This window comes from Amycolatopsis speibonae (assembly GCF_042647925.1).
Classification (GTDB): Bacteria; Actinomycetota; Actinomycetes; order Mycobacteriales; family Pseudonocardiaceae; genus Amycolatopsis; species Amycolatopsis speibonae.
In genome coordinates this window covers 1-57301 of the sequence record NZ_JBHRWK010000015.1, presented here as the reverse complement: position 1 = coordinate 57301, position 57301 = coordinate 1, and the positions used below count along the sequence as shown (strand labels likewise).

At 69.2% G+C, this 57301-nt stretch carries 47 protein-coding genes, 2 pseudogenes and 1 riboswitch (1 of these 50 cut by a window edge); of the genes and pseudogenes, 25 read left to right on the top strand and 24 right to left on the bottom strand.

What is annotated here, in order from left to right; all coding sequences use genetic code 11:
• Nucleotides 1-383 carry the final stretch of a helix-turn-helix transcriptional regulator gene (locus ACFOSH_RS12140; protein WP_378238890.1) on the top strand. The gene continues 565 nt to the left of window position 1, outside the view, so only the last 383 of its 948 coding nucleotides appear in the window; its start codon lies beyond the left edge, outside the window; its stop codon occupies nt 381-383.
• A gap of 140 nt (nt 384-523) precedes the next feature.
• On the opposite strand, the gene ACFOSH_RS12135 is transcribed toward ACFOSH_RS12140, so the two are convergent.
• Entirely contained in the window at nt 524-1156 is a 633-nt protein-coding gene (locus tag ACFOSH_RS12135; RefSeq protein WP_378238889.1) for a TetR/AcrR family transcriptional regulator, read from the bottom strand.
• Between the two features lie 48 nt (nt 1157-1204).
• Here ACFOSH_RS12135 and ACFOSH_RS12130 point away from each other — a divergent pair, with 48 nt between their 5' ends.
• From ACFOSH_RS12130 to ACFOSH_RS12120, 3 genes are read left to right on the top strand one after another with little or no spacing between them, the layout of a single operon-like run.
• Nucleotides 1205-2152: a patatin-like phospholipase family protein gene (locus ACFOSH_RS12130; protein ID WP_378238888.1), complete on the top strand. Its 948-nt coding sequence runs from the start codon at nt 1205-1207 to the stop codon at nt 2150-2152.
• Nucleotides 2149-2997: an SDR family oxidoreductase gene (locus tag ACFOSH_RS12125; RefSeq protein ID WP_378238887.1), complete on the top strand. Its 849-nt coding sequence runs from the start codon at nt 2149-2151 to the stop codon at nt 2995-2997. The genes ACFOSH_RS12130 and ACFOSH_RS12125 overlap by 4 nt, the downstream gene beginning before the upstream one ends.
• On the top strand, nt 2994-4475 hold the full coding sequence (locus ACFOSH_RS12120) for a flavin-containing monooxygenase (protein WP_378238885.1): 1482 nt from the start codon (nt 2994-2996) through the stop codon (nt 4473-4475). Before ACFOSH_RS12125 ends, ACFOSH_RS12120 begins: the two co-directional genes overlap by 4 nt.
• Before the next feature lie 45 nt (nt 4476-4520).
• On the opposite strand, the gene ACFOSH_RS12115 is transcribed toward ACFOSH_RS12120, so the two are convergent.
• Nucleotides 4521-5273: a hypothetical protein gene (locus ACFOSH_RS12115; protein ID WP_378238884.1), complete on the bottom strand. Its 753-nt coding sequence runs from the start codon at nt 5271-5273 to the stop codon at nt 4521-4523.
• A 4-nt stretch (nt 5274-5277) separates the two neighbouring features.
• Nucleotides 5278-5868, bottom strand: coding sequence for a papain-like cysteine protease family protein (locus ACFOSH_RS12110; RefSeq protein ID WP_378238882.1), 591 nt, complete (start codon nt 5866-5868; stop codon nt 5278-5280).
• Between the two features lie 373 nt (nt 5869-6241).
• On the opposite strand from ACFOSH_RS12110, the gene ACFOSH_RS12105 reads away from it, so the two are divergent.
• From ACFOSH_RS12105 to ACFOSH_RS12095, 3 genes are all read left to right on the top strand, one after another.
• Entirely contained in the window at nt 6242-9082 is a 2841-nt protein-coding gene (locus ACFOSH_RS12105; protein WP_378238881.1) for a helix-turn-helix transcriptional regulator, read from the top strand.
• Nucleotides 9083-9254: 172 nt separating this feature from the next.
• Entirely contained in the window at nt 9255-10712 is a 1458-nt protein-coding gene (locus tag ACFOSH_RS12100) for a trypsin-like serine protease (protein WP_378238880.1), read from the top strand.
• A gap of 27 nt (nt 10713-10739) precedes the next feature.
• Entirely contained in the window at nt 10740-12272 is a 1533-nt protein-coding gene (locus tag ACFOSH_RS12095) for a S8 family serine peptidase (protein WP_378238879.1), read from the top strand.
• A gap of 278 nt (nt 12273-12550) precedes the next feature.
• Here ACFOSH_RS12095 and ACFOSH_RS12090 read toward each other — a convergent pair whose 3' ends face one another.
• Nucleotides 12551-13501, bottom strand: a complete 951-nt coding sequence (locus ACFOSH_RS12090) for a hypothetical protein (protein WP_378238878.1) — start codon at nt 13499-13501, stop codon at nt 12551-12553.
• 215 nt (nt 13502-13716) lie between these two features.
• Between ACFOSH_RS12090 and ACFOSH_RS12085 the strand changes: the two genes are divergently transcribed.
• Nucleotides 13717-20085: a DUF7927 domain-containing protein gene (locus ACFOSH_RS12085; RefSeq protein ID WP_378238877.1), complete on the top strand. Its 6369-nt coding sequence runs from the start codon at nt 13717-13719 to the stop codon at nt 20083-20085.
• 6 nt (nt 20086-20091) lie between these two features.
• On the opposite strand, the gene ACFOSH_RS12080 is transcribed toward ACFOSH_RS12085, so the two are convergent.
• Nucleotides 20092-20271, bottom strand: coding sequence for a hypothetical protein (locus ACFOSH_RS12080; RefSeq protein WP_378238876.1), 180 nt, complete (start codon nt 20269-20271; stop codon nt 20092-20094).
• A complete protein-coding gene (locus tag ACFOSH_RS12075) occupies nt 20268-20684 on the bottom strand; it encodes a RidA family protein (protein WP_378238875.1) in 417 nt (138 codons plus the stop codon). The genes ACFOSH_RS12080 and ACFOSH_RS12075 overlap by 4 nt, the downstream gene beginning before the upstream one ends.
• Nucleotides 20685-20797: 113 nt before the next feature.
• Here ACFOSH_RS12075 and ACFOSH_RS12070 point away from each other — a divergent pair, with 113 nt between their 5' ends.
• Entirely contained in the window at nt 20798-21466 is a 669-nt protein-coding gene (locus tag ACFOSH_RS12070) for a maleylpyruvate isomerase family mycothiol-dependent enzyme (RefSeq protein ID WP_378238874.1), read from the top strand.
• Nucleotides 21467-21469: 3 nt separating this feature from the next.
• Here the strand turns inward: ACFOSH_RS12070 and ACFOSH_RS12065 are convergent, their stop codons facing one another.
• On the bottom strand, nt 21470-21796 hold the full coding sequence (locus ACFOSH_RS12065) for a rhodanese-like domain-containing protein (protein ID WP_378238873.1): 327 nt from the start codon (nt 21794-21796) through the stop codon (nt 21470-21472).
• An 81-nt stretch (nt 21797-21877) separates the two neighbouring features.
• Here ACFOSH_RS12065 and ACFOSH_RS12060 point away from each other — a divergent pair, with 81 nt between their 5' ends.
• Nucleotides 21878-22453 (top strand): TetR/AcrR family transcriptional regulator, encoded by a 576-nt coding sequence (locus ACFOSH_RS12060; RefSeq protein WP_378238897.1) that lies wholly within the window; start codon nt 21878-21880, stop codon nt 22451-22453.
• Here the strand turns inward: ACFOSH_RS12060 and ACFOSH_RS12055 are convergent, their stop codons facing one another.
• Together ACFOSH_RS12055 and ACFOSH_RS12050 are read right to left on the bottom strand one after the other, a co-directional pair.
• Complete coding sequence (locus ACFOSH_RS12055) at nt 22454-22822, bottom strand: nuclear transport factor 2 family protein (RefSeq protein WP_378238872.1); 369 nt, start codon at nt 22820-22822, stop codon at nt 22454-22456. It abuts the gene before it with no gap.
• A complete protein-coding gene (locus ACFOSH_RS12050; protein WP_378238871.1) occupies nt 22819-23364 on the bottom strand; it encodes a MarR family winged helix-turn-helix transcriptional regulator in 546 nt (181 codons plus the stop codon). The genes ACFOSH_RS12055 and ACFOSH_RS12050 overlap by 4 nt, the downstream gene beginning before the upstream one ends.
• A gap of 95 nt (nt 23365-23459) precedes the next feature.
• Between ACFOSH_RS12050 and ACFOSH_RS12045 the strand changes: the two genes are divergently transcribed.
• From ACFOSH_RS12045 to ACFOSH_RS12035, 3 genes are all read left to right on the top strand, one after another.
• Nucleotides 23460-23852, top strand: a complete 393-nt coding sequence (locus ACFOSH_RS12045) for a hypothetical protein (RefSeq protein ID WP_378238869.1) — start codon at nt 23460-23462, stop codon at nt 23850-23852.
• A 95-nt stretch (nt 23853-23947) separates the two neighbouring features.
• The gene (gene secD, locus ACFOSH_RS12040; RefSeq protein ID WP_378238868.1) at nt 23948-26236 is read left to right on the top strand and encodes a protein translocase subunit SecD; all 2289 of its coding nucleotides are present in this window, start codon (nt 23948-23950) and stop codon (nt 26234-26236) included.
• Nucleotides 26237-26328: 92 nt separating this feature from the next.
• Nucleotides 26329-27516 carry a cation:proton antiporter gene (locus tag ACFOSH_RS12035; protein WP_378238866.1) on the top strand — a complete coding sequence of 396 codons (1188 nt, stop codon included), beginning with the start codon at nt 26329-26331 and terminating at the stop codon, nt 27514-27516.
• A gap of 236 nt (nt 27517-27752) precedes the next feature.
• Here ACFOSH_RS12035 and ACFOSH_RS12030 read toward each other — a convergent pair whose 3' ends face one another.
• Nucleotides 27753-28067, bottom strand: a complete 315-nt coding sequence (locus ACFOSH_RS12030) for a hypothetical protein (RefSeq protein WP_378238865.1) — start codon at nt 28065-28067, stop codon at nt 27753-27755.
• A 57-nt stretch (nt 28068-28124) separates the two neighbouring features.
• Here ACFOSH_RS12030 and ACFOSH_RS12025 point away from each other — a divergent pair, with 57 nt between their 5' ends.
• The 3 genes from ACFOSH_RS12025 to ACFOSH_RS12015 all read left to right on the top strand — a co-directional run bounded on the left by ACFOSH_RS12025 (nt 28125) and on the right by ACFOSH_RS12015 (nt 32204).
• On the top strand, nt 28125-29291 hold the full coding sequence (locus tag ACFOSH_RS12025) for a tetratricopeptide repeat protein (RefSeq protein ID WP_378238864.1): 1167 nt from the start codon (nt 28125-28127) through the stop codon (nt 29289-29291).
• A gap of 467 nt (nt 29292-29758) precedes the next feature.
• Nucleotides 29759-30742, top strand: coding sequence for a LysR family transcriptional regulator (locus tag ACFOSH_RS12020; protein WP_378238863.1), 984 nt, complete (start codon nt 29759-29761; stop codon nt 30740-30742).
• A 133-nt stretch (nt 30743-30875) separates the two neighbouring features.
• Nucleotides 30876-32204 (top strand): carbohydrate-binding protein, encoded by a 1329-nt coding sequence (locus ACFOSH_RS12015; protein WP_378238862.1) that lies wholly within the window; start codon nt 30876-30878, stop codon nt 32202-32204.
• A 92-nt stretch (nt 32205-32296) separates the two neighbouring features.
• On the opposite strand, the gene ACFOSH_RS12010 is transcribed toward ACFOSH_RS12015, so the two are convergent.
• Both ACFOSH_RS12010 and ACFOSH_RS12005 read right to left on the bottom strand, forming a co-directional pair.
• On the bottom strand, nt 32297-32611 hold the full coding sequence (locus ACFOSH_RS12010; protein WP_378238861.1) for a DMT family transporter: 315 nt from the start codon (nt 32609-32611) through the stop codon (nt 32297-32299).
• 11 nt (nt 32612-32622) lie between these two features.
• Nucleotides 32623-32691, bottom strand: a riboswitch (guanidine-III (ykkC-III) riboswitch).
• Between the two features lie 79 nt (nt 32692-32770).
• Entirely contained in the window at nt 32771-33985 is a 1215-nt protein-coding gene (locus ACFOSH_RS12005) for an MFS transporter (RefSeq protein ID WP_378238860.1), read from the bottom strand.
• A gap of 83 nt (nt 33986-34068) precedes the next feature.
• On the opposite strand from ACFOSH_RS12005, the gene ACFOSH_RS12000 reads away from it, so the two are divergent.
• Entirely contained in the window at nt 34069-34971 is a 903-nt protein-coding gene (locus ACFOSH_RS12000; RefSeq protein WP_378238859.1) for a LysR family transcriptional regulator, read from the top strand.
• 2 nt (nt 34972-34973) lie between these two features.
• On the opposite strand, the gene ACFOSH_RS11995 is transcribed toward ACFOSH_RS12000, so the two are convergent.
• Nucleotides 34974-35555 carry a TetR/AcrR family transcriptional regulator gene (locus tag ACFOSH_RS11995; protein WP_378238858.1) on the bottom strand — a complete coding sequence of 194 codons (582 nt, stop codon included), beginning with the start codon at nt 35553-35555 and terminating at the stop codon, nt 34974-34976.
• A gap of 73 nt (nt 35556-35628) precedes the next feature.
• On the opposite strand from ACFOSH_RS11995, the gene ACFOSH_RS11990 reads away from it, so the two are divergent.
• Nucleotides 35629-36174: an SRPBCC family protein gene (locus ACFOSH_RS11990; protein WP_378238857.1), complete on the top strand. Its 546-nt coding sequence runs from the start codon at nt 35629-35631 to the stop codon at nt 36172-36174.
• Here the strand turns inward: ACFOSH_RS11990 and mptB are convergent.
• Nucleotides 36078-37517 carry a polyprenol phosphomannose-dependent alpha 1,6 mannosyltransferase MptB gene (mptB, locus tag ACFOSH_RS11985; RefSeq protein WP_378238856.1) on the bottom strand — a complete coding sequence of 480 codons (1440 nt, stop codon included), beginning with the start codon at nt 37515-37517 and terminating at the stop codon, nt 36078-36080. The two genes, ACFOSH_RS11990 and mptB, sit on opposite strands and share 97 nt — an antisense overlap.
• A 111-nt stretch (nt 37518-37628) precedes the next feature.
• Between mptB and ACFOSH_RS11980 the strand changes: the two genes are divergently transcribed.
• Both ACFOSH_RS11980 and ACFOSH_RS11975 read left to right on the top strand, forming a co-directional pair.
• The gene (locus tag ACFOSH_RS11980) at nt 37629-38264 is read left to right on the top strand and encodes a DUF4230 domain-containing protein (protein ID WP_378238896.1); all 636 of its coding nucleotides are present in this window, start codon (nt 37629-37631) and stop codon (nt 38262-38264) included.
• A gap of 95 nt (nt 38265-38359) precedes the next feature.
• Complete coding sequence (locus ACFOSH_RS11975) at nt 38360-38881, top strand: SRPBCC family protein (RefSeq protein WP_378238855.1); 522 nt, start codon at nt 38360-38362, stop codon at nt 38879-38881.
• Between the two features lie 21 nt (nt 38882-38902).
• Here ACFOSH_RS11975 and ACFOSH_RS11970 read toward each other — a convergent pair whose 3' ends face one another.
• Both ACFOSH_RS11970 and ACFOSH_RS11965 read right to left on the bottom strand, forming a co-directional pair.
• Entirely contained in the window at nt 38903-40156 is a 1254-nt protein-coding gene (locus ACFOSH_RS11970) for a cation:proton antiporter (protein WP_378238854.1), read from the bottom strand.
• 44 nt (nt 40157-40200) lie between these two features.
• Complete coding sequence (locus tag ACFOSH_RS11965; protein ID WP_378238853.1) at nt 40201-41403, bottom strand: transcriptional regulator; 1203 nt, start codon at nt 41401-41403, stop codon at nt 40201-40203.
• 158 nt (nt 41404-41561) lie between these two features.
• Between ACFOSH_RS11965 and ACFOSH_RS11960 the strand changes: the two genes are divergently transcribed.
• The gene (locus ACFOSH_RS11960; RefSeq protein WP_378238852.1) at nt 41562-43379 is read left to right on the top strand and encodes a flavin-containing monooxygenase; all 1818 of its coding nucleotides are present in this window, start codon (nt 41562-41564) and stop codon (nt 43377-43379) included.
• Between the two features lie 4 nt (nt 43380-43383).
• Here the strand turns inward: ACFOSH_RS11960 and ACFOSH_RS11955 are convergent, their stop codons facing one another.
• Both ACFOSH_RS11955 and ACFOSH_RS11950 read right to left on the bottom strand, forming a co-directional pair.
• Nucleotides 43384-44178 carry an SDR family NAD(P)-dependent oxidoreductase gene (locus ACFOSH_RS11955; RefSeq protein WP_378238851.1) on the bottom strand — a complete coding sequence of 265 codons (795 nt, stop codon included), beginning with the start codon at nt 44176-44178 and terminating at the stop codon, nt 43384-43386.
• 33 nt (nt 44179-44211) lie between these two features.
• A pseudogene (locus tag ACFOSH_RS11950) lies at nt 44212-44781 on the bottom strand (helix-turn-helix transcriptional regulator); the annotation flags it as partial.
• A gap of 207 nt (nt 44782-44988) precedes the next feature.
• Between ACFOSH_RS11950 and ACFOSH_RS11945 the strand changes: the two are divergent.
• The 3 genes from ACFOSH_RS11945 to ACFOSH_RS11935 all read left to right on the top strand — a co-directional run bounded on the left by ACFOSH_RS11945 (nt 44989) and on the right by ACFOSH_RS11935 (nt 49586).
• Nucleotides 44989-47025: an acyltransferase family protein gene (locus tag ACFOSH_RS11945; RefSeq protein WP_378238850.1), complete on the top strand. Its 2037-nt coding sequence runs from the start codon at nt 44989-44991 to the stop codon at nt 47023-47025.
• Nucleotides 47026-47142: 117 nt separating this feature from the next.
• Entirely contained in the window at nt 47143-47898 is a 756-nt protein-coding gene (locus tag ACFOSH_RS11940; RefSeq protein ID WP_378238849.1) for a carbon-nitrogen hydrolase family protein, read from the top strand.
• Nucleotides 47895-49586 carry a flavin monoamine oxidase family protein gene (locus ACFOSH_RS11935; RefSeq protein WP_378238848.1) on the top strand — a complete coding sequence of 564 codons (1692 nt, stop codon included), beginning with the start codon at nt 47895-47897 and terminating at the stop codon, nt 49584-49586. The genes ACFOSH_RS11940 and ACFOSH_RS11935 overlap by 4 nt, the downstream gene beginning before the upstream one ends.
• Here the strand turns inward: ACFOSH_RS11935 and ACFOSH_RS11930 are convergent.
• The 4 genes and pseudogenes from ACFOSH_RS11930 to ACFOSH_RS11915 form a co-directional block, all read right to left on the bottom strand.
• Nucleotides 49550-50062, bottom strand: a complete 513-nt coding sequence (locus ACFOSH_RS11930) for a VanZ family protein (RefSeq protein ID WP_378238847.1) — start codon at nt 50060-50062, stop codon at nt 49550-49552. The two genes, ACFOSH_RS11935 and ACFOSH_RS11930, sit on opposite strands and share 37 nt — an antisense overlap.
• Before the next feature lie 49 nt (nt 50063-50111).
• Entirely contained in the window at nt 50112-51101 is a 990-nt protein-coding gene (locus ACFOSH_RS11925) for a TolB family protein (protein WP_378238845.1), read from the bottom strand.
• Nucleotides 51098-52232: pseudogene (locus tag ACFOSH_RS11920) on the bottom strand (MFS transporter). The gene ACFOSH_RS11925 and the pseudogene ACFOSH_RS11920 overlap by 4 nt, the downstream one beginning before the upstream one ends.
• Nucleotides 52233-52298: 66 nt before the next feature.
• Entirely contained in the window at nt 52299-53162 is an 864-nt protein-coding gene (locus ACFOSH_RS11915; protein ID WP_378238844.1) for an alkaline phosphatase family protein, read from the bottom strand.
• A gap of 346 nt (nt 53163-53508) precedes the next feature.
• Here ACFOSH_RS11915 and ACFOSH_RS11910 point away from each other — a divergent pair, with 346 nt between their 5' ends.
• Nucleotides 53509-54144 carry a MerR family transcriptional regulator gene (locus tag ACFOSH_RS11910; protein ID WP_378238843.1) on the top strand — a complete coding sequence of 212 codons (636 nt, stop codon included), beginning with the start codon at nt 53509-53511 and terminating at the stop codon, nt 54142-54144.
• On the opposite strand, the gene ACFOSH_RS11905 is transcribed toward ACFOSH_RS11910, so the two are convergent.
• Together ACFOSH_RS11905 and ACFOSH_RS11900 are read right to left on the bottom strand one after the other, a co-directional pair.
• Nucleotides 54101-54907: a serine hydrolase gene (locus ACFOSH_RS11905; RefSeq protein WP_378238842.1), complete on the bottom strand. Its 807-nt coding sequence runs from the start codon at nt 54905-54907 to the stop codon at nt 54101-54103. The genes ACFOSH_RS11910 and ACFOSH_RS11905 overlap by 44 nt on opposite strands.
• 219 nt (nt 54908-55126) lie before the next feature.
• Nucleotides 55127-56734 (bottom strand): purple acid phosphatase family protein, encoded by a 1608-nt coding sequence (locus ACFOSH_RS11900; RefSeq protein WP_378238840.1) that lies wholly within the window; start codon nt 56732-56734, stop codon nt 55127-55129.
• Between the last annotated feature and the right edge of the window lie 567 nt (nt 56735-57301).

Genomic DNA, 57301 nt, shown 5'->3' with positions numbered 1-57301 from the left:
CACTGGACACCTTCACCACGGGCAAGGGCGAGGACCGTCCGTGTGATCGCCGGGACGCCGTCCCGGAAACCGTGCGCCGCGGGATCGCCTTCCTGGAGGCGAATCCCGATCTCGACCTCGGCGTCGCCGACATCGCCCGCGCCTGCCGGGTGTCGGTGCGCGCCCTGCAGCTGGCGTTCCGGCGGCATTTGGACACCACCCCGATGGCCTACCTGCGCCAGGTCCGGATGGACCGGGCCCGGGCGGAACTCAGCGATGCCGCCGAAGGTACGACGGTCACCCGTGTCGCGGCGAAATGGGGCTTTCTGGACGGTAGCCGGTTCAGCGCGCAGTACCGCGCGGCCTTCGGCGAGTCGCCCAGTCACACCCTGCGCAGATCCTGAAGTTTCGTTTTCGTCGATGCCGGTCTGCGCTTTCACTGCTAGACCCGCGCCCTGGAAACCGGTTCGATGGAGCTTGTCCGCCAGTATCGCCCAGACCCCGCCTGCTGGCGCGTCGCAACCCGGACCGGCCGGCCGGTTCTTCAGCGGGGTGCCGCGATTCCGTCGTACATGACACGGCGGACCGCCCGGCTCATCGCCGCTTGCTTTTCCGGTGACGGGTCGCGCAGCTCGGAGAGCACCGACGCGAGGATCATCCCGTTGATCGCGCGGGCGGTGGAGTCCACGTCCAGGTCCTCGTGCAGATACCCGAGGCGGACACCGTGGTGCAGGTAGCCCGCGGTCAGTTCGGCGGCGGTCTCGTAGAAGTCCATCACCCGTTCCCGCATCTCGGCGTCGATGCCCGCCGCTTCGAGCAGGAGGAACCGGGCCATCCGGGGGTCGCTGCCGAAGATCCGGGCGAGCGCGTCGCCGATCCGGGCGCTCTGCCTGCGGTATTCGGCCAGGCTGTGGACCGCGTCCGGCGCGTTGTCCGCGGCCAGCGCGGCGACCACCTTCTCGACCAGATCCGTGATCACGTGGTCGACGATGTCCCGCTTGTTCTGGAAGTACCGGTAGAAGGTGCCGTGCCCGATGCCCAGCCGCGCGGCGATGTCGGCGATGCCGGTCGTGTGGTAGCCGCGTTCGGCGAAGCAGTCGAACGCGGTCTCCACGATCTCGCGCCGTAGTTCCTGCTTCTTCCGTGCGGCCCTGCTGACCGGGGTCTCCGTCGTCATTCCGCCAGCTTATTGCCTCGGGCGTTCAAATGACATACCGTTCCGGAAATGACACGTCATTCCGCAAGGGCGCTGGTGCTCGGCTGCGGCGGGACCCTGGGCTTCGCCTGGACCGCCGCGGTCCTCGACGCGCTGCACAACCGGGCAGGCTGGGACCCGCGCGAGGCGGACGTCCTGGTCGGGACCTCGGCGGGGGCCGAGGCGGTGGCCATGCTCGGGGCGGGAATCCCGGCGAAGGCGATCCTCGACGCGGTCGCCGGCTCGCCCGGCGGCGATGCCGTCGTCGCCGCGCACGTCCGCCGGGCGCCGCACCGGCTCCCTCCGGTGCCGTCCCCGCGGTGGCCCGCGGCCGGGCTGGTCCGGGCCGCGCTGAGCCGGGACGTCGACACGCTCGCCGGTCTCGCGGGGCTCCTGCCCCAGGGCAGGGGAGACGCGGGCTGGCTCCGCGAACTCGGGGACGCGCTGGCACCCGGCGGCTGGGTCCCGCATCCCGCGACCTGGCTGATGGCCGCGGACCTGACGGGGAAGCGGATCGCGCTCGGCTCCCCGGACGCGCCACCCGCCCGCCTCGGCGAGGCCATCGCCGCGTCGTGGGCGATCCCCGGCTGGTTCCCTCCGTCCGTTGTGGACGGACGACCGCTGCTCGACGGCGGGACGATCTCCCCGACCTCGGCCGATCTCCTGCTCACCCGCGACATCGGCGAGGTCGTGCTGATCGCGCCGATGAGCAGTGAAGGCGGGGCTCCGGCGCGCGGTCCGGCCCGGCTGGAACGCCTGCTGCGGACGGCGATGACCAGGCGTGTCGACGACGAGGCGCGGCGGCTGCGCGCTGCCGGTGTCCGGGTGGTCCGGCTCGAACCGGGACCGGCCGATCTCGCCGCCATGGGCGCCAACTTCATGGACGGACGACGGCGGGAGCACGTGCTCGCCACGGCATTGCGGACGGCGCCCGGCCTGGTCGCCGCCGCCTTCGAACGAGAGGGAGTGCGCGCATGAGCAAGTACCCGGACCTTGACCTCGATGGGGCGCACGTGGCGATCACCGGAGCCGGACAAGGCATCGGCCGAGCGACCGCGGAACGCTTCGCCACGCTCGGCGCGCGCGTGTCGATCGGCGATCTCGACCTCGAAGCCGCGAAACGCACCGCCGCCGACATCGGCGGGACGGCGCATCACCTCGACGTCGCCGACGCGGCCTCCTTCGCCGCCTTCCTCGGCGACGCCGAGCAGGCGAACGGACCGCTCGCGGTGCTCGTCAACAACGCCGGGATCATGCCCAACGGCGGGTTCCTCGACCTCCCCGACGCGCTGAACCGGGCGACCATGGAGGTCAACGTCTTCGGCGTCGTCCACGGGATGCGGCTGGCCCTGCCCGGCATGCTGGAACGCGGCCGCGGGCACATCGTCAACGTCGCTTCGCTGGCCGGGAAGTTCCCCGTCAAGGGGCTGGCGATCTACAACGCCAGCAAGTTCGCCGTCGTCGGGCTGACCGCGGCGACCCGGCTGGAGTACGCGCCGCACGGCATCAGTATCTCCGCCGTGCTGCCGTCGGCGGTCGACACCGCGCTCGCTTCCGGGCTCGACATGCGGCCGATCCCGAAGGTCAAACCGGGCCGGATCGCCGACGCCGTCGTGGATTCCGTCCGCAGCCGGGCCGCCGAGATCGCCGTGCCCGGCTACGTCGGCGCACTCGCCACCCTCGCGGCCGTGACACCCGAACCGGCGCTCAACGCCTTCCGGCGGTTGATGCGGGACGACCGGGCCCTGCGCCCCGATTCACCGGAGCGGGACGGCTACCGCGCCCGCCTCCACCAGGACACCCAGCGGGAGGAAAACGCATGACCACGCAGTACGACGCCGTCGTCGTCGGGGCCGGTTTCGGCGGGATGGGCGCGGCGATCCAGCTCAACCGGCTCGGCTACGACAACCTGCTCATCCTGGAACGCGAGTCCGATCTCGGCGGCACCTGGCACGTGAACCGCTATCCCGGGCTGGCCGTCGACATCCCGTCGGCCACCTACTCGTACTCGTTCGAACCGAACCCGCACTGGTCGCGCCTCTTCGCGCCGGGCGCGGAACTCAAGCGGTACGCCGAGCACGTCGCGGACAAGTACCGGCTGCGGCGCTACATGCGCTTCGGCTCGGTGGTGACCGGCGCGGTCTGGGACGAGGCGAACGCGCACTGGACGGTCTCCTTGGCCGACGGCGGGCCGGTCACCGCGAAGTACCTCCTCACCGCGACAGGTTTCCTTTCCCAGCCCAAGAAACCCGACATCGCCGGGATCGACACCTTCGGCGGCAAGGTCATCCACACCACCGCCTGGGACGACGACTACGACCTCGCGGGCAAACGCGTCGCGGTGATCGGCACCGGCGCGACCGCGGTCCAGCTGATCCCCGAGATCACGAAGGTCGCGCGGGAACTCACCGTGTACCAGCGGACCCCGATCTGGGTGAGCCCCAAACTGGACTTCCCGGTGCCCAAGGCCGTCCGGCGCGCGTTCGCCGCCGTCCCGTTGACCCAGCGGGTCGCCCGGCTGACCGGGACCGCGCTGCTGGAGCTGATGATGGTCTCCGGGGTCCTGCACTACAAGCAGCTGCCGGCGGCGAACCGGCTCGGCAAGCTGTGGTGCCGGGCGCATCTCCGCCGTCAGGTGCGGGATCCGGGGCTGCGCGCGAAACTGACGCCGCGCTATTCGTTCGGCTGCAAGCGCCCGACGTTCTCCAACGAGTACTACCCGGCCTTCACCAAGGACCACGTGCACCTGGAGACCACGTCCATCGCGAAGATCGACGAGACCGGGATCGAGACCGCCGACGGGCGGCGCCGGGACATCGACGTCCTGGTGCTGGCGACGGGATTCGATCTGTGGGAGGCGAACTTCCCGGCGGTCGAGATCATCGGCCGCGGTGGCCGGGACCTCGGGAAGTGGTGGCGGGAAAACCGGTTCCAGGCCTACGAGGGTGTCGCGATCCCCAAGTTCCCCAACTTCGTTTCGCTCAACAGCCCGTATTCCTATTCGGGACTGTCCTATTTCACCACCATCGAGACGCAGATGCGGCATATGGACCGGCTCTTCGGCGCGATGCGGGGACGCGGTGCGACCGAGTTCGAGGTCACGCAAGAAGCCAACGACGCTTTCCTCGACCGGATGACCGAACGCCTCGGCGACTCCATCTTCACCCTCGGGAACTGCGCTCCGGCGAACAGCTACTACTTCAACCCGCACGGCGAGGCGACCCTGCTCCGCCCGTCGTCCACGCTGAACGCGATCAAGGAGGCGGGGAGTTTCCCGATCGAGGACTACACCTTCGCTTAGTCCGAAGGGGTGCCGGGATCAGCGTGATCCCGGCACCCCTTGGCTTTACTGCTTGCGGAGCCGCAGGGTGACGGCCGCGCCCGCCGCGGCGAGGAAGACCGCGCCGAGGGCGTACGGCCACCACGGCACCGAGGTGTCGCCCACCGGGGCGGCACCGTAACCACCGGCGGCACCGGTGCGGTCGTAGGTCGAGCCGGGCAGCTTGTCGCCGTAGCGGCTCTGCAGAGCCTCACGGTAGGCGGCGAGTGTCAGCTTCTCGCCGGTCTTCGCCACCGACGAGCCGTCAAGGACGGTCACGGTGTCCCCGTCGACCGCGTACCAGGCGCCCGCCTGAGGTTCGCTCAGGAGGTAGCCCTTGCCTGCCTGCGCCGCGAGGCGCTTTTCGACGTCACCCGAGGCGACGTTGTAGACCGACCAGCCCGAGCCCTCACGCTGCGACCACACCGTCGCCGCGTCGCCGTTGCCCAGGGTGGCGGGGGTGGCGACGTAGGCGAGTTCGGCGGGGACGGCCGAGGTTCCGGCGATGAAGGCCGCTGTCGGCTGGTAGACCGCCACCGGCGTCCGCGTATCGGCCTTGGCGGTTCTGGCGGCGAGGGCCGTGTCCGCCTTGGCCGCGCCGGGGAACACCGCCTTGGCGAGCCGCTGGGTGGTCGCGTCACTGGTGACCACTGTGGACACCGCGGCGAGGTCGGCGGCGGTGGGCGCGCCGCCGGGGGCGTCGGCGGCGGACGCCTGGCCACCCAGTGCCAATGACAGTCCGAGGGCGAGGATCGTGGCGCCGAGGAAGGTTCGCTTCATGGTTTCAGTCCTTGATCCCGTAGACGGTGTGGGTCCAGGTGAACGAGTTGTTGGACCGATAGGCGTTGTAGCTCATCTGGTTGTACCGGGGGCTCGAGCCCCACGGGTCGCCGTAGTAGACCGTCGTCGCGCCATTGGTGTTGTCGTAGCCGTAGAGCACGTGCATGTGCCCGCCGCCGTTGTTCCAGCCGATCCGGGTGCCGATCGGCTGTCGCGCGTCGACCTGGCTCTTGATGGAGGCGAAGCTCAGCGTCTGGCCGGAGGAGCTGTAGCTGCCGACGTTGCTGAACCCGAGCCAGCGGAACACACGCTGCTGATCGCTCAGGTAGCCCTGGTTGTTCGCACAGTCCGAACCGGACTCGTTGTGCGCGACCTGGCAGAACTTCGTCTGGGAGATCGAGTGCCCGAAGTAAGCGGCGATGGTGTTGCCACTGGCGTCCCAGCACCAGTTGCTCTTCTCCTGAGCCTGCATCTTGATCGGGATCGTGCTGGCCGCCGTGATCGCGGGAGCCGCGGAGGCGGGCGCCTGCAGGGCGACCAGCGCGGCGACACCGGCGCAGGCCGTGGCCAGCCCACGCCTGAATGAGGTCTTCACCGTCGGGACACTCCTAACTGGATGGTCGAACGTGAAGCACGCGCGGGCGGCTGCCCGGAAGAGACTGGTGGGGACTTCGGCTACCCGACTGGGTGACCGACCGGCGCGAGCAGGGACTTGCGCTGTGACGCGGTAACAGAGGGGTACTGCGAACAGACTGAGATTCACCCTCCGGGGGTACCCGTGGCAAGGTTCGCGGCAATACCTAAGGGTCCGTATTGCCGATGCGGGCGTTCGCGTAGCGCAGGTCGGCGTCGCCCGATCGAGTTAACGCCGTAACTCCGGTGGTGTGGACCAGCGGAAAGCGTGCGGCCCGTGGTCACTGTTCGTGTTCCCGCCTTTCGGCGGGTGTCCTATCGGTATGGTCCCGAGCATGCCGACGATCGGTGCGGCACCGGTGTTCGTGGCCCGCGACACCGAATTGGCCGAACTGGTGCGCGTCGCTTCGAGCCCGCCGTCGGTCGCCGTCGTCGAGGGCGAACCGGGTGTGGGCCGGAGCCGTCTGCTCGAAGAACTGGCCGCCCATCCCGGGATCGCGTCGCGCGTGGTCTGGTCCGCCCGCTGCGGTTCCTTCGCGCGGCCGTGCCGGCTCGCGCCGTTGGTCGACGCGCTGCTCGGGAAGAGCGACGTGGCCGCCGCCCACGCGGCGGGCTTCTCCCCGGTGACCGGCGTCCTGCGACGGCTGATCCCCGAATGGTCGCCGTGGCTGCCGCCGTTCCCGGAGAACGTGGACGCCGACACCGTCCGGCAGCAGGAGTTCCGTGCCGTGCGCGAAGTCCTGACCGGCTGCGGTCCGGCGGTGCTGGTGCTCGACGACGTCCACTCCGCCGACGACGACACGTGGGAGTTCCTGCGCGGGCTCGCGGCGTCCCCCGTGTCGCCGCTGAGTGTTGTCGTCAGTGCGGAGACGGGCGGCCCCCGGCGATTCCCGCCGCTGCGTGAAACCGCCGCGCGGCTCTCGCTCCCGGCGTTCACCGCGGCCCAGGTGCGGACGCTGCTGGACGCGTCCTTCGGCCGCTGCGCGCCGGATTTCGCCGAAGCGGCGCACCGGCGGACGTCCGGGATCGCCGTCGACCTGACGGCTTTGGTCCAGAGCGTCGGCGACACGGCGGAGGCGCTGTCGGCGGACAGGCTGGCGTCGGCGACCGTGCCGCCGATCGTGCGGAGCCGGGTCGCCGGACTGATGGCGGCGCTCGGCCCGGCCGCGCGTGACGTCGTCCGCGCGACCGCCGTGCTGGGGTCGCCCGCCGGGGAACCGGATCTGGGCGCGGTCGCGGCCCCGTCGTCCGGGGAGATCTCCGGCGCTGTCACCGAAGCCGTGGAAGCGGGACTGCTGCGGGACCTCGGCCGAGGCCGGTATGTCTCGGGGAGCCCGCTGATCGCCGAAGCGGTCTACGCGTTGCTGCCCGGGCCTCAGCGGTGCGCGATGCACGGACGCGCCTCCGCCCGGCTCGCCTCCGGCGCCGAACCCTTCGCGTCGCTCATCGCCCGTCACGCGCGGCTTGCGGGTGATCTCGCCGCGTGGACACAGTGGACCGGGGTCGCGGTCGACAACGCCATCGAAGACGGCCGGACCGAGGAGGCGAGCCGTCTGCTCGAAGCGGCCCTGCGGGACACGGACCTGCCGCGGACCGCGCGCGAATCGTTCGCCGTCCGGCTCGGCAGGGAACTGCCGCGCAGCATCGCCCACGCAGGCACGGTCCGGCTGCTGCGGGAGATCCTGCGCGAATGGCCGCTGAGCAAGGCCGCGCGGGGCGAGATCCGGGTCCACCTCGGTCAGGTGCTGATCAACCAGGTGGGCAAGGTCGAGGCGGGCAGGCTCGAGATCGAGCTGGGCGCGGCCGACCTCGGCAGGCGGCAGGCCTTGCTCGCCAGGGGACTGGTCACCCTGGCGCTGCCGCATATCGGGACGGTCCCGGTGGAGGAGAACCTCCGCTGGCTCGACGAGGCCGAACAGGTGAGCAAGGGGGAGCACGACGCCGGGCTGCTCGCCGCGATCGCCGCCAACCGGCTCTCGGCGCGGATGCAGATCGCCGATCCGGAGGCGTGGGACGACATCGCCGACCTGCCACGGGCGCCGGAGTCGGCCGAGGTCTGCCGACAGGTCGCCCGCACCTACATCAACCTGGCCGACGCGGTGGCGTGGAACGGGCACTACCCGGTCGCGCGGGCCTATCTCGCGACCGCGCGGCGGCTGATCCGCGACGACCACCAGCCCTATCTCGACGCGCTGGCCGACGGCACGGAACTGCGGCTGGACCTCGCGATGGGGGAATGGGCGAGTGTCGCCGAGAAGGCGCGGGCGATGCTGACGCGGGTCGACAAGGACAGTTCACTCGCCGCGGAGCCGCTGCTCGTGCTCGGCTGGTACGAGTACGGGCAGCACCGGCCGACGGCGGCACTGCGCAGTTTCGACGCGGCGTTCGCGCTTTCCGCGGGCAGTGTCCCGGTGCAGGCTTCGGCGTACGCGGGCCGTGTCGCCGTCCACCAGGCGGGCAAGGATCTGCAGGCCGCCCGGCGCCTGGCCGAGTACGGCCTGGAAACCGTGCGCCGCAAGAACAACTGGGTCTGGGCGGCCGAACTGATGCCGTTCGCCGTGCGCACCATGCTCGGGCTGGGGCAGCACGTCGAGGCGAGAGAGTTGCTCGCGGAGTACCGGCAGGGCATCGACGGCAAGGACACACCGGTCGCCAACGCGTCGGCGCTGCTGTGCCGGGGGATGCTCACCCAGGCGCGCGGCGAGACGCTCGCGGCCGGCGATCTGCTGCTCGGCGCCGCCCGGGCCTACCGCGCGCTGCCGTTCCCGTATTTCGCCGCCTACGCCGACGAACTCGCGGCCGGATGCTTCTCCGAAGCCGGGGAGCGGGAACGTGCCGTCGCCTCCTTCACCGCGGCGGAGACGACGTACGCGAGTCTCGGCGCCGCCGTCGACGCGCTCCGCTGCCGCCGGTCACTGCGGCGATGCGATCCGGAGATGCCCCGGCGTGGCCGCAAGGGCTACGGCGAAGCGTTGTCGCCGAGGGAACTCGAGGTCGCCCGGCTGGCCGCCCGGAACCTCACCAACCGGGAGATCGGCGAGCGGCTGTTCCTCTCGCCGCGGACGGTCGAGATCCACATCGGACGGGCACTGCGCAAACTGGGGCTGCCCTCGCGGACCGTCCTGACCGATGACCTGCTCCGTGACGCGACCGGTGAGGGTTCCAAAACCGCCTGACGCCATTCCCTAGGGGTCCGTATTCGGCGATTCGCTGGGTATGTCGCGAGAAACCGCAGGTGAGAGGCGGTTTTTTTAAATAGTGGAACGATCGCCGCGCTCCACTATTGTTCCGTTTCCGTCGCCGACCGACAGTTGTCCGGCATTCGCGATTTTCCCGAAAGGAATCACCGTGAGCAGAAAACGGATCTTCGGCGTGGTCGCCCTGACCATGGCCGCACTGGCACCGGCGGCGGGCATCGCCCTCGCGGCACCGGCCGTCCCTTCCCGCGCCATCGCCCCGACCGACGTCGCGCCCTTGCCGTCGGGCGGCGTCCACGGCCAGAGCATCGGCGGCTCACCGGCGTCGGTCAAGGACTACCCGTACGTCATCGCCGCCCTGCGTGAAGGCGGCTCGCGACCGAAGGGGCAGAGCTGCTCCGGTTCCGTCATCGCGCCACGGAAGGTGATGGTCGCGGCGCACTGCAAGGAACTCGCGGGCGAGAAGAGCGTCCTTTATGGACTGGACGACCTCAAGGGCGCGGGCGGCACCCAGCTGAAGGCCGTCGACTACCGGCTCCACCCCAGGTTCACCCAGCCCTGGAACGGTTACGACGTCGCGGTGATCACCGTCGACGGGGACATCCCGGTCCCGCCCGGTGGCTACGCGAAGGTCGCCACCTCAGCCGACACCGGCTTGGAAACGCCCGGAAAGGACGGGTTCAGCCTCGGCTACGGCAAGAAGGACATCAACGACTCCACCCAGGACGTCACGCTGCACAAGCTGACGCTGCCGATCGTCAACGCGAGCCAGTGCACCGGCGTGGAGAACGGCGTCGACCCGAAGACGATGATCTGCGCCGGATACTCCGACGGCCGCAAGACCGTCCTGCCCGGTGACAGCGGCGGCCCGTTCGTCGTCAACGGGAAGGTCGTCGGGATCACCTCGTGGAGCCGCAGCGACTTCCGCTGGTACAGCGTCTACAGCAGGCTCAACAACGAGATGGGGGACTGGGTCGCCGAGCAGATCGGCGGCGAGCAGCCGGGTGACGCCTTCACCCTCGCCGCGTCGCCCTCGTCGGTGAAGGTCCTGCCCGGGAAGTACGTGTCGGCGAGTGTGACGAGCAAACCGGGCAAGAACGGTGCCGAGAACATCACGCTCTCGGCGTCGGGGCTGCCCGAGGGTGCCAAGGCCACGTTCCAGCCCGCCACGATCAAGGCGGGCGAGGTGGCGAAACTGACCATCGAGACCGCCGCCGGGACCTCGGAAAAGGCTTACCAGGTCACGATTTCCGGGAAGGGCACGGCCGAGACGGCCACCGCCGGGCTCACCCTCACCGCCGGTGCGGGTGAACCTCCCACCGGCGACCTGAACGTGACCGTGAACCCGTCGGCCGGCTCCGGCCGCGCCGGTTCGCTGGTGAGCGCCACCGTCACCGCGACCGGCGGCAGCGGCTCGATCACGTTGTCCGCCAGTGGTTCCGGGCTGCCGCTCAACCCGATGTTCTCGCCGCAGAGCGTGGCCAGCGGCGGCACGTCGACCATGCAGGTCTTCGCGCCGTTCAAGGCGGGCACGTACCCGGTCACGGTGACCGCCAAGGACAGCGGCGGCAAGACCGCGACCACCACGTACACCCTCACCGTCCAGTGATCTTCGCCGAAACAGAGGTGACCATCCATGCGTGACAAGACGAAAACCCTGCTGGCACTCGGTTTGCTGAGCCCACTGCTCGCGCTCGGTGCCGGAACGGCCGTCGCCGCCGAAGGCTCGGTGATCCCTGCCAAGGAGCACTACGGCGACCAGTACATCGTCGTCCTCCACGACGTCGCCGCGGCCGGGCAGACGGCGTCGGCCGATCTGGCGAAGCGGTACGGCGGCGAGGTCCGCTCGGTCTGGACCGCGACCATCCGCGGCTTCTCGGCCAAGAGCATGACCCCGGCCGAGGCACGGAAGCTGGCCGCGGATCCTTCGGTCAAGGCGGTCTACGAAGACGGCACCGCACGCGGCACCGGCACCCAGCAGAACCCGACCTGGGGGCTGGACCGGGTCGACCAGAAGAATCTCCCGCTGGACAAGGCCTACGCCTATCCCAACGAGGGCAGCGGCGTCACCGCCTACGACATCGACAGCGGTATCAACCCGTCGAACCCCGAGTACGAAGGCCGCGCCAGCCTCGGCAAGGACTTCATGGGTGGCGACGGCAAGGACTGCAACGGCCACGGCAGCCATACCGCCGGCACCCTCGGCAGCAAGACCTACGGCGTCGCGAAGAAGGTCAAGATCGTCGGGTTGAAGGTCCTGGGCTGCGACAACACCGGGCCGGACTCGGGCATCATCGACGCCGTCGACTGGGTGACGGCCAACGCGCAGAAGCCCGCGGTGGCGAACATGAGCCTGACCATGGACGCCCCCGGTGTCGGTGACGACGCGCTCAAGCGGTCGATCGCCTCGGGTGTCGTCTACGGCGTGGCGGCGGGCAACGCCTCCACCGACGCCTGCAACACCAGCCCGGCCCGGGTGCCCGAAGCGATCACGGTCAACGCTTCGGACTCCAGTGACAACCGGTCTTCGTTCTCGAACTACGGCAGCTGCACCGACATCTTCGCGCCCGGCACGAACATCACGTCGCTGAGCCCGAGCAACGGCGGCTCCGCGGGCATGAGCGGGACCTCGATGGCGACGCCGCACGTCGTCGGCGCGGCCGCGCTCTACCTGTCGGCCAACCCGGGCGCCACCCCGCGACAGGTCCAGGACGCGCTGGTGAACGGCGCGACCGCGGGCGTCATCAAGAACGCGGGCAGCGGTTCGCCGGACAAACTGCTGAACGTCTCGTTCATCGGCAGCGGCGGCCCCGGCCCGAAATGCGGGGCCAAGTCGAACACCACACCGGTGTCCATCCCGGACGCCGGGGCGGCGGTGACCAGCTCGGTGACCCAGGAAGGCTGCGACGGCAAGGCTTCCGCGTCGCTGCCGGTCAAGGTGGACGTCTCGCACACCTACAGCGCGGACCTCGTCCTCGACCTGATCGGGCCGAGCGGCAAGGCTTACCGCCTCCAGGGTTCCGGCGGTGTCGGCTCGGCCGATGGCGTGCACCGGACCTTCACGGTCGACGCCTCCGGTGAGGCGGCCAACGGCACCTGGAAGCTGAGCGCGCAGGACGTCTATCGGTTCGACACCGGCAGCATCGACGGGTTCACCGTCACCTTCTGAAGCCCTTGAGACTCGCCGGTGTCTTCGCGTGCGCATTCAGAGGACTAAACGCGGACCAGTTCGTCGCGCTGGATGCCTGCGTGGGTGACGGTGGAGGATTCGGGACGTTGAACATCCCGAATCCTCCACCGTCGCCGTCCAATACGTGCCCCAAGTCCGTGAAGGACTCCGGCAGCGCGTGTCCGGGCCGGTCGTGCGCCTCGGGGACATCCCGGTCACCGTGGTGTCCGGCGGGCTCGGCGGGAGCGGGTTGTCCGAGGTGATCGTGCGCGAGATCGTCAGGATGACCTGAGGGCCCGCCGGAGTTCTGCATAGGTCGGGGCCAGTGTCCGGAGCGTCCTGGCGGCGCGCGCGTCGTCCTCGACGACGAGGTCGTACTGCAGTGAGCCGACCAGCCGTGCCTGCGTGGTGAGGACGGCGGCCGCTTCGCCGTGGCCGACCCGGCGCACGCACACAGCCGCGTCGGAGAGCCTTCGGGCGCCGACGCGGACCGCGAAGTGCATGAGCGACCCGCGCAGTTCCGGGTCGCATCCGGCCTCGATCCGCGCGGCCAGCGCGAGCGCCGCGTCGGCGTTGCCGAGGCTGCCCGGCGGGAGTCCGGCGCCGTGCTCGCCGCTCAGCCGCTTGATCGCCCGGGGGAGTGACGCGACGATCGCGGCCTCCTCGTCGACGACGGTGTGCCGGACGAAGTTGGTTCGCATCGTGTGGGGCTTGCCGTAGTCGACGGTGTCGGCACGCCAGGCGGCGGCGAAATCCGTCCTCGGGATCCGCGCGTACGGGTAGCCCTGCGGATCGTGGGCGGTGACGGACTCGCCGTCCGCGGCGAGCGCGACCAGGAAGTGGTCGGCACCGATCGGGCCGGTCATCCCCGGCTGGTGGCGCAGGTGCCCCATCTCGACCGGCCCGATCAGGACCGGACCGTCGGCCAGGCTTTCGGCGAGCCGGGCGAACGCGGTGCCCGGATCCGGTTCGCTCACGGTTTCCGCACGCCAGCCGAGGACGTCGAGCGCTTCGCCGATGCCGATGTCGGGATCCCAGCCGAACGCGTCGAAGAACGGCATCGAACCGCCGACCAGCTGCATGCCGAAAGGGCTGCCTGTCACGGTTTCGAGCACACCGATTCCCGGTGCTTCGGAGCCCATCATCATCGCGAGGGAATGGGCGTAACAATAGGGGCCGGAGCCGTCGTAAGGAAGATCGATCACGCGTTCGACGATGGCAGTTTTCACGCCGAAACGCCACCCTCCCCGTTTTCCGTCCGTTGTGGACGGTGTATCACCCGTCCGGGGGTTTCGGGGCCACTCAACGGGTTCTATCCAGGGGACACCGCCGGTACCGGTTGCCGTCGACGATCTTGCCGACACAGGATGACCGTCTATCGGACTCGCTGTCCCCGCCGTCCTGACCTGGGCCGACGGAAGCGAGGGGGTGAGGCGGAGGCGGCATGGCGGAACGGCGTGGGCGAAATCGGTGGCGCCGGGGCACAGCGCTGCTCACGGTGATCGTCGTGGCCCTCCTGATGGGTGCCCCGCTGCCCGCGAACGCCCAGACGCAGCCGCGCGGAGCGGGCACCGAACGGCCGATCGGGCCGGAACCGGTGTACTCCGGGCTGGCGCACGGCGGTATCACGATGGCCGCCAACTCGGTCGTGCAGTGTGGTGTCGGCGTGGTCTGCAACGAGTCCGCGAGCAACGCGAGCCCGGTGTCGTGGATCAAGACCGACCCGGCCGCGCCCGGCAACACCGCCTCCGCGGCGAACCTGTCCGTCCCGGCCGGGGCGAAGCTGCTCAACGCCCGGCTGTACTGGCAGTTCAACCCGGTCGCCTCCAGCGGGACCTCCGGTGACGGCTCCCTGGGCAACCAGGTCTCGCTGAAGACCCCGGGATCGAGCAGCTACCAGCGGATCACCGCCGACACCTACGACTGGTTCCCCGCGCTGGCGACGTCCGGCTTCCCGGTCCCGTACACCTACGGCGGCGCGGCCGACGTGACCGACGCGGTGACCAAGGCCGGAGTGGGCCAGTACACCGTCGCCGACATCCAGGCCTGTCAGGGCCAGTCGATCAGCGGGACCAACCTGGGCTGCTGGGGCGGCTGGTCGCTGGTGGTGGCCTACGAACTCCCCAGCGAACCGCTGCGCTACCTCCAGGTGTGGGACGGTCTGCAGCGGGTCGCGGGCGGTGGCGCGCCGACCTCGTCGACCATCGCGCTGAGCGGCATCAAGGCTCCGACGTCACGCCAGCCGAACGTCGAACTGGGGATCGTGGCCGGCGACGGCGACGCGCCCATCTCGGGTGACTACCTCCAGGTCGGTCCGAACGCGAGCAGCCTTCAGGACATTTCCCTGCCCGGACCCGCGGGCCCGGTGACGAACAACGCGTTCAGCAGCCGGATCGACAAAGTCGCGGCCAACGGCTCGGGCGCGAACGTCACCACACGCAATCCCAATCCGGTGAACAACGTCGGGTACGACGCCCGCAGTGTCGACATCACCGGGAAGGTCCCCGCGGGCACCAGCGCGCTCCAGATGAAGATCGGCACCACCGGTGACGCGCTGTACCCGCAGGTGGTCTGGCTCGTCACCGACGCGCTCGAACCGGACTTGCAGATCACCAAGGCCAACGACCCGGCCGGCACCACGAACGACGCTCCGCCCGGCTACGTCACCAAGGGCGGCGACGTCACCTACACCTTCGACGTCGCCAACCGGCACGCCGACGGCACCACCACCGACCTCGACACGGCGACGAACGTGGTGCTCACCGACACGCTGCCGGACGGCGTCACCTTCGTGGCCGGGTCCAATCCGGACTGTTCGGCCGCCGGGCAGGTGGTGACCTGCACCCTGCGGAACCTGAAGCCAGGGCAGTCGCAGAAGGTCGCCTTCAAGGTCAAGGTCGGCGCCTCGGTGCCGGACGGCACCAAACTCGACAACACCGGCAAGCTGACCTTCCGCGGTGAGGACACCGGCCGTCCGCAGGAGCGCACCTCGAACACGGTGCGGAACACGGTCGCCTCGCCCGGGTACCAGCTGACGAAGTCGGTCGACCTCGCCGAGGCGATCCCGGGGGACACCCTGACCTACCGGGTGACCCTGCGGAACACCGGCGTGATCCCCGTGCCCGCGCTCACGGTGCGCGACACCCTGCCGCCGGGCACGACTTACGTGTCGTCCGCTCCTTCGAAGGGCACGGCGTCCGGAACGGGGCCGATCGACTGGGCCGTGAACGGCCTCGCCATCGGGGAGACAGCCACGCTGACCGTGCGCGTGAAGGTCGACGAAGCCGCCATCGGCAAGGAACTGGTGAACCGCGCGACCGTGCCGATCGGACCGCCGCCGGTCGTCCCGCCCGACAACCGCTGCCCGGACGATCCGGCCGCGGCGTGCGCGAAGACCAAGGTGCCCCCGCCGTCGTACACGGTGACGAAGACCGCGGACAAGGAGTCCGCCAACCCCGGTGACACCGTGCGCTACACGGTCAAGGTCGCCAACACCGGAAAGGTGACCGCGGCGGATCTCAAGGTCGTCGACGATCTGACCGGCGTGCTGGACGACGCGGTCTACCAGAACGACGCCACCGCGTCGCCCGGTGCCGTGACGTATGCGGAGCCGAAGCTGACGTGGACCGGCACACTCGCGGCGGGGAAGAGCGCGGAGTTCACCTACACGGTCAAGGTGAAGAACCCCAACACCGGCGACAACCGGTTGAAGAACGTGGTGACGTCGGAGACTCCAGGCGGGAACTGCCCTCCGGGTTCGACGGATCCGAAGTGTGGCACCACGACGCCGGTCTCGGGTCTGTTGATCGAGAAGACGGTCGACAAAGCGTCCGCGAACCCGGGCGACACGGTGAAGTACACGGTGACCGTGCGGAACACCGGGCAGACGAAGTTGACCGGTGCGACGTTCACGGACGATCTGACGCAGGTCCTCGACGACGCGGACTACCGGAACGACGGTGCCGCGACCATAGGTGCGGTGTCCTTCGCTTCGCCGAAGCTGACGTGGACCGGCGATCTCGGCGTCGGCGAGACGTCCACGGTGACCTACACGGTCAAGGTCAAGAGCCCGAACACGGGCGACAACAAGCTCAAGAACACGGTGTCGTCGGAAACGCCGGGCGGAAACTGTCCGCCGGGTTCGACGGATCCGAAGTGTGGCACCACCACGCCGGTGTCGGGTTTCAAGATCGAGAAGGTGGTCGACAAGCAGTCGGCGAACCCTGGTGACGTCGTGAAGTACACGGTGACCGTCACGAACACCGGCCAGACCGAGATCTCCGGTGCGACGTTCACCGATGATCTGACGCAGGTCCTGGATGACGCGGATTACCAGAACGATGGTGTGGCGACTGTCGGTGCGGTGTCGTTCGCTTCGCCGAAGTTGACGTGGACCGGTGACCTTGAGATCGGTGCCACCTCGACGGTCACGTACACGGTGAAGGTGAAGAGCCCCAACACCGGTGACAACAAGTTGTCCAATGTGGTCACTTCGGACACGCCGGGTGGGAACTGCCCGCCGGGCTCGACGGACCCGAAGTGCGGTACCACCACACCGGTTTCGGGTCTGAAGATCGAAAAGGCTGTCGACAAGCAGGCCGCGAACCCGGGCGATGTCGTCAAATACACCGTCACGGTCACCAACACCGGCCAGACCAAGCTGGCGGGAGCGACGTTCACCGATGACCTGACGCAGGTTCTCGACGACGCCGACTACCAGAACGACGGCACGGCGACGATCGGCGCGGTGTCGTTTGCTTCGCCGAAGTTGACGTGGACCGGTGACCTCGAAATCGGTGCCACCTCCACGGTCACGTACACCGTCAAGGTCAAGAATCCGAACTCAGGCGACAACAAGCTCACCAACGTGGTGACGTCGGAGACCCCGGGTGGGAACTGCCCGCCGGGTTCAAGCGATCCGAAGTGTGGCACCACGACTCCGGTTTCGGGTCTGAAGATCGAGAAGTCGGTCGACAAGCAGTCGGCGAACCCCGGTGACGTCGTGAAGTACACGGTCACGGTGACCAACACGGGGCAGACCAAGATCTCCGGTGCGACTTTCACGGATGACCTGGCGCAGGTTCTCGACGACGCGGACTATCAGAACGACGGTGCGGCGACGATCGGTGCGGTGTCCTATGCGGAGCCCAAGCTGACCTGGACCGGCGACCTCGATGTCGGTGCCGCGGCCACGGTCACCTACACGGTCAAGGTCAAGAACCCCGCTCCCGGCGACAACAAGCTGATCAACACCGTCACCTCTGAAACGCCGGGCGGTAACTGCCCGCCGGGTTCGACGGATCCGAAGTGCGGTACGACCACTCCGGTGTCCGGCTTGAAGATCGAGAAGTCGGTCGACAAGGCCTCGGCGAATCCGGGCGATGTCGTGAAGTACACGGTCACGGTGACCAACACGGGGCAGACCAAGATCTCCGGTGCGACCTTCACGGATGACCTGGCGCAGGTTCTCGACGACGCGGACTATCAGAACGACGGTGCCGCGACGATCGGTGCGGTGTCGTTCGCGGCGCCGAAGCTGACGTGGACCGGTGACCTCGGTGTCGGCGACACGGCCACGGTCACCTACACAGTCAAGGTGAAGAGCCCGAACACGGGCGACAACAAGCTCACCAACGCGGTGACCTCGGAGACGCCGGGCGGGAACTGTCCGCCGGGCTCGACAGACCCGAAGTGCGGTACGACCACTCCGGTTTCGGGGCTGAAGATCGAGAAGGCTGTCGACAAGCAGTCGGCGAACCCTGGCGATGTCGTGAAGTACACCGTCACGGTCAAGAACACCGGGCAGACCAAGCTATCCGGTGCGACGTTCACCGATGACCTGACCCGGGTCCTCGACGACGCGGACTACCAGAACGACGGTGCCGCGACCATCGGCACGGTGTCCTACGCGGAGCCGGAACTGACGTGGACCGGCGACCTCGGTATCGGCGACACGGCCACGGTGACCTACTCGGTCAAGGTGAAGAATCCGAACTCCGGGGACGACAAGCTCATCAACGTGGTGACGTCGGAGACGCCGGGCGGGAACTGCCCTCCGGGCTCGACGGACCCCAAGTGCGGCACGACCACACCGGTTTCCGGGCTGCTCATCAAGAAGACCGCCGACAAGAAGTCGGTCGATCCCGGTGACACGGTGAAGTACACGATCACCGTCACCAACACCGGGCAGACCAAGCAGGACGGCGCGACCTTCACCGACGACATGACCGAGGTCCTGGACGACGCGGACTACCAGAACGACGGCGCGGCGACCATCGGCGGAGTCTCGTACGCGGCACCGAAACTGACGTGGACCGGTGACCTCGGCATCGGGCAGACCTCGACCATCACCTACACGGTCAAGATCAAGAACCCGGACACCGGCGACAAGAAACTGTCCAATGTGGTGACGTCGGAGACGCCGGGCAACAACTGCCCGCCGGGTTCGACCGACCCGAACTGTGTCGCGGACGTGCCGTCCCGCGAACTGACGGTCAAGAAGACCTCGGACAAGCAGACAGCGAACCCGGGCGACGTCGTCACTTACACCGTGACCGTCGCCAACACCGGCAAGGTCGACCTGGTCGGCGAGGACGCCGCACGGGTCACGGACGACCTGTCCGAGGTGCTGGACGACGCCGACTACTCCGGCGACGCCGCGGCGGCCCCGGTCGCCGGGACGTTCGCCTTCACCGCGCCGAACCTGGTGTGGACCGGCGATCTCCCGGTGGGGGCGTCGACCACGCTGAAGTACTCGGTGAAGGTGAAGAACCCGGTCACCGGCGATCACGAACTGCGGAACACCGTCAGCACCAACACCCCGGGCACCTGCCCGCCGCAGTCCGGCGATCCGGCGTGTTCGACGGTCACCCCGGTGCCCGGCATCTCGCTGGAGAAGAAGGCGGACAAGGCCACGGCGAACCCGGGCGACGTCGTCAAGTACACGGTGACGGTGCGCAACACCGGCAAGACGAAGCTCGACGGCGCGACGTTCACCGACGACCTCACCGAGGTCCTCGACGACGCCGTGTTCCAGAAGGACGGTGCGGCGACGATCGGTGCGGTGACCTACGAGGAACCGAAGCTGACCTGGACCGGTGACCTGGAGATCGGGCAGACGGCGACGGTCACCTACAGCGTCAAGGTGACCAAGACCGACGGCGACGGCAAACTCGCCAACGTGATCACCACCGACACCCCGGGTGGAAACTGCCCGCCGGGCAGCAAGGATCCGAAGTGCGGTACGACGACGCCGTTGTCCAGCCTGAAGATCAAGAAGACGGTCGACAGGACGGAGGCCAAACCGGGCGAGGTCGTCACGTTCACCGTCACGGTGGAGAACACCGGACAGGCCACTGTGGACGATGCGACGTTCACCGACGACCTGAGCCAGGTGCTGGACGACGCCACCTTCGACGGCACCGCGAAGGCCAGTACGGGAACGGTCACCTACTCCGTGCCCAAGCTCACCTGGAAGGGCGAGCTCAAGCCGGGGGAGAAGGCCACCGTCACCTATGCCGTCACAGTGCGGAAGCCGGCGACCGGTGACCACCGTCTGCGCAACGTGGTCACGTCCGAGACCCCGGGCGGCAACTGCCCGCCGGGCTCGGCGAACCCCGACTGCGGGACCGACACCCGGGTGCCGCCGACTCCGCAGCCGCCGGACCAGCCGAACCCGCAGCCGCCCACCCCGCGCCCGCCGGGCCTGGCTGTCACCGGTTCGCCGGTGAAGACCATGTCGATCCTGGCGCTGGGCATGCTGGCCATCGGCGCCCTGCTGCTCCTCGCCGGACGGAGGCGCCGGGAGTCCTGACCGGGCTCAGTGCGGATTGCCCATCGACGAGTTGTCGTAGCTGCCGGGCTTGGCGCGGTAGGGATAGCGGCCCTGCTTCCTGCCGCGCCGGACCCGGCGGCCCAGCAGCATCCCGACGGTGAGGAGGAGCGAGACGACCAGGAGCGCTCCGCCACCGATGAAGAGCAACGCCGTTCCCATCGTCATGAGACGAGCTTAGGCGCCGCGACCAGCGCTTCGACCTCGACGACGAGTTCCGGGCGCGCCAGCGCGGCCACGACGATCAGCGACTGGGCGGGCCAGTCCGCTTCCGGGTACCAGCGGGAGAAGGTCTCGCGCGTCGCCGTGCGGAAACCGTCGAGGTGCTCGGTGCCGGACAGCATGCTGAAGATCTTGACCAGGTGTTCCGGCCCGGCGCCCGCGGCTTCGAGCAGCCGTTCGAGGTTGGCGAGCAACGCGCGGGTCTGGGACTCGGCGTCGGGCCCGGCCAGTTCGCCGTCGGGCAGCATGCCGACCTGACCGGACACGACGACGAGTTCGTGATCGGCGGGTACGCGGACCAGATGGCTGTACGGCCCGATCGGTGCCGCCACGGTCTCCGGATTCCAGCGCTCGATCATCGGTCCCCATTTCTCGGTGCACGGCGTGCTTCGCCGCCGATTATCGAGGACCGATGATTCCGTACCGCGACGGGAGTCTCCCCTTCGAAGGACGATGACCGAAGGGACTCCGGATGACGGATTCAGGACAGAAGGCGCGCGATCGCGCCACGACCGGGGTCTGGCCGCTGATCCGCACCGAGCGGGCGGCCCTGGCGAACGACCTCACGGGGATCGCCGAAGAGCGGTGGGAAACGCCATCGCTGTGCGCAGGGCTGACGGTGCGCGAGGTGCTGGCGCACCTCACCGCGGGGGCGAGTCTCACGCCGGCTCGGTGGTTCGCCGGGGTGATCCGCTGCCGGTTCGATTTCGACAGGCAGGTCGCGCTGCGACTGGCCGAACAGCTGGGTGAGGACGGCGCCGAGACGCTGGAGCGGTTCCGCCGTGTCGTCAGCAGTACGACGAAACCGCCGCTGCCGAAGATGGCGATGCTCGGCGAGGCGATCGTGCACGCCGAGGACATCCGCCGCCCGCTCGGCCTCCGCCGGGACTACCCGATCACCGTCCTCACCGCGCTGGCCGGGTACTACCAGGGCGCCGACATGGTGGTGATGGCGAAAGGGCGTATCGGCGGGCTGCGGCTCGAAGCGACCGATGGTCCCTTCGCGGTCGGGTCCGGGCCGCTCGTTTCGGGTACGACCCTGGCGCTGATCATGGCGATGACCGGACGGGCGGCGTACCTGGCGGACCTCAGTGGCGACGGGGTCTCCATCCTGCGGCAACGGGTGCCGTCGCAGGACTGACTATCAGCCCTGCTCGAGGGGCAGGCCCGCGTCGGCCCAGTCTTCGATGCCCTCCCGGTACTTGCGGACGTCGGTGTAGCCGAGGGCGGTGAGCCGGTCGGCGACCTGCCCGCTGTTCGGGCACGCGGGGTTCGAGCAGTAGGTGACGATCGCGGCGCCGCGATCGGGCAGTAGGGTCGCTGCCCGCGCGTCGACGTCGGCGAGGATCAGGGGAGCGGCGCCGGGCAGATGCTGCTTGGCGTAGTACTCGCCACCCAGCGCGTCGATCACTGTCACCGTCTTCGCCTCGATCGCGGCCTTCAGCTCGTCACGGGTGATGAGTGCGGTCATGTCGCTACCTCCGGTTAATCGGACTATAGTCCGCATGTGCCTCACGACCATAGCGGACCGCAGTCCGCTTCTGCAACGCCGCTGGAACTTCTGTGCACGCCGCCCCCCAAGGAGCGTGCCGACGCCGCCCGCAACCGGGCCGCCATCCTGGACGCGGCCGCGTCACTGTTCGCCGAGCACGGCGTCGAAGCGGTGTCGATGGACCAGGTGGCGGCGGCTGCGGGAGTGGGCAAGGGGACGCTGTTCCGCCGCTTCGGGGACAAGGCGGGGCTGGCCGCGGCGCTGCTGGACGCCCGGGAACGCGTGCTCCAGGAAGGGATCCTGCACGGCCCGCCGCCGCTGGGCCCCGGCGCTCCGCCGGCCGAACGGCTCGTGGCATTCGCGGACGCGTACGTCGGCTACGTGCTCAAGCATCTGCCACTGGTGCGGATGTCGGAGACCGCGGCGCCGGGCGCGCGGTACCGCATCGGGGCCTACCGGTTCTGGCACCGGCACGTCGCGATCCTGCTCGACGGCGTTCCCGACCCCGAGCACGCCGCGCACGCCCTGCTGGCCCCGCTGGCGGCCGAGCACCTGACCGCGTTGCTGCCGGAACTGGGGGAGGACCGCGTCCGCGCGGGGATCACGCGCCTGTGGCGGGACGCGGCCTCCGGCTGATCAGGCCGAACCGGCCGCGGCCGGCACCGGATGCCAAGGTGTCGCGTCGAAGATCAGCGTGATGGACTCGATCCGGCCGTCCCGCAGCCGGAAGTGCTCCGCGGTGCGCTGGGTTCCCATCGGGAGGACGGTGTGCACGTCGTAGACGAGCGTGGCTTCCGTGTCGCCGTAAAGCTCACTGATCATGTCGACGCCGGTGACCACCTGGAGGAAACCGGGCAGCCCGGCGAGGTGCCCGTCGGCGTCGGAGGTCATCATCGGGCTCCGGAAGACGAAGGTGTCATCGAGCAGGGCGGCCGCCGCGGGCACGTCCCCCGCGAATCTCGCCCGGTGATAGGCCTGGACGGTCTCTCGTGTCGTGCCGGTCATGAACGCTCCTCCGGATAGCGGGCCAAACGGTCCTGGTTTTCCACCACGCGCAGGCAGAGATGCCGCATCAAGGCCGTCTCGGCGGGAGTGAAACCGCGGAAGACCGCCGCCATCGCCGCCTGTGACGGCCGCCGGAACTCGTCGAGCCAGGTCCGGCCCGCCGGGGTGATCCTGGCGAGCACGGAACGCCGGTCCTCCGGCGCTGGAACGCGTTCGGCCAGGCCACCGCGTTCCAGCGTGTCGACCAGGCCGGTCACGTTCCTCGAACTCACCCCCGCGGAGCCGGCGAGATCCTTGATGCTGACCCCGGTCTCGTTGCCCGCCAAGCGGATCAGGATGTCCAGCGCGCCGGGGCTGAGCCCGCGGCTGTCGGTGCCCGTCGAGCGCAGTTTGTCCAGGCCCCGTGCCGCCGCCCGGATGGCCGCCGCCGCCTCCAAGGCGCCGAGATCGTCGTCGCCGGCGAACTCGGCGAGCGCTGTCCGCACCCGGGGATCGAACAGCAGGTCGTCCCGATCACGGCCGAAATCATCTACGTGCTTCATAGTGAAGCACTACTTTAATACGTACTTCCGTATCTGTCATCGGCGGGGAGGGGCGTGAGACAAGTAAGGTGTCGGCGAGACCCGGGAGTGTGTCGATGACGGTGGGGCGCCGGACGTACCGGCCTGCGAGGCAGGCCGTGCTGGTCCTGCTCGCCGCCGTGCTGACCGCACTCGGCCTGTTCCTCGCGCTCCACTCGGGCGATTCCGCTTCGGCGGACGAGTCGCGTGGGGCGAACGCGACGGTCGACTCCTCGGTCTCCAAGGCCGTGGCGCCGGTGCGCGCCATGGGCAGGCTCGCCGCCGAACCTTCGCTGCTGGGTGTGCACGGTCATGGTGACCTGCCGCTCTTCGGGACCGTCCCGCACGGGCCCGCGTCCACGACGCTGCTCCGGCTCAGCGAACTCCACGACGACGTCACTCCTCCCTCGCGCACGGCGAACCGCCTCGCGCTGGGGGATCGCGCTCCTCCTCTCCCGGTAGCCGTCTGAAGCTGCCGGGCACGTCTTCCGCGTGCCCGGACCGGGAATCCGCGCGCCTGCTTTCGCTTTCCGCGCGCGGGTGAATTCATCGAGGAGAAACCGTCGTGCCGCGCGAAACCGCGCGGCGAGGCATGACCGGGCGAGCCGTCGTCTCGCTGGTCATCCTCGCCGCGACCGTGTATTTGTTGCTGACCACCGCCCCGCGCCTGGGGCTCGATCTGCGTGGTGGCACGCAGATCGTGCTGGAGACCAAGGATTCGCCCACCGTCACCGCCGACGCGGAGACCACTGACCGGACGCTCGAAGTGTTGCGCCGCCGGGTCGACGCGCTGGGCGTCGCCGAGCCCATGCTGGCCCGCTCCGGGGACAACCGGATCATCGTCGAACTGCCCGGCGTGCGGGATCCGCGCGAAGCCGTCGAAGTGATCGGCCGTACCGCGCAACTGTCCTTTCATCCGGTGATCGGCGTCGGATCCGTCCCCGGCGAAAAGCCGGACACCCGCGTCCTTCCCGACGAGAGCGGCCGGCCGATCACGCTCGGACCCGCCGCGCTGACCGGCGAGGGTGTCGACGGGGCACGCTCGTCGATCGATTCGCAGGGTGGCGGCGGCTGGCTCGTTTCCGTCGACTTCAAAGGGGATTCGGGCCGAGCCTGGGAAGGACTGACCGGGCAGGCGGCCTGCTCGCCGCCCGGCGACCCGGCCCGCCGGGTGGCGATCGCCCTCGACGACAAGGTGATCTCGTCGCCCCAGGTGAGCCCGCAGGTCGCCTGCGGGGTCGGGATCGCCGGCGGGAGCACCCAGATCACCGGGCAGTTCTCCCCGGCCGAAGCGAAGGATCTGGCGTTGCTGATCAACGCCGGCGCGCTGCCGACACCGGTCGAGATCATCGAGCAGCGGACCGTCGGCCCCACGCTCGGCGCCGCCGCGATCGACGCCAGCGCCCGCGCCGCCGTGATCGGCCTGGCGCTGACCGCGCTGTTCCTGCTGGCGGTGTACCGCCTGGCCGGGCTGGTCGCAGTGGGCGCGCTGGTGGCGTACGCCGCCGTGTCCTACGCCGCCCTGCTCGCCGTCGGCGCGACGCTGACCTTGCCGGGGCTCGCCGGATTCGTCCTGGCCATCGGCATGGCCGTCGACGCCACCGTGCTCGTCTTCGAAAGGACGAGAGAGGAACACTCGGTCAAACAGGGAGGCACGCTGCCGCGCTCGGTCAGCCGCGGGTTCAGCGGCGCGTTGTCGGCGATCGTCGATTCGAACGTGACCACCCTGCTCGCCGCGGGACTGCTGTTCTGGCTCGCATCCGGCCCGGTGCGCGGGTTCGGGGTGACGCTGTCCATCGGTGTCATCGTGGCCCTGTTCATCTCGCTGGTGCTCACGCGCTGGCTGCTGCACCTCACGATGCGGGGCGTGGTCGCGCGCAAACCGCGGCTTTCCGGCCTCACCCACGAGGGCCGGGTCCGCCAGTGGGTGAACAGGCGCGACCCGGAGTTCCTCGGCAAGCCCCAACGCTGGCTGATGGTGGCGGGCGCGGTCGTCATCGCCGCGATCGCGGGACTGTTCGTGGCGGGGCCGAACCTCGGCGTCGAGTTCACCGGCGGCCGGGTGATCGAATACAGCACTTCGTCGCCCGCCGACGTCGAACAGATCCGCGACGCTGTCTCCGACGCCGGATTCCCCCGCGCCGTCGTGCAGCTGTCCGGGGAGAAGGACATCTCGGTCCGCACCGAGCCGATCGACGAGGCCGCCACCGAGCGGATCCGGACCGCTGTCGCCGGGGTCGCCGGTGACGCGACCGAGATCCGCGACGAGCAGATCGGCCCGAGCCTCGGCGTCGAACTGCGCACCAAGGCGGTGATCGCGCTCTGCCTCGCGGTGCTGGCGCAACTGATCTACCTCGCGGTGCGGTTCGACTGGCGCCTCGGGCTGGCCACCGTGGCCGCGCTCGCGCAGGACGTCCTGATCATCCTCGGGATCTTCGCCTGGCTGGGCAAGTCCCTGGACGGCGTCTTCCTCGCCGCGCTGCTCACGGTGATCGGCTACTCGGTCAACGACTCGGTGGTGGTCTTCGACCGGGTCCGGGAGGTGCGGGGACAGCACCGCAAGGAGCCGTTCGCCCGCGTCGTCGGCACGGCGGTGCTGCAGACGTTGCCGCGGACGATCAACACCGGGATCGGGGTGCTGTTCGTGCTCGGGGCGCTGCTGTTCCTCGGCGACGGTTCGCTGGCCGATTTCGCGCTCGCGCTCCTGCTCGGTCTGGTCGCCGGCACGGTGTCCACTGTGGCCACCGCAGGTCCCGTGGCGATCCTGCTCGACAAGCGGTGGCCCGGGGCCGGCCGTCCCGTCCGCAAGGCGTCGCGGACACAGAAGCGCGACGACAACGGCGCGGTGGTGTGATCGGCGTTCCTTTGTGGACCGCCGGGCTCCGCCCGGCCTCTATGCTCGTTCCCGGTGGCAGGGGAGTCCACCGGGAACGAGGGGCGGGGTAGATGATCCAGAGCGTGCTCGTCGGCGCTGTCGTCGTGCTGGCTTGGACGATGACAGCGGCACGGCTGGAACGGTGGCAGATCACCGCGCCGATGGCGATGGTCGCGGCGGGGCTGGCGATCGGGTTCAGCACCCGCAACGATCTCGGCAACGGGCTCAATACCGAGATCGCCCTCAACGCGGCGGAACTGATCCTCGCGCTGCTGCTGTTCGTGGACGCCACCGCGGTCAAGGGCGGCTATCTCGGGCGTGACGCCAAGACCGCGGTGCGGCTGCTGCTGATCGCGCTGCCACTGACGATCCTGATCGTGATGGGCGTCGGCCTGCTGGTGCTGCCGGGCCTCGGCTGGGTGGTGATCCTGCTGATCGCCTGCATCATCGCGCCCACGGACTTCGCTCCGGCGACCTCGGTGGTGCACGACGTCCGGGTGCCCGAACGCGTGCGGCACCTGCTGAACGTCGAAAGCGGGTACAACGACGGCGTCGTCGCCCCGGTGTTCATCTTCGCGCTCACCCTCGCGGGGAGCAATCACCAGGCGAGCACGCCGGGTGAGGCGCTGCAGGCCGCTGTCCCGGCGGCGTTGCTGGCCGTGCTGGCGGGCTCCGTCATCGGCGCGGTGGCCGCTGTCGCGATGAACGTGACGGGCAGGCACGGCTGGTCGACGCGGCATTCCGCGCGGGTCGCGGCCGTCGCGTTGCCGCTGCTGACCTACACCGCCGCCGTCGCGATCGGCGGCAACGGTTTCGTCGCCGCGTTCATCTGCGGGATCGCCTACAAGACCGCCCGGCACCCCGACGAGGACGAACTCGGGCTCGCCGAGGACGTCAGCTCGCTGTGCGGGCTGCTGATGTGGTTCGTCTTCGGCAGCACCGCGGTACTGGTGCTGTCCTTCGGCCTCACCTGGGGTGTGGTGATCGTCAGCGTCGTCGCGCTGACCGTCGCCCGGCTGATCCCGGTGCTGCTCACCTTGCTGCGGACGGATTTCCGGTGGCGGGACCGGATGACCATCGGTCTGCTGGCGCCGCGCGGCGCGGCGTCGATCGTGTTCGGGCTGCTGGCCTACAACTCACTCGACGGGGACGCGGCGGACGCCGCCTTGAGCGTCATGGCGGTGACCGTGCTGGCGAGCGTCGCCGCGCACGGTGTCGGGGCGTCGGCCTTCCTGAACCGCAAGTCCAAGACCTCTTGAGCGGTAAAGACGGTTAGAACCGTCCCTGCTACTCACGAGGTCCTGGACCTGAGCCGGTGGTGTCGTGTCTGCACCTGCGGTGCGCGAAGACGTAACTCGCGTGATCAGGAACGGAACTCGCGTGATCAGGCGGCGAACACGGTGAACGTCGTCCGATCACGCGAGATCGGCCATCTCGCCCGAACACGACACCTTCGCCCTTCTTCTCAATAACCGTCCTTACCTCTCACGAGGGGTCAGGCCTTCATCGCTTTCCTGATCGCCGCTTCGAGTGCTTTCACGTGTTTCGAATTCATGCCGCCGTAGGTGAAGGTGTTCATGTCCACCTTGTCGGCGTACAAGGGCACGTCCTCGACGACCGTCTTGGAGGCCCCGGGAACTTCGAAGACGAGCCTGCCCGGCTTGAACGCCGTCGGCGGAATGTTCTTGATACCACTGACTTTTTCGACGTTGAACGTATGTCTCCGGTCGCCGAGTCCTTCGACGGCCGCCTTGATCGTGATCGTCCGGCCGCTGAAGCTGATGGATCGACGTCTGGCGTGGATGTGCACGAACCCTCCCCTGGGCGCGAAAGAAGGCACCCTATGGGCAGGGAATCGACTGGACGAGTGCCGTTCCCGAACCGTTACCGCTCCGTCTCGATCACGGTGGGAGATCCCGCCGGCCCCTACCGCCGTCCCGAGGACATCGACGAGGCGCGTGAAGCCACCGCCACCGCGCTCGCCCGCTTGCTCGACGCGGCCGACTCCCGGCTGCCCGCGCATTGGCCCGCCTTCCAAGCCGTGCTGCCCCATGCCCGGGCGCTGCTCGACCACACCGACCTCGACACCGGTCCGCTCTGTCAGCTCGCCACCAGCCTCAGCCTCTACGCCCTCGGCCAGGGCGACCCCACGACCGCCGTCGTGTTCGCGGCCCGGGCGAGCGCCGGTTGCGAACGGCTCTACGGCATCGACGATCCCAACACCCTGCACGCGCGGAGCAACGCGGCATCCGCCTACCAGGCAGCCGGCGACCAGACGCGGGCGATCGCGTTGTTCGAGGCCACCTTGGAAGACTGCGAGCGGAGGCTGGGGCCCGACCACGCGCACACGTTGAGCTACCGGAACAACCTGGCGGCCGCCTGTCATGCCGCCGGTGACCCGCGGCGGGCGATCTCCTTGCACGAGGAGGCGCTGGAGGGGCGCGAACGGCTGCTGGGAAAGGAACACCCGGACACGCTGCTCTCCCGGAACAACCTGGCCATGTCGTACGAAGCGGCGGGTGACGCGGAACGGGCGATCCCGCTGCACGAAGCCACACTCGCCGATCGTGAGCGCGTGCTGGGGCCGGACCATCCGGACACGCTGACCTCGCGGTGCAATCTCGCGGGAGCGTGCGAGACGGCCGGTGACCTCGCCCGAGCGGTCGAACTGCACGAGCGGACGCTGGCCGATCGCGACCGCGTGCTGGACCCCGATCACCCCGACACGTTGAAGGCGGGGAACAACTTGGCCGGGGCGTACGAATCCTCCGGCGAGCCGGCGCGGGCGATCGAGTTGTACGAAAGCACGTTGGCCGCGCGGGAGCGGCTGTTCGGACACGATCACCAGGACACGCTGAACTCGCGGAACGACCTGGCCTACGCCCGCGGCGTCGCGGGTGATCTGCCGCTCGCGATCCGGCTGTACGAAGAGGCGCGTGCCGACGCCGAGCGGGCGCTGGGACCGGACCATCGCATGACCCGGACGATCCGGGAGAATCTCGAGATCGCGATCCGCCAGCGCGACCGGTCTTGATCAGTCGCCCGCGGTCAGGTCGTGCGGTTCGGCACTGTCCCACAACGCGTCCGCCTCGCCGAGGAAGGTCCGATGGCGATGTTCCACTGTGAACACCGGCGCCGCTTCATCGTCCGCTCGTCCGAGGTGGCCAGTGTCCGTCCTTGTCCCGTGACTTCGCGATATCCGGCGATCCGCGACTTCCACGACAGCTTCGTCAGTCGGATACAGGACGAGGGCCTGGATTCGTCCGCCTGCTTGGAGAATCGACCGGATGTCACGGCCCGCCGGGCGGTGAACACCAGGGCGACGACGCCCAGCGCGTGCAGATCCAGGTGCCGTCGGTTCCAGGGAGACCGTAGCGGTCGGCCGCTCCACCGTGTCCGGGATTGCTGACATCGATGGCATACCGCGAAAAAGACGATACGAAGCCATTTGGCTCAATTGTTTGTCTGGTCCAGTCCAGTTATGTCTACTAACGTAGAGGGATGGAGCTGGAACTGCGCCACTTGCGCATCATGTGCGCGATCGCCGAACTCGGGAGCATCACCAAGGCGGCGAACACGCTCGGGATGGCGCAGCCCGCGTTGACCGCACAGCTGAAACGCATCGAACGGACGCTCGGCGGGAAGCTCTTCCTGCGTGATCACACGGGCACCCGGCCGACCGCGCTCGGTCTCCTTGTCCTTGACAGGGCGAAGATGGTGCTCCCCGCCGTGTCGTCGCTGCACGACGAGGCCGCGCGCCTCGCGCAGCACGCCGGCACCGGCGAGCCGATGACCTTGCGGCTCGGCTCGGCGACCGGGCCGATGCTCGGGGCGCTCCTGCAGCGCCTCGGCACCACTCACTCCGACATCCATGTCGCCACGCATACGTCGTGGTCGGCCAACAATCTCGCGGACATGACCGCCGAGGGAGCGCTGGACTTCGCCTTCGTCGGCGTCTGCGGAGACGCCGCTCCGCCGCCGGAGCCCGGTGTCCGCTGGCGGACCCTCGCGCATCATCCGGTGTTCGTGCTGATGTCTGCGCGGGACGAGCGTGCGCAGCAGAACGAGGTCGAACTCGGTGAACTGGCGGACGAACGGTGGTGCGCGACGCCGGGCGACGGATGTTTCGGCGACTGTTTCGCCTCCGCTTGCGCGCGGTCGGGGTTCACGCCGCGTTCCCTGTACGAGACCGATGTGCTGACCTGCATCGAGATGGTCGAATCGGGACACGCGGTGGTGTTGTGCCAGCCGCTGTTCCACGAGATCCCGGGCATCGTCGCGGTCCCGATCGCCGGGAATCCATTGAGCTGGCGGAATCTCGTCGGCTGGTCGGAGCGAGGGGAGATGGGCCCCTTCGCCGCGGAGATGATCGCCCTGTCCCGCGCGGTGTACGGCGAACTGATCGACCGGCGGCCGACCTACTCGAAGTACCTCGAGTTGAACCCGGGTTATGGCGTGGACTACACGGACGCCGGCGTGCGCTGACCTGGGCGGAAGCCGCTGAAAGGTCCAGTCCACTGGGTGGATATGACCTAAATGGTATGTACCTTTTGCAGCAGGCGCCTCGTACGGTCTGGACGAGATCTTCTTCCGGAACGTCGGTGAGGGAACGCCTGAAATGAAGCGAAAGATCGTAGCGGCCGCCGCGGCGGCCCTGACCGGGGCGGGCTTGGTCACGGCCGTCGCGCTGACCCCGAGCGCCAGCGCCGGCCAGACCGTCACGGCGGCCGACCAGGTCCAGTCGGAGATCGTCGCGGCGTTGTCGCGTGATCTGAAGATCAGCCCGGATCAGGCCAGAACGCGGCTCGCCGACGAGCAGAAGGCCGCCTACACCGACAGCGCCCTCAAGACCCGGCTCGGGTCGTCGTATGCCGGATCATGGCTGGACGCGGCAGGGACCAAGCTGACCGTCGCGGTCACCGACGCGGCCCTGGAAGGCACCGTCCGCACGGCGGGCGCGACCCCGAAGACCGTCACGCGGAGCGTCGCCCAGCTCGACGCGGCGAAGCTGTCCTTGGACACCAAGGGAAGCACCGCGCCCAAGAACGTGCCGGGCTGGTACGTCGACGTCGTCACCAACTCGATCGTCGTCCTGTCCCACGCCGGTGGCGAGGCCGCCGCGAAGTCGTGGGCGACAGCTTCCGGTGTGCGCGCCGACGCGGTGCGGGTCGAGACCAGCACCGAGAGCCCTGTTCCGCTGATCGATGTCATCGGCGGCAACGCCTACACCTTCGGTTCGGGCCGGTGCTCGATCGGTTTCTCGGTCGAGGGCGGCTTCGTGACCGCCGGGCACTGCGGCACCACCGGTACGCGGACCTCGAACCCGAGCGGTTCCGTCGCGGGCTCCACCTTCCCCGGCAACGACTACGCGTGGGTCCGCGTCGACGCGGGCAACACCCCGCGTGGGCTGGTGAACCGCTACCCGGGCACCGTGCCGGTGGCGGGTTCGCAGGAGGCCGCGATCGGCGCCTCGGTCTGCCGTTCCGGTTCCACGACGGGCTGGCACTGCGGCACCATCCAGCAGAAGAACGCGTCGGTGACCTACCCGCAGGGGACCGTTTCCGGCCTCACCCGGACCAACGCCTGCGCTGAACCGGGCGACTCCGGTGGCTCGTGGCTCGCGGGTGACCAGGCCCAGGGCGTCACCTCCGGCGGTTCCGGCAACTGCACCTCGGGCGGCACGTTCTACTTCCAGCCGGTCTCGGTGATCCTGAGCGTCTACGGCCTGCGGCTGGTCACTTCGGGTTCGAACCCGCCGACCAGCACCACCACGACGCCGACCACCACGACGTCGAACCCGCCCACCGGAACCTGGGCGGCCGGTACCACCTACGCCGCGGGTGCGACGGTCACCTACAACGGCGTTTCCTACCGGGCCCTCCAGGGCCACACCGCTCAGGCAGGTTGGGAGCCGCCGAACGTCCCAGCGCTCTGGGCACGCGCCTGACCGCCTAGCCGTCCGGGCCACACGCAGGGGTGCGCCCGGACCTGACCGCCCCCGACGTCGTCCGTGCGTCGGGGGCGGTCCCTCTTTTCGGCTCAGTGCAGGACTTTCAGCCCCACCACGCAGGCCACGATCCCCACGATCAGCAGAATTCTGGCCAGCGAAACGGTTTCCGCGCCGGACCACATGCCGTAGGCGACGGTGAGCGATGCCCCGATCCCTACCCAGACCGCGTAGGCGGTCCCGACGGGAAGATCCTTCATCGCGTAAGCGAGACCCACCATGCTCGCCACCAGAGTCACGCCGAAGATCACCGACGGCGTCGGTCGGGACAACCCCTCGGACTTGCCGAGGGCAGTGGCCCAAACGGCTTCCAGAACACCCGAAACGACAAGGACAAGCCACGACATGACGCGCTCCCAGAGCGCCGTCTTGTCGCTGGCCGGGTACGGCACCCACTCGTCCGGGGACCTCGATCAGGAGGTTCCACGACCAGGATCGCACACCGGCGGTACGGGCCGCCCGCGGGTTTGACGAGGATCACCACGCGGACAGGCCACTGTGGACTGTCAACGGTTCAGCACCTTGGGCGCCGACCAGGCGAGTAAACCCAGTTCCAGTACCGAGAACCCGATCAGCGCCCACGCGCTCGGCAGCCAGATCAGCGAGATCCCGACGAGGAGGATGGGCAGCACCAGTCCGGCGTAGGCGGCCAGGAACAGGGCCGCGAGTACCTCGCCGCGCACCGGCGGTTCGGCGAGGGCGGCGACGGTGGCCACCGAGGCGCGGAAGCCCAGTCCGACGCCGGCGCCCGCCGCGATCCCGCCCGCGAGGAAGAGCCACAGCTGGGCTGTCGTCACCGCGACCGGCAGCGCCACCAGCCCGGCCACCATCAGCGCGAGGCCGAGCCGCAGCTGGGTCCGCCTGGCCAGGCCGGCGAAGATCACCTGTGCGGCGGCCGCCGCGACGAACACGGAGAACGACGCGAGTCCGGCCAGCATCCGGGAACTTTGGTGCATCCCCTGCGCGAGCAACGTCGGCGTCAGCGCCATGAACAGTCCCGTGATCGCGAAGGCCGCGAAGGCGCCGATCGCCGCGCCGAAGAACGCGGGCCGCGCGCTCGAAGGCAGCGAGACGCGCTGCGGTCGGTACGCGGGGCGCTCTTCGGCTCGTTCCACCGTTTCCGGGACGAGCGCGACGGCGATGGCCGAGGCGAGCAGCAGGACCAGGAAGAACACGAACGGCGTGCTGAGCGGTTCGGCCGAATAGCTCGCGAAGATACCGCCGAACAACGGTCCGAACGCCAGCCCGCCCATGTTGACCACGGTCGCGATCAGTCCCGCGCGGCCGTGGTCCTCGCGCGGCCGGGCGACCGCGCGCAGTTCGGACAGGTGCGCGGTGGCCGTCGCGGTCAGCGCGCCGATCCCCGCCCCGCCGACGAGCCTGGCCAGGATCAGCCCGGGAACGTCCGGCCACGCCAGGAAGAGCGTCGCGGAAAGCGCCTGGGTCAGGGTCGCGGCGAGGATCACGCGCCGTCGTCCCAGCCAGTCGCTGACATGACCGGCGAGGTACAGGCTGCCCATCACGCCGACCGCGTACGCCGCGAACACGATGGTCACGACGTAGGTCGGGAAGCCGTCACGCTGCTGGTAGAGCACGTAGAGCGGGGTGGGGACGGTGGAGAAGGCCAGCGAGACGGCGTAGGCGGCCGCGATGACCCAGAAGCCGCGACCGTGGCTGATCCGCAGGAGCGCGGGACGGGGGCGGGTGACGGTGTTCAGCATGTCTCCACTGTGAATCCCGGGATCATCCATGTCCAACGAACAATGCTGGTCACAGTTATCCGAAACTGCGATAATTCGCCCTCGTGGAGACCCGTCAGCTCGAATGCTTCGTCGCCGTCGCCGAGGAGCTCAGTTTCACCCGCGCCGCGCGACGGTTGTTCGCGGTGCAGTCCACCGTGTCGGCCACGATCCAGGCGCTCGAAGGCGAGCTGGGCGTCAAGCTGTTCGACCGCTCGACCCGGCGCGTCGCGCTTTCCCCGGCGGGCCTGGTGTTCCTGCCCGAGGCCAAGTCCGCGCTGGAGGCCGTCGACAGGGCACGCGAGGTGGTCGCCGACGCCTCCGCCGGCCTGCGCGGCAGTCTCCGCGTCGGCACCCTGACCAGCGTCGGGGACCTCGACCTGCCGGATCTGCTCGGCGCCTTCCACCGGCGGTATCCGCTGGTGGAGCTGCACGTCACGGTGTCGATCACCGGGTCGACAGGCTTGGCCGAGGACCTGCGCCAGGGCAGGCTCGACGTCGCCCTGCTCGGCCTGCCCGAATCCGATCTCGCCGGGCTCGACACCAAGCTCGTCGGTTCGGTGCCGTTCGTCGCGTTGCTGCCCGACGGCCACCGGCTGGGTGACCGGCGGTCGCTGAGCTTGCCGGACCTCGCGGGCGAGTCGTTCGTGGACAATCCGCGCGGCTTCGGCAACCGGGTCGCCCTGGACCGCGCTTTCGAGGCGATCGGGGCCCCTCGGCGGGTCGTCGTCGAGGTCGCCGATCTGCGGGCGGTGCCCGCTTACGTGGCGGCGGGGCTCGGCGTCGCCGTCGTGCCCGATCTCCGGCTGCTCTCGGGGGTCCGGACGATCCCGGTCGACGAACCCGGCCTCACGTGGCCGCTGACCATCGCCACGAGGGGTGAGCGGCCGCCCGGTCCGGCCGCCCGCCTGCTGCTCGAGTTGATCGACGGCGGTGAATTCTCCATCGCGATCCCGGTGCGGGCCTGAGCTCAGCCCGACAGCAGCGTGCGGGTCGTCCTGGCCACCAGGTCGACGGTGCGCGGCGGTGGTGCCTCGCCGCGGTCGAGGTGCCTCCTGACCGCGGCGTACGGGAGGTCCACGAGGGCCAGCATCAGTTCGTCGGTGCTCCGGCCGGTCAGCGGACGCAGCCGTCGCACGACCTTGGTGATCGCCGCGTCGAGGCGCTGGTCGGCGTCTTCGGCGCGGGCGCGGTCTTCGGGGCTCCAGTCTTCGACGCCGAGCGTGCGGTCACCCCCGTAGAGCAGCTTTCCCTCGGCGGGACGGTCGCGGCACCAGCGGACGACCTGGGCGGCGGCTTCGACGGCGGCCTCGGTGGCCGGTTCCTGGCCGAGGGCTTCGAGATAGCCCTGCTGGAACCGGGTCAGGGTGCGGAGCCAGACGGCGGCGAGCAGGGCCGGGCGCCCGGGAAAGCGGTGGTAGATCGATCCGCTCGGCGCCCCGACCTCGCGGGCGACGGCCGACATGGTGATCCCGGCGGCCCCTTCGGCGGCGAAGATCCGCACGGCGGCGTCGAGGAAGTCGTCGGCGGTGTGCCGCGGTGGCCGTCCCATTTTCAGAGACTATCCTCTACTATGGTTTTAGTGGAAGGTCTCTAGAACTGGTCTCTGAAACTGGGGAGGCGCGATGCGCGCGTGGAACAGGCATTCCCGGATCGTCGGCGTGGCACAAGAACACGTCGGCGCGTTGATCGACACCTTGTCCGCCGACGGCGACAGGCTCTGGCCCGTCGACGCGTGGCCGCCGTTGCGGTTCGACAGGCCGCTCGGTGTGGGCGCCGACGGCGGGCACGGGCCGGTGCGGTACCACGTCGAGTCCTATGAACCCGGGAAGTCCGTGAGGTTCCGGTTCACCGCACCCCGCGGCTTCGACGGGTTCCACGAATTCACGATGCGTACGACGGAAACCGGGGAGACCGAGCTCGTGCATCTCATGGTGCTGAAGCTCCGGCGTCCCGCTTGGTGCACCTACCCGTTGCTGTGGCGGCCGCTGCACGACGCCTTGCTGGAGGACTGCCTGGACCGTGCCGAGCGTGAACTCACCGGCACGGTCCGGGCATCCGCGAGCTGGAGTGCCTACGTCCGGCTCTTGCGGAACCTGATCTCCGGCAACAGGTTCCGGCGCTTGAGGAAGAACAAGGTGCCGCCGATGAGCACGACGGCGATCAGGTAGCCCAGCGCCAGGGACACGGCGCCGCCGTTCGCGGGCGGGAGCAGGACACCGAACACCGCGCTGATCCCGGCGAGGATCCAGCGTCCGCGGTCGGTCGTCAGGCTCACGGCGAGCAGCGCGACCGTCCACAGGAGATACCACGGCTGCACGACGGGCCCGAGGACCAGCATCGCGGCGAAGGTCAGCCCCGCGCCGTACAGCGGGTGCATCTTCTCCCGGTAGGTGAGCCAGAGCAGCCTGGCGCCGACGGCGAGGCCGAGGATCGCGCCGACGAGCGAGAACACCTTGATCGCGCCGTCGGTCAGGTCCGCGCCGAAGATCTTGCCCACCCCGCCGACGAGGAAGCCGAGTTCGTTGGTGGGCGCCATCCAGCTGTGCACCTGGCCGGAGACCCCGGAGAGCACCCGGACCCAGCCGAAACCGAGCCCGCTGCCGAGTGAGATCGCCGCGGTGACGGCGGCGAATCCGGCGGGCAACCCGAGCGCCACCGCGACCCGGCCGGTGGGCGTCGCCCGGCGGAACAGGTCGACGCCGACGAACAGGAGGCCTGCGACGGCCACGATCTTGACGTTCGCGGCGGCGCTCACCGCGATCACGCCCGCCGCGATCAGTGCCGGCCGTGCCGCGCCGGTCTTCGCCGCGCCCATGAGGACGAGTTCCAGTCCGGCGACCATCAGTCCGACCATGAGCCCGTCGTTGTGCACGCCCGCCACGACGTGCCATAGCACCAACGGGTTGAGCAGAGCCAGCCACAGCGCGATCGACGGCGAGACCCCGACGCGTCGGGCGAGCCGGGGGAGCGCCCACGCCATGAGCGCGATACCGGCCAGCCCCAGCAGACGGTGCAGCAGCAAGGTCGGGACGAAGCCGTCGCCCGCGATGTGGGCGATCGTGCGGGCCAGCGCGACGAACGCCGGACCGTACGGCGCGGGCGTGTCCCGCCAGTAGTGACTGACCGCGAGCGTCACCGGCGAATCGGCGCCGAGCGCCTCCGCCGGTCCCACGAGGTAGGTGTCGAAACCCTTGGCCGCGATCAGACCCTGCGCCAGGTAGCTGTTGATGTCACCGCTGAACAGCGGGCGGGCGAAAAGCAGCGGCGCGCACCACGAGACCGTGATCCAGTACAGCCGCCGCTCGGGGAGCCCGGTGGCGAGCCGTCCGATGCCCAGCCAGCACAGCACGAGGGTGGCCATGCCGGTGACGCCCAGTGCCACCACCAGCACCGAGGGCAGGCCGATCCCGGACGTGACCAGCACCAGCACGGCGATTCCGAGGAACCCCGCCCAGTGCAACGCCGAGATGTTCAGCCCGGTCTTCTCCGGCGCGGGCAAGACGTTTTGCATGCGGCCAAACTACTCCAAGTGCGAAATCCGGTTCCGCCGATCGTCGGAGAAACCGGTTTCGACGCTTCGAGACGACGGCCACCGGGTATCCCTCGCGCTGGAGAGGCGGTGGTGGGCGTGAAGAAACGCTGGGTGCGCCTCGGGGCGTTCGCCCTGGTCGGGCTCCTGATCGTCGGTGCGGCACTGCAGATCACCGGGTTGCTGCCGAAGTTCGACCCATTTGAAACGTCCACTGTGGACCGTTCGCAACCCGCGGTGCTGCAGGCCGTCCGTGATCTGAGCGAGTACCACGCGGCGGCCGGTGACTACCAGGTCGTCGTCGACATCGAGAAGGACGTCAAGTGGGTGCCCGCGAGCATCGCCGGGGAGCGGACCCTGTTCGTGGCGGCGGGCTCTGTCGACGCGTACGTCGATTTCGGGCCACTGGTGGAGAATTCGCTCACCGTCTCGGAGGACCGGCGGACGGTCGAGGTGCGGTTGCCCGAGCCCAGGCTGGCGAAGCCCACCCTGGACAACGAGCGCAGCTATGTCTTCGGCCAGGAGCGTGGCCTGATCGACAGGCTCGGGTCGCTGGTGTCCGTTCCGGACCAACAACAGTTCCATGTCGCCGCCGAGAAACGGATCGGGGAAGCCGCCCAGCGCTCCGGCCTGCTCGAACGCGCCGAGGCCAACACCAAGGCGATGCTCACCGGGCTGCTGCGGGCACTGGGTTTCGAGGTCGTTTTCCCTGACGGACCGACGACCTGAGCCACCCGGATTTGCGCGAACGTGCGCCCTTTGGCCGCCAGTCTTGACCGGGTGGCGCCGTGCTGGTGGGCTGGCGAGGTCGACAGGGAGGCGCGATGGTGACGAAGCCGAGGGAAACCTTGACCTACAGCGAGCCGATCGCGACCGGTGAGATCGCGCTCGACGCCGCGCCCGACAAGGCGTACCGGCTCGTCAGCGACCCTGTCGCGATGGCGGAGTGCGCCGAGGAACTGCGCGCGGCGCGCTGGATCCGCGGCGCGACCGAGGCACGGGTCGGTGCCTGGTTCGCGGGAAGCAACCGCAACGGCTGGCGGCGCTGGGTCACCCACGCCGAGATCGTCGAAGCCGAGCCGGGGCACCGGTTCGCGTACCTCGTCCGTACGCAGTTCTTCGTGCCGATCTCCCGCTGGGAGTACGAGATCCGGCCGGAGGGCGACGGCTGCCGCGTCACCGTGACGAACTGGGCGCGGGTGCCGAAGTGGTTCGTCCCGATCGCCATCTTCATCACCGGCGAGCCCGATCGCGCCGGGACCAACCGTGCCAACATCGCCACCACGCTGGGCCGGGTCAAGGACCGGCTCGAAGGCCGGGAGTGGCGCCGCGAACCCCGCGTTTAGTCCTCTGAACGCGTTCCGTTCTCACGGGTTCTCGACGTTCTGCATCCCCCGGTTCTCCAATCTGCGCATCACCGGGCCGGAGAGCAGACCGTGCACGAGAACCGACACCGCGATCGTGAGCGCCGTCACGCGCCAGAGCGAGTCGGCCATCGGGAAATCGCCGTGCCCCAGCGCGTAGGACAGGTAGTAGAGGCTGCCGATCCCACGGATGCCGAAGAACGCGATCGCCCTCGCCGCCGGGCGGGTGGTGGTGCCGCCGAGCAGGGCCAGCCCGCCGAACAGCGGGCGCACGACCACCACCGCCGCGACCGCCACCAGGACTTCGGCTAGCTTCAAGCCGGCGAGGAGCCCATCGCCCAGCGCGACACCCAGGCCCAGCAAGGCCAGCGCCACGAAGAGCCGTTCCAGCTGGTCGCCGAATTCGTGCAGCACGCCGTGGTACTCGTGCGACCGCTCGCTGGCGCGGATGGTCGCCGCGGCGGTGAACACAGCGACGAAACCGATGCCGCCCAGCCATTCGCACAGCGCGAAGGGGAGGAACGCGATCGCCAGCACCACGAGTCCGTCGGAGTATTCACCGAGACGCAGCCGCTCGTGCCGCACCCGGAACATGAGCCACGACAGCAACCGGCCGCAGGCGAGGCCGACCACCACGGCGATCGCGAGCGGAGCGAGGACCTCGGTCAGCAGCCACGGCACGGGAGAAGTGCTCGCCGTTCCGGCCAGGACGAGGGCGAGCAGGACGAACGGCATCGCCAGGCCGTCGTTGAGCCCGGCTTCCGAGGTCAGCGTGAACCTGATCTCGTTGTCCGAACCGCGTCCGTCCTCGGTATGCGGCGCGGGCACCTGGACATCGCTCGCCAGCACCGGATCGGTCGGCGACAGCACGGCCCCCAGCAGCAGCGCGGCGGCGGGGGACAGGGCGAGCGCCCACCAGCCGAGCAGGGCCACCGCGCAGAGCGAAAGCGGCAACGTGATCGCCAGCAGCCGCCAGGTCGAGTTCCACGACCGCCAGCAGATCAAGCGGTCGGATTTCAGCCCCGCGCCGACCAACGACACCAGTACCCCGAGTTCGGTGATCACTTCGACGGCGCCCACATGCGACCGCGGGTCGAGGACACCTTCGCCGTAGGGGTGTCCGAACGGGAGCAAGCCGAAGATCAGACCGCCCATCAGCAGGATCAGCGGCATCGACAGCGCGCGTTCGTGCAACAGATTCGGCAGTACCGCGGCGCACAACGCCAGAACGCCCGCACCGGCGAGGAGTATCTCCATCCGGGCGGAGTACCCGGTCCGGACCTTCCGCAACCGGGCGCGGTTCAGCCGCCGACTTCGAGTCCTTTGTGGATGGACAGGTCGACGCCCGCGGCCAGCCGGTACGGCCGCGTGTCCACAATGGCGCCGAGCAGCCGCCGCAGCCGGGAGACCTCGGCGCGGACGGTGACGAGGTGTTCGGCGTCACCGTAGAGCGCCCGGCTGAGCGCCTCGGCCGAAAGCCCGGCAGGGCCCGCCGTGCGGAGGTGCACCAGGATCCCGGCGTGCCGCGGGGTCACGGTGCGGACCCAGCCGACGTCCCCCGACCGCATCCGCAGCATCGGCGCGTGGCCGAGTTCGAGATCCAGCCGGACCCGGCGCGCGGTGTCGGCCGGGCGCACGAGCCAGCCTTCGGCCAGCCGTTCGGGCAGGCAGGCGCCCAGACCTGGAACGGCGAGGATCTGCCCCTCCGCGGGCGCGGCGATCCGCGCGCCGGGAGCGATCCCGGCGGAGTGGGCCACCCAGCCGTCGTCGTCCACCAGCAGCGCCGGACCTCCGGCGCCCGCCACCATCGGTTCGGCGGTTCTGCGGAGTCGGTCCAGACCCTGCTGGTGATGCCGCCAGAGTTCGGATTCGGCCAGCCGCCGCCCGGTCTCCACCAGCGCGGCGATCGCCGGGTGCAGGGTCAGCGCGGGCCCGCTGACGTCGATCACACCGAGCAGCTCGCCGGTACGCGGATCGTGCACCGGCGACGCGGTGCAGTACCAGGGATGCTGGCCCTGTTCGAAATGCTCCCCGGCGAGCAGCTCCACCGGCGCGGCCTCGGCCAGCGCGGTGCCGATCGCGTTGGTGCCGACCCTGGCCTCGGTCCAGTCGGCGCCTTCGGTGAAGCCCAGGGTGTCGGCGCGGCGCTTGACGGCGGGGGAGCCAGCCCGCCAGAGGATGACGCCCTCGGCGTCGGTCACCACCAGCAGCATGTTCGCGGTGTCGGAGGTCGTCCCGAGCACCTGCCCGAGGTCTTCGACGACATGCCGCAGCGGCGACGCGCGGCGTCGGCGGGCGACCTCGTCGAGCGGCACGGAATCACGGGTGTTCACCCCGTCGGCGGCGAGCCCCAGGCTCAGCGCGCGCGACCACGACCGCGACACCAGGGGGCGTGGCCGGACGCGCGGGCGGCCGCCGCCGATTACGGCTTCGTGCATCCGGACCAGGTCACGGGCGTGCATCGGCAGGTCGGCGCCGGGCGGGACCGAGCTGAACACGCCCATGGGCCACCTCCGCACCATCGCGTCGACGGCTCAGCATAGGTCGGCGGGCGCGAGTGCGCCAAGGAGCCGAGTCGCAACACACTGCAACCCTTGCCGCCTCGCCCGCCCGCGGCGTGTGATCGGGGTAACAGCCGAAACGCCGAGGTTTGGGAGTGGCCATGACACAGACGGTGGACCGGATCGAGGCGACGGGCTCGCCGCAGGCTCGCGTCGACGCCTGGCTGAGCCGGTTCGAAGCGGCCCTCGCCACCCGCGACGCCGAAGCCGCCGCCGCGCTCTTCGCCGTCGACAGTTACTGGCGTGACCTGGTCGCCTTCACCTGGACGCTCAAGACGGTCGAAGGTCGCGACGGGGTGGCCGACCTGCTCGGCGCGTGCCTCGACCGGATCGAACCGTCCGGATTCCGCACCACCGAGACACCGACCGAAGCCGACGGCGTGACCGAAGCGTGGCTGGAGTTCGAAACCGCGACGGGCCGTGCGAAGGGACACTTGCGACTGAAAGACGAAGGCGCCTGGACGCTGCTGACGAGCCTGCGCGAGCTCAAGGGCTTCGAGGAGCGGCGCAACGAACAGCGGTCGAAAGGTGTCGAGCACGGCGTCGTCCGCGGCCGGAAGTCGTGGGCCGAGAAGCGCGAGGAGGAACAGACCCGGCTCGGGTACGAAGAGCAGCCGTACGTCGTCGTCATCGGCGGAGGCCAGGGCGGCATCGCGCTCGGTGCCCGGCTGCGGCAGCTCGACGTGCCGGCGCTCGTCCTGGAACGCGACGAACGGCCGGGCGATTCGTGGCGCAAGCGGTACAAGAACCTCTGCCTGCACGACCCGGTCTGGTACGACCACCTGCCCTACCTGCCGTTCCCGGACAACTGGCCGGTGTTCGCGCCCAAGGACAAGATCGCCGACTGGCTCGAGATGTACACGCGGCTCATGGAGGTGCCGTACTGGACCAGCACCGAGGTGACCTCGGCGTCCTGGGACGAGGAGAAGCAGCAGTGGCTGGTGACCGTCGTCCGTGAGGGTGAGGAACTGGTGCTCACCCCGCGGCATGTCGTGTTCGCGACCGGGATGTCCGGCAAGCCGAACCTCCCGTCGTTCCCCGGGATGGACGACTTCGACGGCGATCAGCACCATTCGTCCCGGCACCCCGGCCCGGACGCCTACGCGGGCAAGAAGGCCGTCGTGGTCGGCTCCAACAACTCGGCGCACGACATCTGCGCGGCGCTGTGGGAACACGGCGCCGACGTCACCATGGTGCAGCGGTCCTCGACGCATATCGTCAAGTCGGATTCCCTGATGGACCTGGGCCTCGGCGACCTGTACTCGGAACGCGCGGTGCAGGCGGGGATCACGACCGACAAGGCGGACATGATCTTCGCGTCGATCCCGTACCGGATCATGCCGCAGTTCCAGATCCCGGTGTACGACGCGATCCGCGAGCGGGACAAGGACTTCTACGCGCGGCTGGAGGCGGCCGGGTTCCGGCACGACTGGGGCGACGACGGATCAGGCCTGTTCCTGAAGTACCTGCGCCGCGGCTCCGGCTACTACATCGACGTCGGCGCGGCGGAACTGGTGGCCGACGGGAAGATCAAGCTGGCCCACGGCCAGGTCGACCACCTGAAGCGGGACGCGGTGGTGCTTTCCGACGGCACGGAACTCGAAGCGGACGTCGTCGTCTACGCCACCGGCTACGGCTCGATGAACGGCTGGGTCGCCGACCTGGTCGGGCAGGAGACCGCGGACCTGGTCGGCAAATGCTGGGGCCTCGGCTCGGACACGACGAAGGACCCCGGCCCGTGGGAAGGCGAGCAGCGGAACATGTGGAAGCCCACCCGGCAGGAGGGGCTGTGGTTCCACGGCGGGAACCTGCACCAGTCGCGGCACTACTCCCTTTACCTGGCGCTGCAACTGAAAGCGCGCTACGAGGGCATCCCGACGCCGGTGTTCGGCCGCCAGGAGGTGCACCACAAGTCGTGAGGGATCACGGCACGATCGAGTCGACGTAGCCGCCGTCGACACGGACCGCGGCCCCGGTGGTGGCCGAGGAGAGCGGGGAAGCGAGGTACACCACCAGGTTGGCGATCTCCTCGGGCTCGATGAGCCGTTGCAGCAGCGATTGCGGCCGGTGCAGGCGCATGAACTCGCGCTGGGCCTCGTCCCACGGGAGATCCTTGTCGACCAGTTCGTAGACGAAGTCCTCGACACCGCCGGTGTGGGTCGGGCCCGCGATCACCGAGTTGACCGTGACGCCCGTCCCCGCCGCGGCCTTGGCGAAGCCGCGGGAGACACCGAGCAACGCGGTCTTCGACACGCCATAGTGGATCATTTCGGCGGGGATGACGATCGCGGAATCGCTGGCGATGTACTGGATCCGGCCCCAGCCGCGGCTTGTCATCCCCGGCAGGTACGCGCGGGTCAGCCGGACCGCGGCGAGGACGTTGACCTCGAAGTACCGCCGCCACTCGTCGTCGGTGATGTCCAAAGGGGACTGCGTGCCGAAGATGCCCAGGTTGTTGACCAGGACGTCGGCGTCGGGCACCGCTTCCACGACCCTGGCGGTGCCGTCGTCGGTGGAGACGTCACCGGCCGCCGCGACGACGTCGGCGTCCGGTACTTCGCCGCGCAGGCGGTCGATCGCGGACGTGACGCCGGCTTCGCCCCGGCCGTTGAGCGCGACCCGGGCACCGGCCCTGGCCAGCCCCGTGGCGATGGCGAAACCGATGCCCTGGGTCGATCCGGTGACCAGGGCCGTCTTCCCGCTCAGATCCAGTCGCATGGCTTCAGTCTCGCGCAGAGGATCACCGGGCGCTCAGTCTGCTGATCGCGCGGCTTTCGCGTATCGGCGCGCCAGGACGGCGAAGGCTTCCTGCAGCTCAGCGGGTCCGACGACCTCGACGTCCGCGTCGAACCGGCCGATGCTTGCCGCCAGCCCGGCCCACGACCACGACCCCAGCACCAGACGGCACCGATCCGGCCCCTCCTCCTCGACGACGCCGTCGCGGACGTAGTGGGCGACCGTCGCGGCGGGAAGGTCGAGGATCACCTCGCCCCGACACGGCCACTCGCCGGTTTCGGACGAGCCCCGGAACCGGCTGGCGACGAAGGTGGCGACGTCGGGCGCGGGTAGCTCGCGCGGGGTGAACCGCGGGCCGGTCGGCGTGCGCGGGGTGATCCGGTCGGCCCGGAAGGTGCGCCAGTCCGCGCGATCGAGGTCCCAGGCGACGAGGTACCAGCGGCCGTGCCAGGTGACCAGGTGATGCGGCTCCGCCCGGCGCGGTGTCGCCGCTCCCGCGTAGTCGAACCGCAGGATCTCGCGGGCGTGCACGGCCGCGCCGAGCGCCAACAGGACTTCGCCGTCGACGCGGGGGTCCGACCGGCTCGCGTTGCCTCTCTGATCACGCGTGATCGCCGCCTGATCACGAATGATCGCCCATCTCGCCCGGACACGACACCTTTGACTTTCGTCTCGAGAGAACCCGCATGGCGTACCTGCCGGTAGTCATCCGATCATCCGAACTAAGCTCGTTCACAGCTTCCTGCCGTAGGGTCCCCGCCCGTCGGTGACCGGTGATCATGGTGGTGGCGTGTGCGGGAGACGGAACGGCGGTTTCGCCCGGAGATCCAGGGATTGCGGGCGCTGGCGTGCGTGCTGGTGGTCGTCTACCACGTCTGGCTCGGCCGGATCTCCGGCGGTGTCGACGCCTTCTTCCTGATCTCCGGGTTCCTCGTCACCGGCCAGCTCCACCGCGCGGCGTCGCGCGGGAAGATCGAGTACCGGCCGATGTGGGGCCGGATGATCAAACGGCTGTTCCCGGCCGCGCTCACCGTGTTGCTGCTGATCATCGCGGTGAGCATGGTGCTGCTGCCGCAGAACCGCTGGTTCCAGACGATCAAGGAGGTCGTCGCCTCCGCGCTCTACCTGGAGAACTGGCAGCTGGCGGCGGATTCCACCGACTACTTCGCACAGCACAACTCGGCCAGCGTCGTCCAGCACTTCTGGTCGCTGTCGATCCAGGGGCAGTTTTACGTGGTCTGGCCGTTGCTGGTCGGCCTGGTGCTGTTGATCGCCAAGAAGGCGGGCAGGAACGTCCTTCCGCTGCTGATCACGGCCCTCGCCACGGTGTTCGCGGCCTCGCTGGCCTACTCGGTGTGGCTCACGGCTGTCGATCAGCCGCTGGCGTACTTCGACTCGCTGACCAGGGCTTGGGAGTTCGCGCTCGGCGGCCTGCTCGCGCTGGTGCTCGACCGGGTTTCGGTGCCCCGCTCCGCGCGGGTCGTGTTCGGCTGGGCGGGCGTCGCCGGCCTCGTTTCCTGCGGGCTGGTGCTCCAGGTCGGGACGGTCTTCCCCGGCTATCTCGCGCTGTGGCCGACGCTTTCGGCGGCGATGGTGATCCTCGCGGGCGACACCGCGTTCAAGGGCGGAGCGGACCGTTTCCTGTCCAGCCGCCCGCTGAAGTACCTCGGTGACCTGAGCTACGCGCTCTACCTCTGGCACTGGCCGGTCCTGGTGTTCTACCTCGTCGCCCGGGACAGGGAGGAGGTCGGCCTGCGCGGCGGCGCGGTGATCATCGCGCTGGCCTTCGGTCTCGCCGTCCTGACCCATCACCTGGTCGAACGGCCTCTGCGGGCGTCGGAGATCGGGAGCCGGACCCGGTGGGGCGCCTACCGGTTCGGCGTCGCGACGCTCGCGGCCGTGCTCGCCGCGACGGGCGCTTGGCAGTGGGTGAGTGTGAGCCAGGCGGACACGTATTCGATCGCGGTCGACGACCCCGACCACCCCGGCGCGCTCGCGCACACCGAAGGCTTCAAATACTGGGGCGCGGCCGACGCCACGCTCGTCCCGTCGTTCGTCGCCGTGTCCGAGGACTGGGCGGGCATCGACCCGGCCCGCTGCGACGCGTCCCCGCGCAACGCCGACCTCGAGGTCTGCACCTCGCAGACCACCGGGCACCCCACCCGCCGGATCGTGGTCACCGGCGATTCGCACGCCGGGCAGTTCCTCGGCGCCCTGCTGCCGATCGCCGAGCAGCGGAACTGGGAGGTGACCTCGATCCTCCGCGGCGGCTGCCCGTTCTCCACCGACTCCGACGCCGTGCCGGGCGACCAGTCCTGCATCGACTGGAACACCGCCGTGGTGGCCGAGATCGTCACGACCCGGCCCGACGCGGTGATGACGATCGGCACCAGGGACGTGAGAACCGGTGTCGAGGAACGGGTTCCCGGCGGCTACGTCGCCCAGTGGCGCAAGGTCGACGAAGCGGGCATCCCGGTGCTGGCGGTGCGGGACAACCCGCGCTTCGGCCAGTCGCCGTCGGCCTGTGTCGAGAGCCGAGGCGCGGAGGCGCCCGAGTGCTCTACGGCGCGCTACGATCTTTACGCGGCGGAACCGCCGTACGAGACACTGCCGGATCTGCCGCGGAACGTACGGTTCCTCGACTTCAGCGACTACTTCTGCACGGCCGAGGTCTGCCCGCCGGTGATCGGCAACGTGCTCGTCTACCTCGACGACAACCACGTCAGCGGTACCTACATGTCGACGATGTCGGCCATCGCGGAGAAGGCGATCACCGAGGCGCTCGGCTGGGCGGACGATCACGCGGAGGAGCCCCCGCCGGGCGGGTGATCCAGACAACAGATCGCCGCGAAATTGCGCCGAGCTGCATCAGTTCACCGGTCTGCCAATCCCATACGCAACGATCGGCCCTTATCGGTGCAGCAAAACGGCGGATATCATCGCCGGGTGAAGATCACTGTCCATCAGGGCTCCTACGCCGAGCTGCCGTCCGCCGTCGCGGCGTCGGACGCCGACCTCGTGGTCGCCGCCGAGATGATCACCACCGGCTATCACATCGGCGCCCGCTCCCACGAGCTCGCCGAACCCGCCGACGGTCCGACGGCGGCCCGGATGTCCGCGCTGGCAAGGGAATCCGGTGTCGCGCTGGCCTATGGCTACCCCGAGTCCGACGGTGACCGCGTCTACAACAGCGTCCAGCTGATCGGCCCCGGCGGGCAGCGCCTGGCGAACTACCGCAAGACCCATCTGTTCGGCGACATCGACCGCTCCTGGTTCGAGCCGGGCGCCGAAGCGGTCGTGCAGGCGGACCTCGGCGGCTTCCGGATCGGCCTGCTGATCTGCTACGACGTCGAGTTCCCCGAGCTGGTGCGGGCGCACGCGCTGGCCGGGACCGAACTGCTCGTGGTGCCGACGGCGCTGATGAGCCCGTACGAACTGGTCGCCGACACGCTGGTGCCCGCCCGCGCCTACGAAAGCCAGCTCTTCGTCGCCTACGCGAACCGCTGTGACACCGAGCAGGACCTGACCTACTGCGGCCGCTCCTGCGTCGTCGCCCCGACCGGTGAGGTGCTCGCCCGCGCGGGTGCCGGTCCGGAGCTGATCAGCGCCGAAGTCACCCGTGACGCGCTCTCCGCGTCGCGACTGGAGAACACCCACCTGGCCGACCGGCGGCCCGATCTGTACCGAGGACTCACCGCATGACCTCCGCCCTCCCGACCGCGATCCACCACGACGAACCGGCCGGCCGCCCGATCACCATGTTCGGCCCCGACTTCCCGTTCGCCTACGACGACTTCCTCGCCCACCCCGCCGGTCTCGGCTCGCTTCCCGCCGAGCGTCACGGCACCGAGGTAGCGGTGATCGGCGGTGGCCTCTCGGGCATCGTCACCGCGTACGAGCTGATGAAACTCGGCCTCCGCCCGGTCGTGTACGAGATCGCCGAGATCGGCGGCCGCCTGCGCACGGTGAACTTCCCCGGCTGCCCGGACGACGTCGTCGCGGAGATGGGCGCGATGCGCTTCCCGCCGGCGTCGACAGCGCTCTTCCACTACATCGACAAGGTCGGCCTCGACACGACGCCGTTCCCGAACCCGCTGGCGCCGGGAACGCCGAGCACCGTCGTCGACCTCAAGGGGGAGAGCCACTACGCGCGCACGGCGGACGAACTCCCCGCCGTCTTCGGCAAGGTCGCCGCCGCCTGGGACAGCACGCTGTCCGAGCAGGCAGCGTTCACCGAGATGCAGAAGGCGATCCGCGAGCGCGACACGAAGACGATCAAGCGGCTGTGGAACGAACTCGTGCCGCGGCTGGACGACCAGACCTTCTACGGTTTCCTCTGCCAGTCACCCGCGTTCGCGTCCTTCCGCGACCGCGAGATCTTCGGTCAGGTCGGCTTCGGCACCGGCGGCTGGGACACCGACTTCCCGAACTCCATCCTGGAGATCCTGCGGGTGGTCTACACCGGCGCCGACGACGAGCACCGCAGCATCGCCGGCGGCAGCAGGCAGCTTCCGTTGCGGCTGTGGGAACACGCACCCGAGGACCTCGCGTTCTGGCCCGCCGGAACGAGTCTGAGCTCGCTGCACGGCGGCGCCCCGAACCCCGGCGTCGCCCGGCTGCACCGCACCGCGCCGAACAACATCACCGTGACCGACACCGAAGGCCGCATCCGCACCTATCCGGCGGCGGTGTTCACCGCGCAGAGCTGGATGCTGCTGTCGAAGATCGAATGCGACGAGGCGCTGTTCCCGATCGACCACTGGACGGCGATCGAGCGCACGCACTACATGGAGTCCTCGAAGGTCTTCGTCCCGGTGGACCGGCCGTTCTGGCTGGACAAGGACCCGGAGACCGGCCGCGACACGATGAGCATGACGCTGACCGACCGCATGCCGCGCGGCACCTACCTGCTCGGCGACGACCCGGACGCGCCCGCGGTGATCTGCCTGTCCTACACCTGGGCCGACGACTCGCTGAAGTGGCTGCCGCTTTCGGTCTCGGAGCGGGTCGAGGTGATGCTGCAGTCGCTGCGGGAGATCTATCCGGGCGTCGACGTCCGGCGGCACATCATCGGCGACCCGGTGACGGTGTCGTGGGAGGCCGAACCGCATTTCATGGGCGCGTTCAAGGCCAACCTGCCCGGCCACTACCGCTACCAGCACCGGCTGTTCACGCACTTCAAACAGGACAGGCTGGAGGAGCGCCACCGCGGTCTCTTCCTGGCGGGTGACGACGTTTCGTGGACGGCGGGCTGGGCCGAAGGTGCCGTGCAGACGGCGCTGAACGCGGTGTGGGGCGTCCTGAACCACTTCGGCGGCGAGACGGACCCGGCGAACCCGGGGCCGGGTGACGTCTACGACGACATCGCGCCCGTCGAACTGCCGGACTGAGCGCGGCGGCCCACCAGCCACGCCGTGCCCGCCGCGAGGAGTACGCCGAGGACGGCGCCGAGGGTGTTCATCAGCCAGTCGTTGGTGTCGCAGGCACGGCCGATCGCGGGAACGAACGCCTGCAGGGTCTCGACCACCGCGGACAGCGCCGAGCCCGCCGCGAGCATCGTCAGCGGGCGCCGCGACGCCAGCGCGGCGAAGTAGACCGGCGGCAGGAACAGCGCGACATTGGCCAGGAGTTCCACCGCGCCGAGCGTGGGCAGGGCGAACTGGACCGTGCACCCGATCTCGTCGATCGTGCGGCCGGCGGGCACGAGCGTCAGCGCGAAGACCGGCACGAGGGACACCCCGGCGAGAGCCCACAGGACCCGCGGCCTGCCCGCGAGCAGCAGGCCGAGGACTACGCAGACGAGCGCGACCAGCAGGATCGCCACCGGCACGAGGGCGGAATGGTCGAGCAGGAAGTTCGTGATCATGGCGGGCCGATCCTACGAGGATGTCCGCTGAGCCGGTGAACTCGGCCTCTCACGGCAGCGCGGCGGGCGACTCGGCCTCCGGGATGAGCAAACGCGGAGTGCCCGAGCCGTCGGCGGAGACCGCCCAGACGTCCGAGTGTCCCTGCGACCGGGGGAGGGCGTACGCGACAGTGTGGTCGTCGAGCCACGCGGGCTGGTCGTCGACGGCGCGGGTCTCGGCCAGCGGCGTCACGGTGCCGCTCGCGAGGTCGAGTACCGAGACCCGCCAGCCCTTGGCGGGATCGCCGTCGATGGCGGACTTGTAGGCGATGCGGGTCTCGTCGGGGGACAGCGACGGGCATTCGACGTTGTCCCGCAGCGTCTTCACGGTCCGGGCCTGGGAATCGCCTTCGACGAGATACCGGTGCGAGCCGGTGGACATGGTGGCGAAGAAGCGGTTCGGCTGCCGGGTGAAGGTGACGCCCCAGAAGTTGAAGTCGGCCGCCTTGTACGGCTTGCCGTCCACGGTCACGGCGAAGTCCTCGAGCGTGCCTTCGACGCTGTCGGTGGTGAGGTCGAGGGTGCCGGCCCGGGTCGAGAACCGGCCGCCGTTGTAGGAGTCGCCGGTGACGAACACCGTCCACGCGAGACGCTTCCCGTCGGCCGAGACCCGGGCCCGGTTGGGCAGCCCGACCAGCGGGATCTCCTGGGTGACCGTGAGCTTGCTGTCGAGCACGGCCAGCTGATACGTGGTCAGGCCGGTCTCCGGGCGCAGGCAGATCCCGGTGCCGCCCGCCGCGTAGACCCGGGCGCACGACACTGTCGAGACAGCCCGCGCGCCGCCCGGATCGGCCGCCGCGACGCTGGAAACGTGCCCGCGGTCGGCGTCGGCGGTGCTGCGGAACAGCAACCGTCCGCCTTCGAGGGTGACGGCGCCGCTGGTGCCCGCCGACGCGGTGTCCTGGTTGCGCGCTCCCGCCACCCCGACGTAGATCACGGCGGCCGCGGCCAGCGTGAGTACTCCGGTGACGGCGATCAGGACGCGGGTGCGGGTGTTCACGGTCGTGCCTTCCTGCGGGGAGCCAAGAGAACGAAGGTGGCGGCGACGGCGACCAGCACCGTCCCGGCGGCGATCGCGATCGCCGTGCTAGTGCCCCAGAACTGCCAAGAGAGTCCGAAAAGGACGGACGAGACGAAGTAGGCGAGCGCCTGCCCGCTCTGCACGATCGCGATGCCGGTGGTGCGCAACGCCTCGGGCAGCAGCGGCCCGGCCAGCGCCATCAGCACGCCGTCTGTCGACGCGTAGAACACGCCGTACAGGCCGAGCGCGAGTACGAACAGCGCCCAGCCGGTCAGCGGGCTGAGCAGCAGCAGGTAGACGGCGATCAGCGCGCCGTAGCCGGCGAGCGTCACCGGCAGCCTGCCGATCCGGTCGGCCAGCGCGCCGAGCGGCGCGGCCAGCAGCAGGTAGCCCAGGTTCGTCCCGACGGCCAGCAGCGGGAACCAGCCGGTGGCGATGTCCTCCTTGGCCTGGAGCAGGAGGTACACGAACCCGTCGCCGATGGTCGCCAGGCCGAGGACGCAGGCGGCGATCAGCAGTCGCCGCACGCCGGTGCCCCGCAGGAGGCCCGCCGCCGTCCGCAGGGACACGGTGCCCGACGGCGGTTTGGGCGAGCGGTGGTCGCGGGCCGAGGAACGCGCCGACGCTGTCCATCGCCCGGTGCACCCCGAAAGCGCGGCCCAGCATGTGCTCGGGCGCGGACAGGGTGATCAGCGCGTCGCGGGGCGCGGTCCGCAGGCCCTTGCCCGTCCGGTCCGCGGTCAGCACCACGCCGATCGCGGCCGCCGACGGGCCCGCCGCCACCAGGCCCAGTTTGGCCACCGCCGACATCGCGTAGCCCAGCCCGGCGACGGCTTTGCGCCGCCGGACCCGGTCCGCGACGTAGCCGCCGACCAGGCGCAGCAGCGCGGTCGCGCCGGTGTAGAGGCCGTCGACAACGCCGTACGCCGCTGGGCCCAGATGCAGCCCCAGTACCAGGTACACCGGCAGCACGGCCGTCACCATCTCCGAAGAGATGTCCGTGACGAGGCTGACGGTGCCCAGGGCGAAGACGTTCCCGCCGAGCAAGGCGAAGGACTTCTTGGACACGCCGCCGGGATGTTCCCGGCGGCCGATCGTGGACAGGTACACGCGACGGACCTCCTTTCCCCGCTCGCGGGCGCGTCCACAGTGGACGCGCCCGCGAGGTTCACCCGATTACTGCCACACGCTCGTGATCGGCGACTTGTTCGCCGCGTTGGCGATGCCCGGCAGACCGAACGACGCCTCCATCGTGCGGAGGATCGAGTAGTGGTTGATGGATTCGCTGTAGCTGCCCGGCTTCACGTGGGCGCCGACGAAGGTGGTGTAGATCTGGTTCACCGACGTCCCGCTGTCCTCGTCGAAATTGACGATCAGCAGGCTGTTGTGCGTCTTGGCCCACTGCGCGTATGCGTCGAGGTTCTTCTTCAGCCACTTGTCGCCCGTGTCGACCGAACAGTCGTGCATGTCGCTGCACAGGTCCGGGGTCACGAAAGCGATGTGCGGCAGCTTGGTGAAGTCGCTCGGGAACGACGAGAACCGTTTGTTCGCCGAAGCCGGGACATTGCCGAAGCTGACCCAGCTGTTGTGCTTACGGGCGTAGTTGTCCTTCGTGCAGCCCGTGTAGCCGTCCGAGGGCATGCTCTCCGCGTAGCCGACGAACTTCTTGCCGATGCCGGCCAGTTGGGAGGCGATGTTCTCCTTGTTCCCCAGGTCCTGGCATTTGTTGCTGTCGACGCCGTGCGTCGAGCCCGCGAACTGGGCGATGTAGTTCGGCTGGCTCGGGTGCGTCGTCCCGTAGGCCTTGGTGAACTTGGCTCCCTGCGAGGCGAGTTTGTTGAAGTACGGTGCCTTGGAGCTGCCGTTGATCTCCTTGTAGTCCTTGTTCTCGAACATCACGAGGACGATGTGGTCGAACGCGGGCACCTTCGCCGCGGCGGGCTCTATCGCGGCGGCGGGAGTGTCCTGATGGGACACCACCAGCGCCGCGGCCAAACCGGTCGCGGCCACGGCCGCGACCGCGATCCGTTTCCAGAACATTGAAACCTCCCGGTGAAAAGGTTGAAACTTTGACGAACAACCATCGGGTTCAGCGGCGCTCCGCAGGCGTCGACAGAGTTGAGACATCGGATGTCTCAGCTGCATTTAAACGGCAAGGAAGTCATCGGCCCACCAAGATCGCCTGACTGGAGTAATCGGCGTGCGGAGAACACCCCAAAACCGACATCGTCTGGCACAAAACCATGTAACCCTGCCGTTCACCTTGTGTTCCCGGGCGTGAATCGATGGACTTAGGGCAACCCGCTGATTCAGCCGGTGGACAGTGGCGCCCCCATTGCACCGGCTTCACGGCGTACTCATCCGACCATTGGTTAAGCTGGTCGGTGTGAAGCCCTTTTCGCCGAAACCGGCCGGATACCCGATCGAAGAACTTTCCACGATCGTCGGCATGTCGGCGCGCAATATCCGGGCGCATCAGACGAGAGGTTTGCTGCCCCCGCCGGTCCGCCACGGGCGATGCGCCTACTACGGTCCGGTTCATCTGCGGCGCCTGCGGCGCATCACGGTGCTGCAGAAACAGGGCTTCAACCTGGTGTCCATCGCCGCGATGCTCGGAACGGCCACAGTGGACGGCGCCGAACGGCTGGACGAGGCGATGGCCGAAATCGCCCGCGACCAGCCCGCCGTCGCCCGGTGCCTGGAACGGCACGGCGTCCTCGGCAAGGACGACGAGGGGGAGCCCGCCGTCGTGCGCCCGTCCGTTTCGCGCGCGGTGGCGGATCTCGCCGGGGCCGGGATCCCGCCCCTCGCGGCGCTGCGGTTCCTCGGACAGTTCCTGGACCGGGTCGCGCCGCTGGCCGGCGAGCAGCTGGCCGTGCTGAAAGCCCAGACCGGAGGCGTCTCGGCCGCCCCGCGGGCCTGTCTTGCCGAGCTTCTTGTAAGCGCTTTCAGAGCGACGGTCGAGAACGCCGCCGAAGCTACTTTTCCAGACGGGGGACCAGGGACACGGCGGCCGAGGTAGCCGCGGCCGTCGCCACCGCGAGGTCCGTGCCCTCGGCGTGGCTGGACAGGATGACCACGATGTAGCGATCGCCCTCGCCGACGAGGCCGGTCGTGTGCGCGTCCACGGCGCCGTGTCCGGCCGCCCAGCCCTGCTTGATCGCCCACGGCCGGTCGGTGAAGGCCGCCGGGATGCCGAAGTACTGGTCGAACCCGTCCGCGGCGGTCCTCGGCGCCTCCCGCAGCGGTTTCAGGATCAGATTCCGCTTGGATTTCGGCAGTTCGAGGATGTGCCGGTAGAGCGCGGCGATGTCGTCCGCGGTGGTCAGCGTGTCGCCCCAGCGGCCGGGGTCGGCGGGCGGGGTGGTGTTCTTCAGGCCGACGGCGGCCACCGTCCGCGTGACGATCGCGGACGCCCCGTTCCGGCTCCACAGGGTGTTGGCGATCGCGTCGTCGCTTTTCGACAGCATCCGGTGGATCTGGGCTTGGTCGGACTTTCGCGGGCCGTGGGTGATGGCGTCCAGCGCGATGAACAATTTCACCACCGAAGCGGCGCGAAATCTCTCGGTGACCTGCTTGCCGACCACTTCCTTGTCCAACGTACGGTCGAAGACGACGGTGGCGGTCCGCTTTTCCGGCTCGGTGCGGCTTTCCGCGTTGGCCTGGAAAATGACGTAACCGAGGATTCCGGTGACGACCAGGAAAGCGATCAGGATCGTCGCGGGAAGGCGGAGCCGCCGGTTCGCCCCGGGAACGGTGATCGGCCTGGTTCGTTCGTCGAACATGGTTGCGATCTTCAGAGACGATCATCGTTGTCCCGTCTCGTTTTTGTCATGAATCCGTAACAGCGGCGGACCGCACGGAAACAGTTTTCGCGCTTCGGGAACCGGGCCGGACATCGTGTCAGGGATACCGGCCGATCGGCCGATGTGGACTGACTTTCCGGCCGATGCGTGGGAAGACGGCGGCCCCCGTGCTCGGCGGTGCCGGGGGCCGCCGCCGGGTCAGGAACGTTGCACGATGAGCTGATCGACCAGGGTGCCGTCGGCGCTGATCGCGCGGACGTCCATTTTGGCCGGTGTGGTGCCCGTGCCCGCGATGACGTCGACCGCGACCAGGCTGTAGCCGCGGAACCGGACGCGGGACCAGGTGACCTTCTTGGTGCGGTCCTTGCCGTCCCGTTCGGAGTACTTCATCGGGACCGGGGAGTCGTTGCTGGTCTCGTGGCCCAGGTAGGTGTCGGGTGCCGGGAACTCGGAGACACTGCCGCCACCGCCACCCGCGGTGATGTAGGTCGTGCCGTCTTTGACCGGGTTGGTGGTGCCTCGCGACGGCACCTTCTTGGCCGCCTTCCCGGCGCGGATGGGGTCGGTGCGCTCGTAGATGTGGTTGTGCCCGTTGAGTACCAGGTCGACCTGGTACTTGTCGAACAACGGCGCCCAGTCCGTCTGCGCGCCGAGTTCGGCGCCGTTGGAATGGCAGGTGGAATACGTGCACTGGTGGCAGTAGACGACGATGAAGTCGATCGTCGGGTCGGCGCGGAAGGCGGCGAGCGTCTTCCCGAGCCACTTGAGCTGTTTGCCCTTGGTGTAGTCCAGGTTCGACGGGCTGTTGTAGCAGACGTCGTTGCCGTCGAGACTGACCATGCCGACGTTCTGGTAGCGCCACGAGTAGATGCACGTGGAGCCCGTCCAGGCGTTGTCCGGCATGGTGAACCGGGCGCGGACGCCGCCGTAGCCGTCCGCGGAGTACCAGCCCTCCATCTCGTGGTTGCCGAGCGCCATCATCCAGGGGATCCCCGCGGTGACGGGTTCGTTCTGCACGAAGAAGGAGTCCCACAGCCGGGCGTCGTACTGGTCTTCCTCCGGATGTCCGCCCTCGCCTTCGAGCGCGTAACTCAGGTCGCCCATGGCGAGGTGGAAGGCCGGGTCGAGGCCCGCGATCAGGCTGCTGGTCGCGACGGCGTTGTAGCCGACGCCCTGGTCGCCGAAAGCGGTGAAGGTGAACGTGCCGTCGCCGCCGGGCGCGGGGGCGGTGCGGAAGCTCGCCATCTCGCCGAGCCTGGCGGCGGGGTCATAGCCCTCGTGGCCGACGACGTAGTAGTAGGTGGTGCCGGGCAGGAGGCGGTCGATCCGGGCGTGGAGGTAGTACTGGGTGATCGACTTCGGGCTGTTCGGCGGCACTTCCTCGACCGGATGCTGCCAGGACATCTGGCTGGTCAGCGCCCGGACCTCGGCCTGGATGGGCGGGCTGAAGTCGCCGGGGGTCGTGCCGATCCGGATGAACGGCGCGGTCACCGCCGCGGGCACCTGCCAGGAGACCACGACCTGCTGGGACGGGTCGGCCCCGTAGGCGATGTGCCGCCCGAACGGCCGCAGCGCCGAGCCCGCGGTTCTGTCGGCGTTGAGCAGGACTGTCGGGCCGGTCGGCCCGGGGGAGGCGGCCGCGGTACCCGGCAGCAGGACGCCACCGGCGGCGAGCGCCGCGCCACCCATCGCGCCCACCCGGAACAGGGTCCGCCGGGAGTACTGGTTGACGAAGTTGTCGTGCTTCTCGGCCAGGCTGAGCCGGCGATAGGCTTGAGACCGGTGGTTTCGGGGAGTCTCAGACATGAAATTGAAGTTAAGAAGGCTTCCTAACTAAGTCAAGAGGTTGTTGCAGCTTTGGGGATCGGCTGCATGGAATCGTGCAAGTGGGGCTTGGGCCTCGTGAGTGGCAAGTGGGGTTGGAACCGTCCCTGCCACTCACGAGGACGTCGTACCTGCGGTCGATCGCAGGCCCGGTCCGTGAAGGCCTCCTTGCCTACCTTCAGGGTAGGGAAGGAGGCCTTCACTACCTTCGGGATCGCCACATGCGCCCCAGGTGCACCAGTAGCGGATGCGCGTGAGGGCCCCCTTCCCTCGGCTCAGCCGAGGGAAGGGGGCCTTCACGCGCTAGGAGACCGAAGCGCGGCGGGTCCAGAGCCTCGTGAGTGGTGGGGACGGTTATTGAGGGGTAAGGCAAACGTGTCCCTGCCTGGCGAACCGCTTTACCCGCGTCGGCAGGTGGGAGTGTCCCGACGAGCGCCACGCTTGGGATGGGGGGCCCAGTGTTTTCCGGACAGCTGCTTAGTTGCTAATTTTACGCTGCGAGCTGTCGGTTCAGATACTCGGCGTGGACCTCGTGTGGGGTCTTGTAAC

What these genes read in the sequence shown, in the direction of transcription:
- ACFOSH_RS12135 (WP_378238889.1), bottom strand. Translation starts at nt 1,156, where the DNA reads ATGACGACGGAGACCCCGGTCAGCAGGGCCGCACGGAAGAAGCAGGAA.
- ACFOSH_RS12130 (WP_378238888.1), top strand. Translation starts at nt 1,205, where the DNA reads ATGACACGTCATTCCGCAAGGGCGCTGGTGCTCGGCTGCGGCGGGACC.
- ACFOSH_RS12125 (WP_378238887.1), top strand. Translation starts at nt 2,149, where the DNA reads ATGAGCAAGTACCCGGACCTTGACCTCGATGGGGCGCACGTGGCGATC.
- ACFOSH_RS12120 (WP_378238885.1), top strand. Translation starts at nt 2,994, where the DNA reads ATGACCACGCAGTACGACGCCGTCGTCGTCGGGGCCGGTTTCGGCGGG.
- ACFOSH_RS12115 (WP_378238884.1), bottom strand. Translation starts at nt 5,273, where the DNA reads ATGAAGCGAACCTTCCTCGGCGCCACGATCCTCGCCCTCGGACTGTCA.
- ACFOSH_RS12105 (WP_378238881.1), top strand. Translation starts at nt 6,242, where the DNA reads ATGCCGACGATCGGTGCGGCACCGGTGTTCGTGGCCCGCGACACCGAA.
- ACFOSH_RS12095 (WP_378238879.1), top strand. Translation starts at nt 10,740, where the DNA reads ATGCGTGACAAGACGAAAACCCTGCTGGCACTCGGTTTGCTGAGCCCA.
- ACFOSH_RS12085 (WP_378238877.1), top strand. Translation starts at nt 13,717, where the DNA reads ATGGCGGAACGGCGTGGGCGAAATCGGTGGCGCCGGGGCACAGCGCTG.
- ACFOSH_RS12080 (WP_378238876.1), bottom strand. Translation starts at nt 20,271, where the DNA reads ATGACGATGGGAACGGCGTTGCTCTTCATCGGTGGCGGAGCGCTCCTG.
- ACFOSH_RS12075 (WP_378238875.1), bottom strand. Translation starts at nt 20,684, where the DNA reads ATGATCGAGCGCTGGAATCCGGAGACCGTGGCGGCACCGATCGGGCCG.
- ACFOSH_RS12070 (WP_378238874.1), top strand. Translation starts at nt 20,798, where the DNA reads ATGACGGATTCAGGACAGAAGGCGCGCGATCGCGCCACGACCGGGGTC.
- ACFOSH_RS12065 (WP_378238873.1), bottom strand. Translation starts at nt 21,796, where the DNA reads ATGACCGCACTCATCACCCGTGACGAGCTGAAGGCCGCGATCGAGGCG.
- ACFOSH_RS12055 (WP_378238872.1), bottom strand. Translation starts at nt 22,822, where the DNA reads ATGACCGGCACGACACGAGAGACCGTCCAGGCCTATCACCGGGCGAGA.
- ACFOSH_RS12050 (WP_378238871.1), bottom strand. Translation starts at nt 23,364, where the DNA reads ATGAAGCACGTAGATGATTTCGGCCGTGATCGGGACGACCTGCTGTTC.
- ACFOSH_RS12045 (WP_378238869.1), top strand. Translation starts at nt 23,460, where the DNA reads ATGACGGTGGGGCGCCGGACGTACCGGCCTGCGAGGCAGGCCGTGCTG.
- ACFOSH_RS12035 (WP_378238866.1), top strand. Translation starts at nt 26,329, where the DNA reads ATGATCCAGAGCGTGCTCGTCGGCGCTGTCGTCGTGCTGGCTTGGACG.
- ACFOSH_RS12020 (WP_378238863.1), top strand. Translation starts at nt 29,759, where the DNA reads ATGGAGCTGGAACTGCGCCACTTGCGCATCATGTGCGCGATCGCCGAA.
- ACFOSH_RS12015 (WP_378238862.1), top strand. Translation starts at nt 30,876, where the DNA reads ATGAAGCGAAAGATCGTAGCGGCCGCCGCGGCGGCCCTGACCGGGGCG.
- ACFOSH_RS12010 (WP_378238861.1), bottom strand. Translation starts at nt 32,611, where the DNA reads ATGTCGTGGCTTGTCCTTGTCGTTTCGGGTGTTCTGGAAGCCGTTTGG.
- ACFOSH_RS12005 (WP_378238860.1), bottom strand. Translation starts at nt 33,985, where the DNA reads ATGCTGAACACCGTCACCCGCCCCCGTCCCGCGCTCCTGCGGATCAGC.
- ACFOSH_RS11995 (WP_378238858.1), bottom strand. Translation starts at nt 35,555, where the DNA reads ATGGGACGGCCACCGCGGCACACCGCCGACGACTTCCTCGACGCCGCC.
- ACFOSH_RS11990 (WP_378238857.1), top strand. Translation starts at nt 35,629, where the DNA reads ATGCGCGCGTGGAACAGGCATTCCCGGATCGTCGGCGTGGCACAAGAA.
- mptB (WP_378238856.1), bottom strand. Translation starts at nt 37,517, where the DNA reads ATGCAAAACGTCTTGCCCGCGCCGGAGAAGACCGGGCTGAACATCTCG.
- ACFOSH_RS11975 (WP_378238855.1), top strand. Translation starts at nt 38,360, where the DNA reads ATGGTGACGAAGCCGAGGGAAACCTTGACCTACAGCGAGCCGATCGCG.
- ACFOSH_RS11970 (WP_378238854.1), bottom strand. Translation starts at nt 40,156, where the DNA reads ATGGAGATACTCCTCGCCGGTGCGGGCGTTCTGGCGTTGTGCGCCGCG.
- ACFOSH_RS11965 (WP_378238853.1), bottom strand. Translation starts at nt 41,403, where the DNA reads ATGGGCGTGTTCAGCTCGGTCCCGCCCGGCGCCGACCTGCCGATGCAC.
- ACFOSH_RS11960 (WP_378238852.1), top strand. Translation starts at nt 41,562, where the DNA reads ATGACACAGACGGTGGACCGGATCGAGGCGACGGGCTCGCCGCAGGCT.
- ACFOSH_RS11955 (WP_378238851.1), bottom strand. Translation starts at nt 44,178, where the DNA reads ATGCGACTGGATCTGAGCGGGAAGACGGCCCTGGTCACCGGATCGACC.
- ACFOSH_RS11935 (WP_378238848.1), top strand. Translation starts at nt 47,895, where the DNA reads ATGACCTCCGCCCTCCCGACCGCGATCCACCACGACGAACCGGCCGGC.
- ACFOSH_RS11930 (WP_378238847.1), bottom strand. Translation starts at nt 50,062, where the DNA reads ATGATCACGAACTTCCTGCTCGACCATTCCGCCCTCGTGCCGGTGGCG.
- ACFOSH_RS11915 (WP_378238844.1), bottom strand. Translation starts at nt 53,162, where the DNA reads ATGTTCTGGAAACGGATCGCGGTCGCGGCCGTGGCCGCGACCGGTTTG.
- ACFOSH_RS11905 (WP_378238842.1), bottom strand. Translation starts at nt 54,907, where the DNA reads ATGTTCGACGAACGAACCAGGCCGATCACCGTTCCCGGGGCGAACCGG.
- ACFOSH_RS11900 (WP_378238840.1), bottom strand. Translation starts at nt 56,734, where the DNA reads ATGTCTGAGACTCCCCGAAACCACCGGTCTCAAGCCTATCGCCGGCTC.